The sequence below is a fragment of the Saccharopolyspora oryzae genome, from assembly GCF_027853915.1.
GTDB classification, from domain to species: domain Bacteria; phylum Actinomycetota; class Actinomycetes; order Mycobacteriales; family Pseudonocardiaceae; genus Saccharopolyspora; species Saccharopolyspora oryzae.
In genome coordinates this window covers 1-46,188 of the sequence record NZ_JAQGLA010000061.1, presented here as the reverse complement: position 1 = coordinate 46,188, position 46,188 = coordinate 1, and the positions used below count along the sequence as shown (strand labels likewise).

Here is a 46,188-nt window from a genome sequence, read left to right as displayed (position 1 = left end):
CGCCGCGGTGCGGATCGACCCGACTTCCTGCACGCCGGGCCCGAGCGGTTTCTCGACCTTCCTCGACCCGGTGTCGGTGTCCTGGCGCGACCTGGCCGCGTCGATGATGGCCGTGTCCGACAACTCCGCCGCCGACGTCATCCTCGGCGCCGTGGGGCTGGACGCGATCGCCGAAGTGCTCGCCGACCTGGGCCTCGGCCGCACCCGAGTGGTCGGTGGCGTGGCCGACCAGCACGCCTCGCTGGTCCGCGACATGGGTGCCACCACGGCGGCGGAAGCGTTCGACCTGCTCAGCAACAACGACGCCGCGCGCACCGCCAGCGCCTACGACCCCGCGTACGCGAGCGCCACCACACCGCGCGACATGACCCGGCTGCTGGAGCTGATCTGGACCGACGCCGTCGCCTCGCCGCAGCAGTGCGCGTTCATCCGGCGGCTGCTGGGCCAGCAGATCTGGATGCACCGGGTGCGTTCCGGGTTCCCGTTCCGGGGCGTCCAGGTGGCGGGCAAGACCGGCACCATCGGTGCGGTGCGCAACGAGGTGTCGGTGGTGGAGTTCGAGGGCGAGGAGCCGGTCGCGGTGGCGGTGTTCACCCTCGCCGCGCGAGCCGACTCCGCGCTGCCACGGGTCGATACGGCGATCGGGGAGTGCGCCCGGATCGCCGTCGACGACCTGCGCTCCGGACGGCTGTGAGAGATTTTTTCCGGCCAAATCGGGCAGTTGCGACCAGTTGAGCGCTGCGGTCATAGCGAACCGCTATCAACGCGCCGTCGGCTGTGGATTGGCGCGATCGCTCGGGCGCTGCTTGATTGGTCCTCGACCGGGATTCCGGTCGACGGACTGAACGGAGAAGTAGTTGCGGCACAACGAAAGTCGCGTCGGACGACGTGCTGTCCTGGGGGCGTTGCTGGCTGTTCCGGCGCTGGTGGCGTGCGGCACCGTCGAGGGTGCCGCGCCGCCCGCACCAGCCGCTCCCGGCCCCGACCTGAGTGAGCTGGAGCGCCGCTACGACGCCCGCCTGGGCCTGTACGCGGTCAACGTCCGCACCGGTCGGACCCTGGTGAACCGACCCGACGAGCGCTTCGCGCTGTGCTCCACCTTCAAGACCTACGCGGTCGCCGCTGTGCTGCGCGAACACGGCCTGAACAGCGATTTCTACAACAAGGTGATCCGCTACTCGCGGGCCGACCTGGTGAGCTACTCGCCGATCACCGAGCAGCACGTGGACACCGGCATGACGGTGTCCGCGCTCTGCGAGGCGACCATGACCGTCAGCGACAACACGGCGGCGAACCTGCTGCTGCGCGAACTCGGCGGTCCGCAGGCGATCGCGCCGTTCGCGCGCTCGATCGGCGACGCGTCCACCCGCCTGGACCGGTGGGAAGCCGACCTGGGCACCGCGATCCCCGGCGACGAGCGGGACACCTCGACCCCGGCCGGGCTCGCCGCCGGTTACCGGGCTCTGGTGGTCGGAGACGCGCTCGCGGCGCCGGAACGCGACCAGCTGACCCAGTGGCTCATCGCCAACACCACCGGCGCCGAGAAGCTCCGCGCCGGGCTGCCGCCGAACTGGCGCACGGGGGAGAAGACCGGTTCCGGTGACTACGGCACGGCGAACGACGCCGGGGTCACCTGGACCGAGGACGGTGCGCCGATCGTCATCGCCGTGCTGACCACGAGGCCTAGGCCGGACGACGAGGGCAGCAGCGAGCTGATCGCCGAAGCCGGCCGATTGGTCGCCGCCCAGCTACGCTGATTCCCCGCCCCGCCGAACGGTTTTCCCCGGTAGACCGGTCCTCTGTGGAGGATTCCGATGAGGACGGAACCACAGCCGGGCCGGTCCGCGCATCGTTCGAACGGTTGATTCCGCGACCGACCCGCAGGCCGATGCGGGTCGGTGCGGAGCGGAGGACAGTAGGACGCGGACGCAGTGATCGCACGGAAGGAACGGCATCGCGATGAAGAAGCTCTACTGGGCCGCGTTGAGCTACACGGTCCTCGGACTGATCGCGGGGCTGTACTACCGCGAGCTGACCAAGGCCCAGGGTTTCACCGGCGACACCCAGCTGTCGGTGGTGCACACCCACCTGCTCGCGCTGGGCATGCTGTTCTTCCTGGTGGTGCTCGCGCTGGACAAGGCGTTCGGGCTGTCCGGCAACCGCCTGTTCACGCTGTTCTTCTGGTTCTACAACTCCGGCTTGGTGGTCACCGCCGCGATGATGGTGGTGCACGGCACGATGACGGTGTTCGGCGCGGAGAGCTCGGCGGCGATCTCGGGCATCGCGGGGCTCGGCCACATCCTGATCACCCTCGGCGTGATCCACCTGTTCCTCGCGCTGCGCAAGGTGCTGCCGGGCCAGCGGGACGGCGCGGAAGCCGACGCGGCGAAGGTGGGCTAGTCCCGCTTGGCGCGGCTGGGTGCGACGCGCGGTGGTTCGTTGGGCTGCTTCGGGTAGACCGGCGGCCACGGCGCGTCCTGCAACCCGGCGGCCATGTCCCGGGCGGACTGCTCCAGCAGCGGCTCGATCGACTGCGGACGCCGACCGGCCCACGGATCGCCGAGCTCGGCCAGCCGGCCCGGCACCGTGGCGATCGTCAGCGAATCCGGCTCCACTTCGGCCAGTTCGTCCCACGAGATCGGCGTGGACACCTGCCCGCCCACCCGCGGGCGCACGCACCACGCGCCGAAAACGGTCTTGTGCGGGGCGTTCTGGTTGAAGTCGACGAACACCCGCGAACCCCGCTCCTCCTTCCACCACTTGGCGGTGATCAGGTCGGGGTGCCGGCGTTCCAGCTCGCGGGCCAGCGCCACCGCGGCGGCCCGCACCTCGTAGCTGTTCCACCGCGGCAGCAGCGAGGCGTAGATGTGCAGGCCCCGCGAGCCGGAGGTCTTCACCTGCGCGTCGACGCCGAACTCGGCGAGCAGCTGCCGGGTCAGCCGGGCCGTCTCCACCACCTGCGGGAACGTCACGCCGGGGGAGGGGTCGAGGTCGATGCGCAGCTCGTCGGCCACTTCGGGGGTGCCGGCGTGGTACGGCCAGACGTGGAAGCCCAGACACCCGAGGTTCACGGCCCAGGCGATGTGCGCCAGGTCGGCGGCGACCAGCGCGTCGCTGGTGGTCCCGTTCGGCGTGGACACCACGGTCGTCCGCAACCACGGCGGAGCGGACTTGGGCACCCGCTTCTGGAAGAACGACTTGCCGCCCGCCCCGTCGGGATACCGCTCCAGCAGCAGCGGCCGCCCCTGCAAGGTGCTCAGCAGCGGCTCGGCCACGGCCTGGTAGTAGCGGATCAGGTCGAGCTTGGTCTCGCCGCGCTTGCTGAAGAACACCTTGTCCGGGTGCGAAACCGAGACCTCGGTGCCCGCGATCTCCAGCACCACCGAATCGCCCACGACCGACCTCCACCCACCGGCTCCACGGTCACCCTAGAACCGGGCCCCGACGGACGCAGCGGTTTCCGCGGCGCTGATCCGCACTGCAGGGCGTCGGGGCAGCCGTTCTACTGGGGTCGACGCTCGAGGAGATGGGGGTTGTCCGGTGAGCGAGCTGCCCTTTGCCGATCGCACCGATTTCGAGGATGCCGATCGCGGTTTCATCGCCGCGCTGGAACCGGGCGTCGTGCAGGACGAGCGCGGGCGAGCGGTGTGGAACAACGACGCCTACGCCTTCCTGGCGGGCGACTGCCCGGAGACGGTGCACCCGAGCTTGTGGCGCCAGTCCCAGCTGTGCGCGAAGCAGGGCCTCTACGAGGTGGTGCCGGGCATCTACCAGGTCCGCGGGCTGGACCTGTCGAACATGACGTTGGTCGAGGGCGACCGCGGCGTCATCGTGATCGACCCGCTCATCTCCACCGAAACGGCCGCGGCCGCGCTGGCGCTGTACCGGGCGCACCGCGGTGACCGGCCGGTCACCGCGGTGATCTACACGCACTCGCACGTCGATCACTTCGGCGGTGTCGCGGGAGTGGTCTCCGAGCCGGTGCCGATCCTGGCGCCTGCCGGTTTCACCGAGCACGCCGTGTCGGAGAACGTCTACGCGGGCACGGCCATGACGCGCCGCGGCAACTACATGTACGGCATGGTGCTGAAGAAGGGACCGACCGGGCAGGTCGGCACGGGGTTGGGGCAGACGACCTCGGTGGGCACCGTTTCGCTGATCCCGCCCACGGTCGACATCACGCGCACCGGCCAGGAGGAGACGGTCGACGGGGTCCGCATCCGCTTCCAGCTCACACCGGGCACGGAGGCGCCGGCGGAGATGAACTTCCACTTCCCGGAGCACCGAGCGCTGTGCTTGGCCGAGAACGCCACGCACAACATGCACAACGTCCTCACGCTGCGCGGCGCACAGGTCCGCGACGCCCGGAACTGGTCGCGCTACCTCACCGAGGCCCTGGCGCTGTTCGGCTCCGACGCCGAGGTCGCGTTCGCCTCCCACCACTGGCCCACCTGGGGACGCGAACGCATCGCGCAGCACCTGACCGAACAGCGGGACCTCTACGCGTACCTGCACGACCAGACGCTCCGCCTGATCAACCGCGGGTGGACCGGCACCGAGATCGCCGAGCGGTTCGAACTGCCGACCGCGCTGGAATCGGCGTGGCACGCGCGCGGCTACTACGGCTCGGTGAGCCACAACGTCAAAGCGGTCTACCAGCGGTACATGGGCTGGTTCGACGGCAACCCGGCGTCCCTGTGGGAGCACCCGCCGGTGGAGTCGGCCAAGCGCTACGTCGACTGCCTCGGCGGCGTGGACCGGGTCGTCGAGAAGGCCGCGGAGTACGCCTCCGCAGGTGACCTCCGCTTCGCCGCGCAACTCCTCAAGCACGCGGTGTTCGCCGAGCCCGACCACGCCGCCGCGAAGGACCTGCTCGCCGACACCTACCAGCAGCTGGGCTTCGGCGCGGAGAACGGCCCCTGGCGGAACTTCTACCTCACCGGCGCGCAGGAGCTCCGCAACGGCGTCACCCCGAACCCGATCAGCATCTCGGGCGGGATCCTGGCCGCGCTGACCGTCGAGCAGCTGCTGGACTCGGTGGCGATCCGGATCGACGGGCCGCGGGCGGCCGGGACCAGGCTGGTCCTCGACTGGCACGTCACCGACGTCGACGAGCACGTGCGCACCACGCTGTCCAACGGTGCCCTCGTCCAGGAACCGGTCGGCACCGAACCGGCCGATCTCGTCCTCACCCTGACCAAGCCGCAGCTGCTCGCACTGGTCACCGGGCAACGACCGGCCGACGTCGACCAGCAGGGCGACCGCGAAGCCCTCACCGCGCTGCTGGACTTCGCCGACGATCCGGACCCGGACTTCCCGATCGTCACCCCGTGATGTGCTCGACCCGGGCCTGCCGGTAGAGGACCTTCAGCGCGGCCGTGATCGGCAGCGCGATCAGCGCGCCCAGAACACCTGCCAGCGATCCGCCGAGCAGGATCGCCACGAAGGCGGCCAGCGGGCTCAGCTCGACGGTCCGCGCGAAAACCCGCGGCGCGATCAGGTAGTTCTCGACGGCTTGGTAGACGATGAAGAACAGCAACGTGATCACGGCCAGCGGCAGGCTCTGCGACAGCGCCACCAAGATGCCCGCCACCGAAGCCAGCGTCGCCCCGACCTGCGGGATGGCGTCGAGCAGGGCGACCACGACTGCCAGCAGCGCGGGGTAGGGGACGCCCGCGACCAGGAAGAACACGTAGGACACCGCACCGGCGCACAGCGACACCAGCGCCTGGCCGGTCACGTAGCCCCCGACCCGGTTCATGGCGGCGAGGATCGCTTCCGGGCGCCCGGGGTGACTGCCCGCCGCACGCGTCATCGCGCCCTGGAGCCGGGGCATGGCGAGCGAGAAGTAGACCAGCAAGGCCCCGGCCGTGCACGCCGAGAAGATCCCGCCGAGCAGCGACCCGATGGCCGCGAACCCGGCGCCCAGCGCAGTCGCCAGGAACGTGGCGGCCTGCTTGGCGGCCTCCTGGACCTTGCCCTGGACGGCCGGGTCGTGGAGCGTGTCGCGCAACTGGTGCTCGCCCAGGTGCTGGCCCAGCTGCGACAGGAGCTGGGGGAGCTGGGCCAGGAAATGGCCGACCTGGCCCACCGCGGGCACCACTGCGAACAGCACGATGAAGCCCACGAGGAGCACGACGACGAAGATCACCGCGGCGATCGCCAACCCGCGTCGCCAGCGGTGCCGGTGCAACCACGCCACCACCGGCTCCACCCCGAGGGCGAGGAAGAACCCCACGAAGATCAGCACGAGCATGTTGCGCGCGGAGTAGGCCAGCAGGGCCAGCACCACCACCGCGAGGTAGACGCAGGCGATCTGCGCGTGGCGCAGCAGGGACGTGCCCGTGCTGGGATCGGAGTCGGCCATGGCGCACCAGCCTCCTGCTGGGACGAATCCCCAACAGGATCAGGCAGTTCCGGCGAGCCCGCCCGTGGATCGTGGTCAGGCCGCGGTTTCGTGCACGTGCTGCCAGCGCAGGCCGTCCGACGCGCGGCGCAGGACCGCGGTGGTGCGGCGTGCCGTGGCCCGGCCGTCGTGGTGGTGGGTCTCGCGGAAGCGGACGACCGCGAACTCGGCGCTCTCCGCGACCGCGGTGACCTCGTCCACCTCGATCACCAGGCCCGGCGCGGAGTTGTTCGCCCCGGCGAGCGCGGCGAAGAGCTGCTCGCCGGTCAGCACCGCGCCATCGGTGGTGACCAGGGTGAAGTCGTCAGCGTGCGAGTCCCGGAACTCGGCCAGGACCGCGGGGTCGCAGTCCTGGCCGAGCCAGCGCGCCAACACGTGGTGCAGGCGCTCGACTTCCGCGCCGATCACCAGCCGCGTTCCCGCCACTCGGCGAGGTGCGGGCGCTGCTCGCCGAGCGTCGAGTCGTCGCCGTGGCCCGGGTAGAACCAGGTGTCGTCCGGGAGCTCCGCGAAGATGCGGTTCTCCACGTCGTCGATCAGCGACTTGAAGGCGGCCGGCGAGCCGGTCTTGCCCACCCCGCCCGGGAACAGCGAGTCCCCGGTGAACAGGTGCGGGTGGCCGTTCGGGTCGCGGTAGAGCAGCGCGATCGAACCCGGCGTGTGGCCGCGCAGGTGGATCACCGACAGCTGCGAGTCGCCGACCGCGATGGTGTCGCCGTGCTCGACCAGGCGGTCCGGCGGCACCGGCAGCGCATCGGCGTCGTCCGGGTGCGCCAGCGTGAAGCAACCGGTCTGACCGGCCACCGAACCCAGCGCCTGCCAGTGGTCGTGGTGCTGGTGCGTGGTGACGATGGTGCGCAGCCGGGGGCGCTGGTCGTCGTGCCCGAGCAGGTCGGTCAACCGCTCGGAATCGTTGGCGGCGTCGACCAGCAGCGCGTCGCCGGTGTTGCGGCACACCAGCAGGTACGCGTTGTTGTCCATCGGGCCGACCGAGATCTTGGTGATGGTCAGCGCGTCCAGCTCGCGACGAGCCGGCTTCCCACCGTGGTCGACATGTCCCGTGTACTCAGCTTCGAACTCCACGCCCCGAGCTTAGAGCTTGTCCTCGAACTCGGGTTGCGCGGCGGAGCGATCAAGCGCGGGCTCTCTCGGCCGGGACGACCAGGCCGTAGATCACCAGCACCGACAGGGCGATCACCAGCAACGACCACAGCGGGAACGCGGCCAGGAAGGCCAGGTGCCCGATCGCGACCAGCGCGGCGAGCACGACGCCGGTGGTGCGGGCCCACTCCTTCTCGTACAGGCACCCCACCCCGGTGGCCACCTGCAGGACGCCCAGCACCAGCCAGATCACGCCCCACGCGACGAAGTTGAAGACCAGGAGCTGCCCCGCGCCGACGATGTAGTAGTCGGTGCGCAACAGCGCGGTCAGACCGTCGATGATGTTGAAGATCCCGACCAGCAGGATCAGCGAGCCGGCGAACGCCAGCCACCCCGACATCGCGGTCGGCTCCTGAGCGGACGTCATCGCCCACTGCTTCTTCTGCTCAGGCGCCTGCGCTTGCTGCTCGGCCTCGTGCGCTTCGGCGCGTTGCTGCTCCGAACCGGGACCGGTCTGCGGACTGGACATCTCGAGCGCCCCCCTCTGCGAACTCGATGACTTCCACAGCCAGCGTCGCGCGATCGGGCGAAAAGTGCAGCCCGGGCCCGCTGCCCTTCTGCATGCCGGAAGCGGTGTTCCGGGGTCACCGGTCCCGGCGGACCAGGCGCAGTGCGATCAGGGGGAAGACCAGGACGCTGAGCATGCCCGCGCCGACCATGGCCGAAGCCGTGCTGGTCGGCAGCTGACCGGACTCGGTGCCGATCGCGGTGATCACCACGACCAGCGGCAGCGCCGCCGAAGCCAGCAGCGCCAGCGTCCAGCGCGGCCGGACCGGCAGGTCGCGGTGGTGCAGGACCAGCGTCGGCAGCCCGCGGATCACCAGGAACAGCACCAGGAACAGCGGCAGCAGGGCGATCGCGCTCGGCGTGGCCAGCAGCGCGTCCAGGTCGTAGCGCATCCCGCTGACCACGAAGAAGAACGGGATGAACAGGCCGAAGCCGATCGCCTCGATCTTGCTCTCCACCACCGCGCCCTCCTCCGGATCACCGGCGTCGAAGAACAGGCGCACCACCAGCCCCGCGACGAACGCGCCGAGCAGCACGTCCAGCCCGAGGGTCCCGGCGAGCCAGAGCATGAACACCACGACGACCATGCACAGCCGCACCGCGAACTGGACGCTGGTGCCGAGCGTGGTGCGGACCAGCCGGCTGATCCGCCCGTCCCGGCGGTTCGCCGCGGCCCACAGCAGCCGCGCCGCCACCACGCCGAAGGCCAGCAGGAACAGGACGGTGCGCGCCGGGCTCTGGTCGTTGACCACCAGCGCCACCGCGATGATCGGCCCGAACTCGCCCGCCGCACCCGCGGCCAGCACCCGCGCGCCCAGGGGAGTGGGCAGCAGCCCGGCGTCGCGGACCATCGGCAGCGTGGTGCCCAGCGCGGTGGTGGTCAACGCCAGACCGATGATCAGCGACGCGAACGTCCACCCGTGCACCAGCGCGCCGAAGCCCAGGCCCAGCACCAGCGAGATCAGCCAGCCGACGCCCGCCAGCCGGATCGGCTTGCCGCGCACGTCTTCGATCTTGAGCTCGTAGCCGGCCAGGAACATCAGCATCGCCAGGCCGAAGTCGGCGACGAACCCCATCACCTCGCCCTCGCCGGCCCAGCCGAGCACCTGCGGTCCGATGAGGATGCCGAGCAGGATCTCCAGCACCACCGAGGGAATCGCGATCCACCGCTTGACCCGGTCGGTGATCAGCGGCGCGACCGCGGTGGCGGCGACGACGACGGCGAAGCTCGACAGCATCGTGTGCGGCATCGGACCTCCACCGGATCAACCACTCGGGCCGCCCGGCAACCTAAGCCGCCCCTCCCACCACCGCTGATCAACTCACCCTGACGAGTGAAGATCGGTGTTCCGGGAACCGCAGTTTCAATTGAAACTGCACATCTCACCCACGGCGGATCACAGTTTCAATTGAAACTGCGGACCCGCGCGGACACAGCACCGGCGTGTCGGACCCCGACATGCCGGGACTTGGGGACAGGTTCTGGGGCGTGTGGAGAACTTCCGCAAGTTCAATGGAAATCGGACGTCTGATTTCCATTGAATTTGCGGCGCGGTACGTCGCGAGGGTTAGCGCCAGTCGGGGAGGTCCGGGGCCGTTCCCTGGAGGTCTTGGGCGTCGGTTCGGCCCAGGAGCCAGCCCAGCATCGGGCCGGGTTCGCCGCGGACGCGGCTCGGCGGGGCCGTGGTGCCGCGCAGGTCCCAGGTGCGCTGGTGGTCTCCGAAGTCGACCTCCACCGCCAGCGCCGGGACGTCCGGGCGGCCGCCGAACTGCTGGACCGCGTCCTCCAGCAGCTGTTCGACGTCGGGCCGCGGGATGTCGGCGAAGTCCACGTCGTGGTCGAGGTCGACCAGGTGCACCCACACCTCCATCAGCCGGAGCCGCAGCACGTGGTGGGCGGGGATCGGGTCGCCGACGGGGTAGGCGATCTCGGCGGTCCAGGCGTGGTCCGGCATCTCCTGGACCGCGCTGGCGAAGCGGTCGCAGGACGCCGCCAGGTCCTCGAACAGCAGCTGGTGGCTGTGCTGGGAGCCTTCGGCGATGGCCTGGTCGCGGTCGTCGCGGCTGGCGTACATCGCGTGCTCGATGCCGGTGCGCGCCCAGATCATCAGGTTGACCAGCCCGTCGGCGTTGCGCGCCAGGTGGGCGATCACGTGCGCCCGGCTCCATCGGGGCAGCAGGCTGGGCTGCCGCACGGACACCTCGTCCAGATCACCGACCGTGCGCAGCAGCCGTTGGGTGGCGCGGTCCACCGCGGACAGTTGGGCGGCGACCTCGCTGGTCACCTGCGCGGCGGTTCCGAGGGCGATGTCAGCCATGCTCCACCTCGCGGAAGGGTGACGGGGCGCGCACGGAGCGCGATGTGGACACCGAGCCTAATTGCGCAGGCCACAAGGGCAACAGTGCCCATTCCGGGGGAATTTGCGTATCGTCGGTGACGGCGGCGGCCAACCGCTTCGGATGTCACACCTTGGGGTGATGGTCAGGGGTCGCGCCCAGTGCGGGGCGCAGCCGGTCCGGGACTGTCGGTGGCCCCGAATAGCATGGACGACGCGACGTCGCGACCTGCCGATGGCCGGGTTCTCGCGGCCCGGCCCGCAGCGGCGCGCGTCGACCTCAACGCCAGAACTTCCGAAGGGATCACTGTGGCTGACCGCCTCGTCGTCCGCGGCGCCCGTGAGCACAACCTGCGCGGGATCGACCTCGATCTGCCCCGGGACAGCCTGATCGTGTTCACCGGGCTCTCCGGGTCCGGCAAGTCGAGCTTGGCCTTCGACACCATCTTCGCCGAGGGGCAGCGCCGCTACGTCGAGTCGCTGTCCGCCTACGCCAGGCAGTTCCTCGGGCAGATGGACAAGCCCGACGTGGACTTCATCGAAGGCCTGTCCCCGGCGGTGTCGATCGACCAGAAGTCCACCAGCCGCAACCCGCGGTCCACGGTGGGCACCATCACCGAGGTCTACGACTACCTGCGCCTGCTGTACGCGCGGGCAGGCAAACCGCACTGCCCGACCTGCGGTGAAGCGATCAGCAAGCAGACCCCGCAGCAGATCGTCGATCAGGTGCTGGAGATGCCCGAGCGGGCCAAGTTCCAGGTGCTGGCGCCGGTGGTGCGCGGCCGCAAGGGCGAGTACGTCGACCTCTTCGAGCAGCTGCAGTCGCAGGGCTACGCCCGCGCCCGCGTCGACGGCGTGGTGCACCCGCTGGACGCGCCGCCGAAGCTGAAGAAGCAGGAGAAGCACGACATCGCGGTGGTCGTGGACCGGCTCACCGTGAAGGCCGGCGCCAAGCAGCGGCTGACCGACTCGGTGGAGACCGCGCTGCGGCTGGCCGACGGCCTGGTGCTGGTCGAGTTCATCGACCTCGACGAGGACGACCCGAACCGGGAGCGCAAGTTCTCCGAGAACCTGGCCTGCCCGAACGGTCACCCGCTGGGCGTCGACGAGCTGGAGCCGCGCTCCTTCTCCTTCAACTCGCCCTACGGCGCCTGCCCGGAGTGCGCGGGCCTCGGCATCCGCAAGGAGGTCGACCCCGAGCTGGTGGTGCCCGACGAGGACCTGTCGCTGGCCGACGGCGCGATCGCGCCCTGGGCGGGTGGGCACACCGCCGAGTACTTCACCCGGCTGCTCACCTCGCTGTCGGAGTCGATCGGCTTCCGGATGGACGCCCCGTGGCGGCAGCTGTCCACCAAGGTCAAGAAGGCCGTGCTGCACGGCTCGAACGACCAGGTGCACGTCCGCTACAAGAACCGCTACGGGCGCACCCGCTCCTACTACGCCAACTACGAGGGCGTCATCCCGTTCCTGGAGCGGCGGCTGGAGCAGACCGAGTCCGACTACGCCCGCGAGAAGTACGAGGGCTACATGCGGGACGTGCCGTGCCCGGCTTGCGACGGCACCCGGCTCAAGCCCGAGATCCTGGCCGTGACCATGGAGAACACCGACCTCGGTGAGCTGTCGATCGCCGAGGTCAGCGCGCTGAGCGTGCAGGAGTGCGCGACGTTCCTCAACGGCCTGGTGCTCGGCCCGCGCGAGCAGATGATCGCCGGCGCGGTGCTCAAGGAGGTGCAGGCGCGGCTGGGCTTCCTGCTCGACGTCGGCCTGACCTACCTGTCGCTGGACCGCGCGGCCGGGACGCTCTCCGGCGGTGAGGCCCAGCGCATCCGGCTGGCCACCCAGATCGGGTCGGGCCTGGTCGGCGTGCTCTACGTGCTGGACGAGCCGTCGATCGGCCTGCACCAGCGCGACAACCACCGGCTGCTGGAGACGCTGAGCCGGCTGCGGGACCTGGGCAACACGCTGATCGTCGTCGAGCACGACGAGGACACCGTGCGCAGCGCGGACTGGGTGGTCGACATCGGCCCCGGCGCCGGTGAGCACGGCGGCCAGGTCGTGCACAGCGGCCCGTACAAGAAGCTGCTGTCCAACAAGAAGTCGCTGACCGGCGACTACCTGTCCCGGCGGCGGCAGATCCCGGTGCCGGAGCTGCGCCGGGTCCCGGACCGCAAGCGCCAGCTGACCGTGGTCGGCGCGCGCGAGCACAACCTGCGCAAGATCGACGTGTCGTTCCCGCTGGGCTGCCTGACCGCGGTCACCGGCGTGTCCGGCTCGGGCAAGTCCACGCTGGTCAACGACATCCTCGCGTCGGTGCTGGCGAACAAGCTCAACGGCGCCCGGCAGGTGCCCGGCAGGCACACCAGGGTCAAGGGCCTGGAGCACGTGGACAAGCTGGTGCAGGTCGACCAGTCGCCGATCGGCCGCACCCCGCGGTCCAACCCGGCCACCTACACCGGTGTGTTCGACCACATCCGCAAGCTGTTCGCGGCGACCACCGAGGCGAAGGTGCGCGGCTACCAGCCGGGCCGGTTCTCCTTCAACATCAAGGGCGGTCGCTGCGAGTCCTGCGCGGGCGACGGCACGTTGAAGATCGAGATGAACTTCCTGCCCGACGTCTACGTCCCGTGCGAGGTGTGCAAGGGCGCCCGGTACAACCGGGAGACCTTGGAGGTGCACTACAAGGGCAAGACGATCTCCGAGGTCCTCGACATGCCGATCGAGGAGGCCGCGGCGTTCTTCGAGCCGATCAACGCCATCCACCGCCACCTCAAGACGCTGGTGGACGTCGGTCTGGGCTACGTGCGGCTGGGCCAGCCCGCCCCGACGTTGTCCGGTGGTGAGGCGCAGCGCGTGAAGCTGGCCAGCGAGCTGCAGAAGCGCTCGACCGGCAAGACGGTCTACATCCTCGACGAGCCGACCACCGGCTTGCACTTCGAGGACATCCGCAAGCTGCTCGGCGTGATCAACGGCCTGGTGGACAAGGGCAACACGGTGATCGTGATCGAGCACAACCTCGACGTGATCAAGACCGCGGACTGGGTGCTCGACATGGGGCCGGAAGGCGGCTCCGGCGGCGGCATGCTCGTGGCCGAAGGCACGCCGGAAGACCTCGCCGAGGTGGAGGAGAGCCACACCGGACAGTTCCTCGCCCCGGTGCTCGCCGAGGGCTGAAAGCACTGATCCGAGGAGTGAGAACGGGACGGGGCCTGCATGTGCCGCAGGCCCCGTTTTGTAACCTTTGCGCCACGGGAACCGTTTGTCCGGTCCCGGGTCGGACAAGCTGTGCCGACCGAACGGAGCGGTGATCTTTGGCGGGCGCATCCACCCGATGTGCGCGGGAACGCCGATGCTCCGCATCAACCCTGCGGAAAGGTTCTACGTGGAAGCGCTCAACGACGCGATCGTCGCGCTGAACGACACGTTCTGGCTGTACCTGATCATCCCGGTGCTGGCCGTGCTCAGCCTGTACTTCACGGTCCGCTCCGGCGCGGTGCAGATCCGGATGATCCCGGAGATGGTCCGCGCGATGGTCGGCAAGGCCGAGACCGCGGAGGACGGCAAGAAGGCGATCTCGTCGTTCCAGGCGTTCGCGATCTCCGCGGCCGCCCGGATCGGCACCGGCAACATCGCCGGTGTGGCGACCGCCATCGCGCTGGGCGGGCCCGGCGCGGTGTTCTGGATGTGGGTGATGGGTCTCGTCGTCGGTGCGGCGAGCTTCGTCGAGTCCACCCTGGCCCAGCTGTACAAGGTGCGCGACAAGGCCGGTTTCCGCGGCGGTCCGGCCTACTACATGCTGCACGGCCTGCGCGCCCGCTGGATGGGCGTGCTCTTCGCGGTGGTCATCACGATCACCTTCGGCTTCGTGTTCAACGCGGTGCAGAGCAACACCATCGTCGGCGCGATCATGACCTCGGTGGAGGCGACCGGCGCGACCGGGATGGGCTGGCTGCAGCCGGTGCTCGGCCTGGCCCTGGTGGCGCTGACCGCGGCGGTCATCTTCGGCGGGGTGCGCCGCATCGCGCACGTCGCGCAGCTGCTGGTGCCGTTCATGGCCGGGCTGTACATGATCCTCGGCCTGGTCATCGTGGTGCTCAACATCGACGCGCTGCCCGGTGTGCTCGGCCAGATCTTCGCCAACGCCTTCGGTTTCCAGGAGATCGCCGCCGGTGGGCTGGGCGCTGCGATCGTGCAGGGCGTGCGGCGCGGCATGTTCTCCAACGAGGCCGGTCTGGGTTCGGCCCCGAACGCCGGCGCCACCGCGTCGGTGAGCCACCCGGTCAAGCAGGGCCTGGTGCAGACCCTCGGCGTTTACGTCGACACCCTGCTGGTGTGCTCCACCACGGCGTTCATCGTGCTGCTGTCCAACCCGACCTACGGTGAGAACCGCGGCCCGACGATGACCCAGGAGGCCCTGCAGTTCAACCTGGGCAACTGGTCGCTGCACCTGCTGACGCTGATCATCCTGCTGGTCGCGTTCACCTCGGTGCTGGGCAACTACTTCTACGGCGAGTCCAACGTCGGCTTCCTGACGCAGAACCGCGCGGTGCTGACCGGCTACCGCTGGATCGTGCTGGTGGTGACCTTCCTGGGCGCGATCGGTTCCTCGGACCTGGTGTGGAACCTGGCGGACACCACGATGGGCGTCATGGCGCTGGTGAACCTGGCGGCGATCGCCCCGCTGAGCGCGATCGCGTTCAAGCTCCTCCGCGACTACAACGAGCAGCGCAAGCAGGGCCTGGACCCGGTCTTCACCCGGGACCGCCTGCCGGAGCTGACCGGCGTGGAGTGCTGGGAGCCCAAGGCCACCGAGCCGGAGAAGACCACGGCCGGCTGAGGTCTGTCCGAGCTGCGGGCGGTGCGGTCCGAAACGGGTCGCACCGCCCGCAGTGTCGTTTCAGCAGCGGCCTTCTCCGCGCGTCCACAGGACTTCGGGTTGGCTCATGCCCGTTTTCATGCGCATGATCGAGATCTTCTTGTCCACCGGGACCTGCTGGGAATCCGGGCCGTAGCAGATGTTCCCTGCCGTTCCGGGAACCACGCGCCCGGGTCCGTTGATCTCGGCGATGCCGCGCCAGACGGACAGCCCGTTGAGGGGGAGTTGTTCCGCGCCGTCGGGGAGCAGCGATTCGCCGATGACGTTGGTGATCGCGTTCTGCAGCACGCGGAGCGCGTCGAAGGCCAGCATCGCGCGGCCTTCGATGTCGTCGCTCTCCTTGTTGACGACCTCCCCGTAGAACGAGGTGTACTCGAGGCTCAGGTAGACGTCCTTCTTCAGCTCCTTGTCGAGCATGAACTTGGTGATGTCGTCCCCGGCGATCAGCCGGGGCAGCGGTGCGTTGATCTTGTTGCAGTGCCAGCGGACCGAATCCAGGAATCCGCCGAGCTTGCTGGCCCGCCCGGAGAAGAACGCGACCTCCTGCGGGCCGCAGCTGATCCTGGTGTCGTCGAAGCTGGGATTCGCGACCATCCGCTCCGGTGGCAGCGCGAACTGCCCGCGCAGGTCGTCGGCCAGGTTCTCGCTGTAGAGGTCGCCCGTCGAGTAGTAGACCTTGGGCTTCGCACCCGGCCCGAGGTAGTCGCGGACGAACTGGGCCTGCTGCGCGTTGTTCGGCCCGACCTGGTGGTAGAGCTTGCTCACCTGCGGGAAGGCGTCGGCCGAGGTCGTCGTGCCCACCATGGGCAGTCCGGCGGCTCCCAGCACCCGGATGGCGTTCTCGGTGCCCTGCCAGCTGCCGCCGAGACCGACCACGCCGACCACCGGGGCCGCTGAATCCGCACGTCGCTGGGCCAGCGCCACGATGTGCTCGGCGACCGCCCCGGCGTGCTTCATCTCGCCCCCGCCGTTGGCCAGCACGATCCGGATCAGCGGGCCGCCGCGCAGGTCCGACATCCGCTGCGCGTGCAGGATTCCCTTGAGCTCTTCGAAAACCCCGTTGAGGGTCGCGGAGTTGGGATCGGAATCCGTCAGCGTGCTGAAGTAGACCACCGTCACGTAGGGGCGCGACTTGTTCCGCTCGTGCTGGGTGTCGATCCAGGCGTTCTGGTCCTCGACCGTCCGCTGCAAGCCGACCAGGCCCTGCAGGAAGTCGGCTTCCTCCGCGTTCCTGCCCTTGATGTCGGAGAACTGGAAGGTTCCGTCGGAGACGCCGACGCATTCGTTGTCCTCAGCCCACAGTTCCAGGCCGTTCCAGGGGAGCAGCTGTCCGCACGGCCCGACGTACTGCTTGACGTAGGCACCGGTTCCGACGAGCAGCAGCGCCACCAGCGCGATCGCCGGGACGCGGCGCACCAGCCGGGAGCGCTTGAGCGGCAGGTCCGCCTGGCCCAGCGACAGCGTGGATTCGTCGTCGGTGCTGCCGGGTTCGTCGGCGACCTGCACCGGGACGTACCAGGCGGTGGGGGAGCGGCGGCGGCGCGCGTTCTGCAGCTTCTCCGGCCACTGCTCGAGGGTCACCGCTTCGCTCGGCGATTCCTCCGGCAGGGCGGCCGTTCCCGCGCCGACGACCAGCAGCGGGTCGCGCGAGCCGGTCTCGTTGCGGACGTCGTTGATCAGGCGCACCAGCAGCTTGCCGGTGCTCTCGTCGCGCAGGTTGCGCAGCAGCAGGACCGGGTAGCAGTCCTTCGGCACCCACTTCCAGCGCCACAGCCGCCGCTTGTAGGAGTCGGCGAGGTCGGCCAGGAACGCGTGCACCAGCAGTTTCCGGACCTGCTCGGCGTTCTCGAAGCGGGAGGGCGTGGCGATCAGGCGCTGCGCGAAGCTGGGGAAGTCGGCCGATTCGCCGGGGGACAGGTAGGGCTGCCGCATGAACCAGCGCGCGACGCGGCCCGCCCGCATCCACCACGCGTAGTAGACCGGGAAGAACACCAGCGACAGCAGGTGCAGGTACCAGGGCAGGTTCTGCGCGGCCAGCTCCCAGCCCTGCGACTCCAGCTGCTCTTCCTGCTGGGTGCGCCGCGGGCGGCGGCTGCTGAGGTATTCGCGCAGCAGGTGGCGGACGTCGGAGTGCGGTGCGCGGGCCAGGTTCGTCTGCGGCAGGTTCTTCTTGAGCAGCCAGCTCAGCAGCGCGTAGCGGCGGAAGCGCAGCCGGCCGATGCGCGGCCACGAGTCGGCGTCGCGCAGGCCCAGCGCCGCGCGGTCGAGCAGCTTGCGGATCTGGACGGACTTCTGCCGCTGGGTCTCGGCCGGGTCGGCGCCGACGTCGAGCACCACGTGCGGGACGACGGAGCCCAGGTGGTCGGAGAGCTGGTCGACCAGCGCGCCCGGGTTCTTCTCGCGCAGCAGGTGGACGATCGGCTGGTCCGGGATCGTCTCCAGCCGCTTGCGCCTGATCCACCGCCAGCCGAGGCGCTGCGGCAGCTGAGCGACCGGAACCCCTTGTCCCGCGGTCGCTTCCGTCATGAGCACCCCCAGTGGTCAGCTGATCATCAGAAGTGACACTACAGATGACGTGTGACGGGAGGCACTGGTTTCGCGGATCTGCGGGAACGCGCGCTCAGCGCGGCTTCGTGCCTGGTTCGTTACCTCGGGTCGTTACGTTCTGCCGCATGGGTCAGAACGAGTTCTCGGTGTCCAGCAGCGTGGTCGTGAACGCTCCCGCGGAGGCGGTTTTCGCGGTGTTGGCCGATCCGCGCAAGCACGCGGTCATCGACGGTTCCGGCACCGTGCAGGGGGAGATGAGCGGACCGGAGCGGTTGGTGCTGGGGTCGAAGTTCGGGATGCGGATGCGCAGGGGCATCGGCTACCGGATCACCAACACGGTCGTGGAGTACGAGGAGAACCGGCGGATCGCGTGGCGGCACGTGCTGCCCGGTCGCTGGCGGTACGAGCTGGAGCCGGCGGGCGAGTCGGCGACCAAGGTCACCGAGACCTACGACTACGCGGCGATGCTGCCGAAGCTGATCGCGCGGACCGGCTTGCCGAAGCAGAACCTCCGGTCCATCGAAGCCACCCTCCAGCGCCTCAAGTCCCACCTGGAGGACTGACCGCCGCAGGTATCAGCGGGGCCTGCCGGGCACCCCGGGGCGGGTCTGCCAGGGGTGCGGGCCGCCCAGGGGGCGGTACTCGACGCCGAGGGCGTCCAGGCGGGGCAGGTGGTGGTCGACGAGCCTGCGCTGGAAGTCGGCGAGGTCGTGCTGCTGGCTCCAGGCCACTTCGGCGAAGGCCGACAGGCGGGGGAACGCCGCGTAGTCCAGGCGGCGCGGGGTGTCCAGGTGCTCGGTCCACACCTGCGCTTGGACGCCGAGCGCGCCCGGCAGCGGTTGGTAGCCGTAGACCTTCTCCAGCGTCGTCAGGAAGCCCACCGGGATCGGTTCGTCGGGGTGGTCGGCCTGGCGGTGGTCGAAGTAGAGGTGGTCCTCCGGGCACAGGACGACGTCGTGGCCGCGTTCGGCGGCGCGCACCGCCGCCTGCTCGTCGCGCCAGGCGGCGATGATGGTGCCCGCCGGCAGCGGGTCCACCGAGTCCAGCAGTTCGTCCCAGCCGGAGGCGCGGCGGCCGCGTGCGTGGACGTGCTCGATGAGCTCGCGCAGGAAGGTGCCGTGCTGCGGGGTGATGCCGGGGACCTCGTCGCCGCCGACGCAGATCACCGGGGACGGGAACACGTCCATCAGGTGGTCGAGGACCGCGCGGTAGAAGTCGGTGGTCGCGGGGTCGGTGTTGAGGATGTCGCTGCTGACGCCCCACGAGTCCCACACCTCGGGGCGCTGGCCGGTGCCCAGTTCCGGGTAGGCGGCGATGGCGGCCTGGCTGTGGCCGGGCACGTCGACCTCCGGGACGACGGTGATGTGGTGGCGGGCCGCGTGGGCGACGATCTCGCGCAGGTCGTCGGAGGTGTAGAAACCGCCGTGCGGCCGGGAGTCGAACTCCGGTTCCGGGCCGCGGCCGACCATCGAGCGCGCCCGCCAGGCGCCGACCCGGGTCAGCTCCGGGTAGCGCGGCACCTCGAACCGCCAGCCCTGGTCGTCGGTCAGGTGCAGGTGCAGCACGTTGAGCTTGTGCACGGCCAGCAGCTCGACGAACCGCAGCACTTCCCGCTTGGGCAGGAAGTGGCGCGCCACGTCGAGGTGGCAGCCGCGCCAGGCGAACCGCGGCCGGTCCTCGACCTCCCCGCACGGCAGCACGAACCGCCCGTAGTGGATCAGCGCCGACCGGTACGCCGACGGATCCAGCAGCTGCCGCAGGGTTTGCGCGGCGTGGTGCGCGCCGGCCACGTCGTGCGCGACGACCTCGACGCCGTCCGGGCGGATCTGCGCGTGGTAGCCGCCGGGGACCGATCGGCGCCCGTCGACGCGGAATTCGATCGTCGGGCGCTCGTCGTCGGCGAACCGCAGCCCGGTGCCCGCCCCGACGTGGCGGCGGAACCAGTCGGCCGTGGTGGGTTCGCCGCCGACCGTGGTGTTCTGGTCCAGCTCCAGCACCCCGGCCGCCGGGCTGACCCGCAGCGGGCGCGGCAGCAGCGAGTCCCAGCTCATCCCTTCACCGCCCCGGCCAGGCCGGACACCAGCTTCCGCTGCACCAGCACGAAGAAGACGAGCACCGGGATCGTCATCAACGTCGAACCGGCCATGATCGCACCCCAATCGTTGCCCTCGGGTTTGAAGAAGACCAGGATCGCCATCGGCAACGTCTGGTTCTCGGTGGCCGAGATGATGAACGTCTTGGCGAACAGGAAGTCGTTCCAGGCGTGGATGAACGACAGCACGCTGGTGGCCACCAAACCCGGTGCCACCAGCGGGAAGAGCACCTGCCACACGAACCGGCCGCGGCTGGCGCCGTCGAGGGTGGCCGCCTCCTCCAGCTCGGCGGGGACCGCGGCGACGAACCCGCGCAGCATCCAGATCGCCAGCGGCAGGCTGAACGCGAGGTGCACCAGCACCAGCGAGCCCAGGTGGTTGAGGCCGAACGCCGGTGCCACGCCGCCGACCTCGCGCATCAGGAAGAACAGCGGGATGGTCAGCGCCTCCACCGGGACCATCTGGGCCACCAGGATCATCAGCAGCAGCACGGTGCGACCGCGGAACCGGAAGCGGGTCAGCGCGACCGCCGCCAGGAACGACATGAGCAGCGACAGCAGCACCACTGCCGCGGCCACCAGCAGGCTGTTCGCGAAGTAGCCGCCGAGACCGTCCACTGTGAACACCCGGCGGAACCCGTCCAGGGTGGGGGCGAAGGTCCACGGGCGGGGATCGGCGGACAGCAGCTCGCCCTCCGGCTTGAACGCCGAGAGCACCATCCAGTACAGCGGGAACGCCACCGCGACGGCGATCAGCACCGCCACCGCGTCGGCGATCCGGCGCGGCATCCGCTTGCGCGAGGAAGTCATGCGATCGCCCCGTCCTTGCGCTGGGCCCGCAGGTAGGCCAGCGTGATCAGCACGAGCAGCACGGTCATCACCACGCCGATGGCCGAGCCGAGCCCGTAGTTCGAACCGGCGAACGCCTCCTGGTACGCGTAGACGTTGAGCACCATGTTCTGCCCGGCCACGCCGCCCCCGTTGGTCATCACGTAGATCTGGGTGAAGATCTTGAAGTCCCAGATGATCGACTGGATGGTGGCGATCACCAGCACCGGTTTGAGCATCGGCAGCAGCACGCTGCGCGCGGTCCGCCACGTCGACGCGCCGTCCAGCGCCGCGGCCTCCACCACCTCGCCGGGAATCCCGCTGAGCCCGGCGTAGGTGGTGACCAGCACGAACGGGAACGAGCACCAGATCACCTCGGCGGCCACCAAGCCGAAGGCCACGAACCGGTCGTAGGTCCAGGAGAACCCGGCCGCGCCGTCCACGCCGATCCCGGTGAGCACCTCGTTGACCAGCCCGAAGTCCTGGTCGAACAGGAACAGCCACACCGTCGAACCGGCCATCGCCGGGGTCGCCCAGGCGCCGATCGCGGCCAGGAACAGCAGCAGCCGCGGCAGCGGGCTGATCCTGGTGGCCAGCACCGCCAGCGCGATGCCGACCGCCAGGCTGCCCACCACGCACACCGCGGCGAACAGGCAGGTCTGGGCCAGGATCGTCCAGAACTCCGCATCGCCCAGCAGCGCCAGGTAGTTGCCTGCGCCGAGGAACTCCAGCGCGGCACCGCCGGAGGCCTGCGCCTGCCCGTACTCGTAGAGGGAGATCTGCACCAGCTGGTAGAGCGGGTAGCCCATCATCACGGCCAGCAGCAGCCCGGCCGGTGCGAGGTAGAGCAGTGCGGCCATCAGCGGCCTTCGAACGCGGAGTTCATCTGCTCGGCCGCGCCGGAGGTGGCCTCCTCGACGCTGGTGCCGGTGATGACCTGCTGCACCATCGTGGGCAGCACGCCCTGCGCGTCGATCTTCGACCAGCCGTCGGTGGTGGGCACGAACCGGGTTCCGGCTTGCAGGGTCTGCACGAACGGTGCCACGGCGGGGTCGCCGGCGGCGAGTTCCTGCTGCACGTCGGTGAAGGTGGGCAGGTTGCCCATCGCGTCGTACATCTTGCGCTGGTACTCCTTGCCCGCCAGCAGCTGCACGAACTCCTTGGCCAGCGTGGCGCGCTTGGAGGACTTCAGCACGCCCAGCATGTTCCCGCCGGCGAAGGCCGGGGCGATGGATCCGTCGGTCTTGCCGGGCAGCGGGACCACCGCGTACTTGCCGCCTGCCGCACCGGCTTCCACCGCGGCGCGGTTGAAGTCGCCGCCGATGGTCATCGCGGCCTTGCCGGAGGCGAAGGCCTGCACTGCCTGGCTGCCGGTCATGTCCGCGCACTGCTCGCGCGGGCACGCGCCGCCGCTGATCAGCGACGAGTAGGTGGCCACGCCCTCGCGGGCGGCGGGATGGTCCACAGTGGACTTCCAGGTGCCGCCGTCCTGGCGGGCGATGTCGCCGCCCGCGGCCCAGATGAACGGCATCAGCGCGTAGTGGTACTTGCCGCCGACGGAGATGCCGTAGAGGTCGGGGCGGGCTTCGCGGATCCGCTGCGCGGTGTCGACCAGTTCCGCGGTGGTGCGCGGGGGTTTCAGGCCGAGCTCGTCGAAGACGTCGGTGCGGTAGTACAGCGCGCGGATGCCGGTGTACCAGGGCACGCCGTAGACCTTGCCGTCGACCTTCGCGGTCTCCAGCACCGATTCGTCCAGGTCGGCGGCCTCCGGCCACTGGCCGAGCTGGTCGGTCAGGTCGGCGAGACCGCCTGCGGCGACGTAACCGGCCACGTCGGTGTTGCCGTACTCGGCGACGTCCGGGGCGCTGGCCGGATCGTTGAACGCGCCGGTGAACCGCTCCGAGCGGGTGTCCACCGGGATGTACTGCACGTCGACCTGGACGCCCTGGTGCTCGGCCTCGAAGCGGGCCACCGCTTCGTCCACAGTGGTCTGCTTGGGTCCGCGGGTGGCCTCGTCGAACAGCCAGACCCGCAGCGTGCCGGTGCTTTCGTCCTCAGCGGGTCCGTCCTGCTGCACCTGCGGTGGTCCGCAGGCTGTGAGCAAGGCACCGATGGCGGTGACGGTGATGGCTTTCCAGGCACGCATGGCAGTCTCCGTTGCACTGTCCGCAATTCCCGTTTTGCGCTGAGCAATCGGATGCTATGGATCACAACCGGGAAAGGCAAGGTCTGAACCAATTTTCGCGGTTGGGATGATGCGAGGCCGGGAAAAGTGGTGAATTCCCAGAGGTTTTCGTCCTGATGATCACTGGGAGGATTGGTGGGCCGCGGCCGATCCGCGATTCGTCCGAACCCCAGGGAGCGCGCATGATCGCCGGGTTGCTCACTGCCGTCCTCACCGCAACGCTGGTGCAACCGCTGCCACCCAGCCCAGCTCAGCCCGAAGAACCCGACCTGGCCGCCACGTGGACCGCGCCGCTGCACACCGAGGGGCGCTACATCGTCGACGCCGGTGGTTCCCGCTTCAAGCTGAAATCCGGGAACTGGCACGGGGCCAGCGGAACCTACGACGGCAGCGGCGATGTCGACGACCCGGCCAACCACCACGCCGGCGAGAACAGCAACGGCATCCCGCTGGGCCTGGACCGGGCGCCGATCGGCGAAATCCTCGACAGCTTCGCCGAACTCGGTCTCAACAGCATCCGGTTGCCGTTCGCCAACGACATGATCCGCGACGAGTCGACCGTGCCGGACCAGGCGGTCGCGGCGAACCCGCAGCTGCGCGGCAAGACCCGGCTGCAGGTCTACGACGCGGCGGTTTCCGCGCTCACCGACCGCGGATTCGCGGTGATCCTGAACAACCACACCAACACCACCCGCTGGTGCTGCGGGGTCGACGGCAACGAGCGCTGGAACAGCAGTCAGAGCGACCAGCAGTGGGAGGACGACTGGGCGTTCATGGCCGGCCGCTACCGGGACAACCCGCGCGTGGTCGGCGCCGACCTGTACAACGAGGTGCGGCGCGACGTGTTCGACGACCCGAACTGGGGGCTGGGCGACGCGCACGACTGGTTCGCCGCCTCGCAGCGCGCCGGGGACCGGATCCTCAACGAGGCCAACCCGAACCTGCTGATCATCATCGAGGGGATCAACTGGGTCGGCATCCCGGTGGACGGCTTCCCGCACGGCCGGCCGACGCTGGAACCGGTCCGGACGTTGTCGCACACGTTGGCAAAACCGGGAAAGCTGGTGTACTCGGCGCACTTCTACGGCTACACCGGCCCGAACCACTCCGGTGCGACCGGCACGGGGGAGACCAGCGACCCGCGCTACCAGGACCTGTCCCGCGACGAGCTGCACGACGTGCTGCAGCGCCAGGCGTTCTTCGTGACCGAGGACGGTCAGCCCTACACCGCCCCGCTGTGGATCAGTGAGTTCGGCGTGGGTGGCCGCGACGAGCAGGACCCCAAGGTCCGGGCGTGGTTCGAGAACTTCGTGGACTTCCTCGTCGCCAACGACACCGACTTCGCCTACTGGCCGCTGGTCGGCTGGCACGAGAACCGCCAGGGCAACGGCTGGGCCCTGGCGCACTGGGACAGCGCGGGCAACCGCATGTTCCTCGACGACGGCGACGACTGGCGGGCCGACGCCTGGCACCGCCTGGTCAACGCCTCAAGCCGGGACTTCGAGGTCGGCGGGTAGCAACTGCTCGGTGAGCACCCGGCGCACCCGCGCGTCGCGGTCGGGAGCGGCCAGCCACCGGTCGAGCAGCCGCCAACCGTGGAAGTAGCCCCACACGTAGCAGGACATGCCCCCGGCCCGGAGCAAGGTCAGGACCGCACCGGCGTCAGCATCCGAGATCAGCGCCCACCTGGTGAGGTAGGCGCTGATCTCGGCGTCCGGACGGCCTTCATCGGCGAGGAGCGCAGCATTGCCCCAGGCTCCGAACAGGATGTTCTGCGCGCGGTGGATCGCAGCGAAATCGGAGCCGTCCGGCGCGATCCCCCGCTCGGCGAGGACGTTCTCGGTCAGCCACGTCTGGGCTTGGCCGCTGGGGAAGGCGATGTCCTGCGCGTGCAACCCGAGCCCCTCGCTGATCACGAACGATGGCGAGAGCATGAACCGCACCTGCTGGTCCGCGAAGCCGAGCTCGTCGACCAGCCGGAGCTCCTTGAGCATCGATTCGGCGATGTGCCCGGGGTGCCCCTCGTGGGCGACGACGTAGAGCAGGTCGGCCAGGTTGAACGGCAGGTCGGCGTTGATGTGGATCGTCGAGCGCAGATCCCCCTCGTAGGCCCCGGCGGCCCGGAAGTTCACGCCGGTGGCCAACTCGCACTTGGTCACCTCGCCCTCGGGCAGGGCCACGATCTCGTCCGTGCGCCTGCGGGTCTCGGCGACTGCGCGGTCGACGAGGGCCGGCAGCTGGTCCACCTGGGCCGGTGGCAGCGCGTAGGACGCCTGCCAGGACTGCAGCCGCTCCAGCAGCGACCCGGTGCCCTGCGGCAAAGCGCGGTCCAGCAAGTCGTGCGCCTCGTCGAAGACCTCCGTCGGCAGCATTCGCACTGGCACGCCCAAGCATTCGCTGGCATGCGCCGACAGCGGCAGCTGCTCGCCGGCCAGTCGCCGGGCGACCGCTCGCATGGCCCGCACCTGGGCAGCCAGGTAGCGAGCGCGCTCGGCGGGAAACGGCGAGGTGTCCAGCAGCGCTTCGGCGTCTTCGACCAGCTGCCGCGCCGCCGTCGGCTCTTCGCCCGCCACCTGGTCCCGCCATGGCGGTGGCCCGCTGTAGATCACCACGGTCCCCGTCGCGCTGCCCGTCACCAACTTGTCGATGCGCAGCGCCAGAAGCGCGTACTGGCGCAGCCATTCGTCCGGTGTCATCGAATCCTCCTCGTGGCGCTCCGCCTAACTCCGGTCGAAGCTAGCTGTACGGTTTTCCGTACGCTGTAAGGGAGGAGCGCATGGCCGAGGAAAGACCACCGGCGATCTGGTTCGCCGAGCAACGCCCCCGCAAACCGCGCCTGTCCAGGGAACGCATCGCACGTGCCGCGGTCGCGGTGCTGGACGCGGACGGCGCTTCGGGACTGTCCATGCGGCGGCTCGCCGCCCGGCTGGACGTCAGCGCGATGTCGCTGTACGAGTACGTGGGCAGCAAGGAGGACGTGCTCGACCTCGCGGTTGACGAGGCCTTCGCCGGCGTCGAGCTCGACGGGATCGATGGGGTGCCCTGGCGGGAGGCCCTCGCGCAGCAGCTGGTCCGAGCCCGGGACGTGATGAAGCAGCATCCGTGGTTGCCGGCCCTGATGTCCACCCGTCCGCTGCTCGGCCCGAACTCGTTAGCGCTCTCCGAGCGGTTCTACGCCGTTCTGACCGCGGTCGGGCTTGAAGGCCACCGCCTGACGGCTGTCATCGGTGCGCTGACGTACTACGTCCAGGGGTGGGCCGCGACGGAGAACTTCTGGCGGGCGGTGCACCGGGATCCCGCCCGCGAAGCCCAGCTCCGACGCTGGACCCAGCAGCACCTCGAAAGCCGCCGGGAGGACTACCCGACCCTGGCGCAGCATGCGGACGTCGTCGGCACCGACGACTTCGACGCCTCCTTCGAACTCGGCCTGGCCACCATCCTCGACGGGGTCGAAGCGCAGCTCCCCGACGCCGGTACTGCCTGACGAACTGCTGGTGGGTCTCGCCGACGCCGACCGGGACGGCGAGACCCGAACCTCGGGGAGGGCGCGGGGAGCCCGCCCTTCCCGAGGGGTCAGCCGTGGAAGGTCACGGCTGCGACCGATGGGCACTCGTAGACGTCCTGCGTGGGGGAGAGGGCGCCGGAACCCGCGTCGCGGGTCAGGCGGGTGATCGCGCCGGAGCGCTGGTTGGCCACGTAGAGGGACGTCTGCTCCGGGTCGAGGGCGAAGTGGCGGGGCCAGTCTCCGCCGACCGGCGTGGTGCCCCGGAACTCCAGCCCCTCGCCGGTGATCGCGAAGGTGGCGATGTTGTTGTCGCCGCGGTTGGTGGCGTAGGCGAACTTGGCGTCGCGGGTGATCGCGATCTCCGCCGGGAAGTTCTCGCCGCTCGCGTCGGGTTCGCGGGTGCCGACGACCTGCCCCGGGGTGAACTGGCCGGCGTCCAGGTCCCAGTCCAGCACGGTGATCTCGGACTTCAGCTCGGCCAGCAGGTAGGCGCGGTCGTAGTTGAACGCCAGGTGGCGCGGCCCGGTGCCGGTGGGCAGTTCGAGGTGCTGGTGCTGGGTGAGCTTGCCGGTGGCCGCGTCGAAGGCGTAGACGAACACGGCGTCCGCGCCGAGGTCCACCGCGACCACCCACTGCTTGCTGGGATCGACGAGCACCTGGTGGGCGTGCGGCTCGGCACCGGGGTGCTTGACCAGGTCGGTGGACTCGCCGATGGTGCCGTCGGCGTTGCGGCGGTGCACCGAGACCGTGCCGTCGGTGTAGTTGGCGGTGAAGATGAACTCGCCGCTCGGGTGCACCGTCAGGTGCGTGGGGCCCGCGCCGCCGGTGGGCTGGCTGCCCAGGACCATCGGGTGGTGACCGGAGAGGTCGACAGCGGTGATCGTGCCCTCCGGGACCTCGTTGGTGACGTAGAGGTATTTGTGGTCCGGCGACCAGGCGAAGAACGAAGCGTCGGGAACCCCGTCGACCACTCCGGACGGTTCGAGCACGCCCGCGTCGTTGCGGATCGCCACCTCCAGGCCGCGACCGGCCGGGGAGGCCGAGGTGTAGCTGCCGATGAGCGTCATCAGCCCGGCGGCGTGCTGCATCGCCGGGTCGGCCTGGGGTGCGGCCGACGAGGTGGTCGCGCACGCGGTGCTGGTGGCGACCACCCCGGCCGCGCCTGCGAGGCCGAGAGCGCCTGCGGCGGTGAGGAACCGGCGACGCGGCATTGCGTTGTCCCGCACGATGTTCTCCCTGCTCGGTGGACGATCGCGGGACAGTCTGCCGCATTCGAGACCAGTGGACTAGACCACGGAGCCTTAAGGTTTCCTCAAGGTCGGCTTCGCGGATTTTCCCCCGAGCAGTGGGAAAATCCGCTACGGCAGCGGTGCGGCGCGTTTCGCGGGCTTGGCGGGCGGTGCGACGCCGACGCCGGGGCTGCCGCCGCAGGGACCGGACATGCTCCAGTCCGGGTCGACGTCGCCGCACGCGCCTGCCGACTTCTGCGCCTGCACCATGTCGGCCACGTCGGCGAGCAGCCGCTTGGCGTCGTAGACGACGCCGTTGCGGATCGTCCACTGCACCCCGCCGACGCGGGCGATGTCGCCGGTGTCCTGGTTCAACCGCGGAGTTCCGGTGCCGTAGAGGGTTTTCAGGTCCTCCAGCGGGTTCTCCCCGAGGATCGCCAGGTCGGCGATGGATCCCTCCACCACCGAGCCGTACTCCGGCGGCCGACCGGTGGGGTCGGCGATGGTCCGCGCGGCCGCCGAGCTCATCGCCTCGATCGCTTCCAGCGGCGTCAGACCGGCTTCGCGCAGCATCTCCAGCTCGTTGATGTTCGCGAAGCCGTACAGGTTGTAGATGAACCCCGGGTCGGTGCCGCCCGCGATGCGCCCGCCCATCTCCTTGTAGTCGTGGACGAGCTGCATGTACTGCACGTAGAAGCGCTTCCAGCTCGCCTCGTCCTCGGAGGTCCACGAGTAGTAGAACGAGCCGTGCGCCTCCGGGCTGGGTTCCCAGAAGTTCCACAGCGTCGGCAGCACGAACCGCGGGTGCCACTCCAGACCGCGCGTCCGCAGCAGATCGCGCCCGGCGAGGTAGACGCCGAGGGTGGGGCCGAACGTCACGCCGTTGTCCAGCTGCTGCGACAGGTACGAGCGCCACTGCGCGGAGCCGGGCGGGTACGTGTAGTTGACGACCTCGGCGACCGCCCGCCACCGCGACGCTTCGTTGGAGTAGTCGTAGTCCGGTGGCTTCGGGTGCTCGCGGCCTTCCTTGAGCAGCGCCTCGAAGTGGCCGTAGAAGTGGGTGACCGTGCCCAGCCCGAGCCTGCCGGTCTCCAGCGCGTTGAGCTGCGGGTAGATCGGTGGGGAGTGGTGCATGGTGGTGCCCAGCCCGGACTGCCGCGCGGCCTTGATCGCCGCCTCGATCTCCGGGCGGCCGTAGGGTCCTTCGCCGAAGAACTTGATGCCGTCCACGCCGTTGCGGGCCGCCCACGCCACCCACCGGGTGGCCTTCTCCGGGCTGTCGACCGGGCCGTCCTCCCAGCCGCTGCCCGGGGTCTGGTAGTTGACGATGCGCGGCGCCACGATCTCGTTGCGCTCGCTGCGCTCCTTGTCCGAGACCGCGTCGGGGTTCTTGGCCAGCGAAACGCCGCGGACCGTGGTGACCCCGTGCCCCAGCCACAGCTTGTAGGCGTAGGTCCGCGGGGTGCTCCCGGTCCCGGTGTGGGTGTGCTCGTCCACCAGGCCCGGCATCATCCACATGCCGGTCGCGTCGATCTCGTGCTCGGCGTCGTGCGGGGGTCGATCGGCGGGCAGTGCGCGGGACGGCTGACCTGCGGGGATGATCTGCTCGATGCGGTTGCCGCGGACCACCACGTCGACCGGTCCGCGCACCTCGCCGCCCGCGCCGACGATCAGGTTGACCCCGCGGATCACCAGCTTCCGGAACGGGCCCTGCCCTTCGCCGGGGCCGCGCGGTGGGGTGGGGGAATCGGCGGGGATCACGGTGCCGGCGTGGCCCAGGGCCGGTGCGACCCCGATCAGCCCCGCGGCGGCGCCGGCGGACAGAAGCAACGACCGTCTGCTCAGGTCCATTCGGACACTCCTCGCTTCGGAGTCGGATATCGCGAACGTTACGGGCGTTTCCGACGCAGCAGCAAGGTTTTTCGCGTGAGGTCAAGAGATCGTCGGGGTCAGGAGATCACCGCCGACAGAAGTGCGGCCATGCCGAAGCCGACCAGGGACAGGATGGTTTCCAGGACCGTCCAGGACTTCAGCATGTCCTTGACGGAGATGCCGAAGTAGCGGCTGATGATCCAGAAACCGCCGTCGTTGACGTGCGAGGCGATGATCGAGCCCGCGGCGATCGCCACCGCGATCAGCGCCAGCTGCGCCTGCGAGTACTCCCCGGCGTGCAGCAGCGGTGCGATGATGCCGCCGGTGGTCACGATCGCCACCGTCGCCGAGCCCTGCGCGATGCGCAGACCCGAGCTGATCACGTACGCCGCCACCAGCAGCGGCAGCCCGGTGGACTGCAGCGATCCGGCCAGCGCCTGGCCGACGCCGGTTTCGGCCAGCACCTTGCCGAAGAAGCCGCCCGCGCCGACCACCAGCAGGATCATGCCCAGCGGGCGCAGCGAGTTCCCGGTCAGCTTGGACAGTTCCCCGCGACTCATCCCGCGTCGCCGTCCCAGCAGCCAGAACGCCAGCAGCACCGCGATGGTCAACGCCACCGTCGGGTTGCCCAGGAACGTCAGCACCGCCAGCACCGCGCTGCCCTTCGGCAGCGTGATGCTGCCGAACGTGGCACCGAGGATCAGCAGCATCGGCAGGCCGATGATGAAACCGACGGTGGCCAGCTTCGGCTCGGGGCGGCCCTCAGCCTCGTTCTTGCGCGCCAGCTCATCGGCCGCGGCCAGCATCTCCTCGGGCACCGGCAGGTCGATGCGCTTGCCGATCCAGAGCGGGTAGAGCAGGCCGCTGACCGCGAACGCAGGCAGCCCGCAGGCCAGGCCCATCAGGATGATCCAGCCGAGGTCCACGCCGAGCAGCCCGGCGGCGACCACCGGTCCGGGGTGCGGCGGCAGGAACGCGTGCGTCATGGACAGCCCGGCGACCAGCGGCAGGCAGTACAGCAGGATCGACTTCCCGCCCTGCCGCGCCACCGCGTACACCAGCGGCGCCAGCACGAAGATGCCGATGTCGAAGAACACCGGGATGCCGAAGACCAGGCCGGACAGGCCCATCGCCAGCGGTGCGCGCCGCTCGCCGACCGCTCGCAGCAGCGTGCGGGTCAGCAGCTGCGCGCCGCCGGAGGCCTCCAGCATCGAGCCGAGGATCGTGCCGAGCCCGACGATCGCGGTGATGTGCCCGAGGATTCCGCCGAACCCGCTCTCCAGCAGGGAGTCGCTGCTCTTCTGCGCGGTGCCGACGATGTCCTCGACGGACAGCCCGGCGGCCAGCGCGATCAGCAGCCCGGAGACGATCAGGGCGATGAACGGTTCCACCCGGAACCGGATGATCATGAGCAGCAGCACCGCGATCCCGACCGCGCACAGCAGGAGCAGGCCGGGGGTCTCGTGTTGGAGCCAGTGGAGGAACGTGCTCACGGCGTACTCCTCTGGGGGAAGGCCGGTCTTCCGGCGTCAGTGCGGCTTGCGCAGGGCGCGTCCGGGCAGTGCGTCGGTTCGGCGGCCGTCCTCGATCACCGGCACGCCGTTGACCAGCACGTGCGGGATTCCGGCGGCCTGCTGCCGGGGTTCGTCGAAGGTGGCGGTGTCGGCGACCGCGTCGGGGTCGAAGAGCACCAGATCGGCGGCGTGTCCGGGGCGGATCCGGCCGCGGTCGGTCAGCCCGAGCCGATCGGCGGGTCGGGACGTCATGTGCTGCACGCACTCCTCGAGCCCCAGCACGCCGAGTTCGCGCACGTAGTGGCCGAGGTAGCGGGGGAAGGTGCCCCACGCGCGCGGGTGCGGGCGCGCACCCACCAGCAGCCCATCGCTACCGGCGGTGTGCACCCGGTGGCGCATGATGGCCTGCACGTTGTCCTCGTGGCCGACGTGCATCAAGCACGAACTGCCCAGTTCCTCGGACACCAGGACGTCGAAGTAGTGCTCCGCGGGCGTTCTCCCCGCGGCGCGGGCGGATTCGGCGACGCTGCGGCCGACGAGGTGGTCGTTGGCCGGTTCCCGGACACCGTTGATCTCGATGGTGTCCCACTCGACCGGAACCCCGTGGCAGCCGTCCGAACCCTCCTCCTCCAGCGCGACGCGGATCCGCTCGCGCTGCTCGGGATCGCGCAACCGCGCCAAGGTCGCCTCGACACCGCCCACCATCGCCCAGCTCGGCAGCAGCGCGTGCAGCGAAGTGCTGCCCGGCAGGTACGGGTAGGTGTCCAGCGTGATGTCGCATCCGTCGTCCAGCGCAGCGTCCAACATGGACAGGAGATCGGCCGCCCGGCCGCGGTTCACGCTGAAGTTCATCGTCGCGTGCGCCAAGTGCAGCGGACACCCGGAGCGCTTGCTGACCTCGATCATCTCCGCGTAGGCGGCCAGCGCCCCGGCGCCGTAGCTGCGGTGGTGCGGGCTGTAGTACCCGCCGTGCGCCGCGACCACCTCGCACAGCGCCGCGAGCTCACCGGTGTCGGCGTACATGCCGGGCGTGTAGGTCAGCCCGGAGGACATCCCGAACGCGCCCTCGTCCAACGACTGCGCCAGGACCGCGCGCATCCGGTCGAGCTCGGCATCGGTCGCGGCGCGGTCGTCGTAGCCCACGCACAGCAACCGGAGCGTGCCCTGCGGCACCAGGTACGCCGCGTTGGCGGCGATCCCGGAGTCGAGCCGGTCGAGGTACTCCGCGACGCTGCGCCAGTTCCAGTCGAAGCCGGGCGGATCGTCGTTCCACCCGGCGATCTGGGTGCGCAGCGTCGCCAGCGTCGCGTCGTCGACCGGGGCGTAGGACAACCCGTCCTGGCCGATGACCTCCAGCGTCACGCCCTGCGACACCTTCGCGGTGTGGTCGGGGTTGGCGAGCAGCTGCAGGTCCGAATGCGCGTGCATGTCGATGAAACCGGGGGAGAGCACCAGCCCGTCGGCGTCGATCGCGCGCTTGCCGCGCAACCCGCCACCTTCGTCGATCTCGGTGATCAGGCCTCGCTCGACGCCGACATCGGCGCGGTAACCGGGGCCGCCGTCTCCGTCGACGACCCGCGCTCCGCGGACGACCAAGTCCATTGTGGAGTCTCCACCCGTTCCAGGAGTTGTCAGCTGCTCCGGGCCCGTTCGATCAGAAGAACGTGCGGACCAGGTCGATCACCTCGCCGCCGTCCACCACCGGGATCAGCGACCACTTGTCGAACACCGTGCAGGGGTGGGACAGCCCGAACCCGACCCAGTCGCCGACCTGCGGATCGGCGCCGGACAGCTCCAGGAACGTGTGCTGGTCGGCCAGCCCCCGGACCCGGCAGGACCCCTCCGGGAACTCGTGGATCACGCCGTCGGCGCCGCGGATCACCTGCGGTTCCGGCAGGCCCTGGTCGAAGGACACGTCCCGCCGGCCCATGGTCAGCAGCGCCAGACCGGGCTCCGGGCGCGACATGACCTGCGCCCAGATCCGCATCGCCGGCCGGAACGGGCTCTCGTCGCCCGCCAGCCGGTGCTCGCGGCTGAACGGCGAGCGGACCCGGTAGAAACCGTCGTCGTGCAGCAGGTAGCCGCCGCTGCGGATCACCGGCAGGACGGGCAGCCCCGCCGGCCACCCCTTCGTCAGCGCCTCGGCGACCTGGTCGAAGTAGGCGCTGCCGCCGGCGGTGACGATCACCTGCTCGAGCCCGGCGAAGTGCCCGGCCTCGGACAGCTCGGCCACCAGCTCGCGCACGTGCTCCAGGTATCCGTCCACAGCGGACAGCGAGGTGTCGCTGATGTCGTGCGCGACCTCGCCCTCGTAGCCGGCCACGCCGACCAGCCGCAGCACCGGGCTCGCCAGCACGGCATCGGCGACCTCGCGGGCCTCGGCCTTCGTCCGCGCACCGGTGCGCCCGCCGGGCAGTCCCAGCTCGACCAGCACGTCCACCGGGCGCGAAGCACCGTGCGAGGCCAGCGCTTCGGACATCAGCTGCACACCGCGCACCGAGTCCGCGTAGCAGCAGAACTCGAAATCGGCGTCGCCGTCGAGCTCGTCGGCCAGCCACGCCAGTCCGCTGGGGTCGACCAGCTCGTTGGCGAACAGGATCCGCTCGACGCCGAACGCGCGGTACACCCGCAGCTGGCTGGTGCTGGCCGCGGTGATGCCCCACGAACCGTTCATCAGCTGCTGCCCAAACAGCTGCGGCGCCATCGTGGTCTTGCCGTGCGGGGCGAGCTGCACCCCGTGCTCGGTGCACCAGTCGGCCATGGTCCGCAGGTTGTGCTGCAGGGCAGCGCGGTCGAGGGTCAGGAGCGGTCCGACGAAACCGCTCCCGAAGACGGTCGGTTTCGTGGCCAGGAACTCGCCCACCGTGGTGCCGAAGGCATCCGAGGGCATGCCCTTGAAGCGCCAGTCGATGCGCTCGTCGTGCAGGGCTTGGACCGCTTCGACGTTGATACCCCGTGATGACACCAAGGTCTCCTATTGCGTGGAATGCAACAATGGTTGCGCAGAATGCTGGCTAGGTGTGTACCATCACGCGGCGCGACACGTCAACGGATCGGAGAGCTAGGTGAGTCAGAGCCTGGAGCGAGGACTGGCCGTGCTGACCGCGTTGGCCGCCGGACCGCAAACCCTCGACCAGCTCGCCCAGCGCCTCGGCGTGCACAAGTCCACCGCGATGCGCCTGCTGCGCACCCTCGAAGCGGGGCGCTTCGTCCGCCGCGAGGACGTGCACCACTACCGCCTCGGCAGCACGCTGTTCGACCTCGCCCACCAAGCGCTCGAAGACCTCGACGTCCGCGACATCGCCCGCCCGCACCTGCTGGAGCTGGGCGGCATCGGCGGCCACACCGTGCACCTGGCGACGCTGGAGGACGACCACGTCATCTACATCGACAAGGTCGACAGCAAGCACCCGGTGCGGATGTACTCCCGCATCGGCCGCCGCGCCCCCGTGCACTGCACCGCGGTCGGCAAAGCCCTGGTCGCGGACTGGGCGCCGCAGCAGCGCGAGCAGTTCGCCGAGCAGCTGACCTACCCGAAGCTGACCGCGAACACCATCGACTCGCCCGAGCGGTTCCTGACCGAGCTGGAGCGGGTGCGCGCGCAGGGCTACGCGGTCGACCGCAGCGAGCACGAGGACTTCATCCACTGCATCGCCGCGCCGATCCGCAACCACCGCGGCGAGGCGGTCGCCGCCGTGTCGCTGTCGGTGCCGAAAGTACTGCTGGACTTCGACGGCCTGCTCGGGCTCGTCGACGACGTGCTGCGCGCAGCCGGCGGGATCTCCGCCGAGCTGGGCTGGCAGCCAACGGACAAGAGGAAGGAATCCTGATGGCCCGCACCGTGGTCAGCACCGACAACGCCCCGAAGCCGCCGGCGAGCATCCCGCTGTCGCAGGGCGTCCGCAAGGGCAACATCCTGCAGGTCTCCGGCCAGACCGCGGTCGACCCCGCCACCGGCAAGGTCGTCGAGGGCGGCGTCGCCGAGCAGACCGAGCAGTGCCTGCGCAACGTCATCGCGATCCTGGAAGCCGAAGGCGGCTCCCTCGAGGACGTCATGATGCTGCGCGTGTACCTGACGGACACCTCCCAGTTCGCGGAGATGAACGAGGTCTACGCCCGCGTGGTCGGCGAGCCCTTCCCGGCCCGCACCACCGTCTACGTCGGACTCCCGGCCGGCCTCCTGGTCGAGATCGACGCCCTGGCAGTCCTGGACTGAGCGCCACGACGCGAAAGAGCGCCTCCCGCCGCTGAACTGCTCGGCGGGAGGCGCTCGTCGCTTCGATCGGGCGACTCAGTCGCGGCGGCCCGTGAACGCGATGGACAGGCCGAGTCCGATCATGGCGAACCCGCCCACTCGCTGGACCCGGGCCAGACGACGCGGGGCACTGGCAACCCAATGGCGGGCCTTCGCTGCGGACAGGCCCCACGCGCTGTCCGAGACCAGCGCGATCCCGACCGGGATCAGGCCGAGCAGGAGCATCTGCACCGCTGCGCCGCCCACCTCCGGGACGACGAACTGCGGGACCACCGCGCTGAAGAAGACGAACGTCTTGGGATTCGCCACCCCCACGACGACACCTTCCCGCAGCGCTCGCCAGCCGCCGCGCGGGGGAACCTCAGCCGGCAGCTCCGAGGTCGGCCGGCCGTTGCTGCGCAGCGCCTTGATTCCCAAGTAGATCAGGTACGACGCGCCCAGCAGCTTGATCGCGGTGAACACCACGAGCGACTGCGCCACCACCGCGCCGATGCCCAGAGCCACTGCCACGGCGACCAGGTAGCTGCCGATCGCATTGCCCAGGACGCTGGTCAGCGCGGTGCGCTTGCCGTGGGCCAGCGCCCGGCCCACCACGAACAGCACGCTCGGTCCGGGTACCGCGATGATCACCAGCGACATCGCGGCGAAGACGAGCAGTCGATCCACGGACACCATTCGTTCCGACACCTCCGGTCGTCAGCTTGGCGGGTGCGGCCGACGAACACCAGCGGTTCGCGTGTCAGGTTCCGCGTGAAGTGATCTCACCTTCTAATGTGGACACATGTCGTTGCGATCACTGCTGTCCTGGAACGTCCTGGTGCCGGTGCTGGCCATCATCACGCTGGCCATATCCCTGCCCCAGAAGGGCCTGGGGCTGGGCATGGTCCTCGTCGTCGCCGTGCTGCTGGCGGGTGCGGTGCTGACCGCGGTGCACCACGCCGAGGTCGTCGCGCACAAGGTGGGGGAGCCGTTCGGCTCGCTCGTGCTCGCCGTCGCCGTCACCGTGATCGAAGTCGCGCTGATCGTCACCCTGATGATCTCCGGCGGGGACGAGGCCGCGACGCTCGCCCGCGACACCATCTTCGCCGCGATCATGATCACCACCAACGGCATCGCCGGTTTGGCGCTGCTGGTAGGAGCCCTGAAGTACGGGCTGACGATGTTCAACGCGGAAGGCACCGGCGCGGCGCTGGCGACGGTCGCGACGCTCGGCGCGCTGACCCTGGTGTTCCCGGCCTTCACCACCAGCGTCCCCGGACCCGCCTACTCGACGGAGCAGCTGGCGTTCGCCGCGGCGGCCTCGGTCGTGCTCTACGCGCTGTTCGTGTTCACCCAGACCGTGCGGCACCGCGACTTCTTCCTGCCGGTGACCGACAAGGGCACCGTCGAGCCCGAGGACGACCACGCCGAACCGCCGACCGGCAAGCAGACCGCGGCCAGCCTGGTCCTGCTGCTGATCGCGCTGGTCGCGGTGGTCGGCCTGGCGAAGGTGGAGTCCCCGGCGATCGAGGCCGCGGTGGCCGCGATCGGCTTCCCGAACTCCTTCGTCGGCGTGGTCATCGCGATGCTGGTCCTGCTGCCGGAGACCATCGCCGCGGTCCGCGCCGCGGTCCGCCGCCGCATGCAGATCAGCCTCAACCTGGCCTACGGCTCGGCGATCGCCAGCATCGGCCTGACCATCCCGGCGATCGCGGTCGCCTCGATCTGGCTGAAGGGCCCGCTGCACCTCGGCCTGGGCGCCACCCAGATCGTCCTGTTCGCCCTGACCATCGTGGTCAGCGTCCTCACCGTCGTCCCGGGCCGGGCCACCCGCCTCCAGGGCGGCGTCCACTTGGCCCTGCTGGCGGCGTTCCTGTTCCTCGCCGTCAACCCGTGACGCCACGAGCGCGGGAACGGGAACAGCCCCGCTCCCGCGCTCGGCTCACGACCGGCGCCCGGCGAACACCAGCAGGACCGGGCCGATGATGGTGATCCCGCCCGCGACCACGAACACCCCGGCCCAGCCCCACGAGGAGTCGGCCAGGTAGCCCGTGACCAGCGGCGCGAAGATCGAGGCGGAGGTGGCGAACATCTGCACCGCCCCGGAGACCGCGCCGTAGCGGGCGGCGGGCACCGCCTCGCCCACGATGATCCAGTACTGCGCGCCCGTCAGGTACAGCAGGAACACCACGACGGTCATCACCGCGACCGCGGCGAAGGTGCTGGTCACCATCGACACCAGCGCGAACAGCACGGCGGTCGCGGCCAGGCAGGCGATCACCAGCCACCGGCGCGGGGCCTCGGGGTCGCCGATCCGCCGGACCAGCCAGTCGGTGAGCACCCCGCCGGCGACCAGCCCGACGCAGCCGCCGATCCACGGGATGGCCCCGGAGATCGCCAACCCGTCCAGGTCGATGCCCCGCTCCTGAACCAGGTAGGTCGGGAACCAGGACACGAACGTCCAGAGTATCCAGGCGTAGCCGAAGTAGGCGATCGCGGTCGCCCACACCGCGGGCTTGGCCACGCAGCTCCAGAACCCCGGCGCGTCCTCCTGCTCCGCTTCGGCCGTTTCGGCCTCGTCCTGCCGGATGGCCCGGAGCTCGGCCTCGTTGACCTTCGGGTGCTGCTCCGGGGTGTCGCGCACGACCCAGAACCAGCCGACCGCGGCCAGCACGCCCAGCGCACCGAAGATCAGGAACGGCAGCCGCCAGTTCCCCTGCGTGGCGTGCATGATCGCGACCACCACCGGCGTGGCGACCGCGCCGCCCAGCGGAGTGGCGGCGTTGGCGATGCCCAGCGCGGTGCCCAGCTCCCGCTTCGGGAACCAGTTGTGCATCAGCTTCGCCGTGACCGTGGCCTGCGGGCCTTCCCCGGCGCCGAACAGGAACCGGATGACCAGCAGGCTGACGAACCCGATGCCGGCGGCGGTCAGCGCGGTGAACGCCGACCAGGCGATCACCGCCCAGCCCATCACGTTGCGCGGCCCGAACCGGTCGGCCAGCCAGCCGCCGATGAACCCGAACGGCGAGTAGGCGAGCGCGAAGATGCTGGCCAGCCAGCCGAAGGCGGCGTTGGAGAAGCCGAACTCGGCGATGATCAGCGGTCCGGCGATGCCGAACGCGGCCCGGTCGGCGTAGTTCAGGCCCAGCACCGCGAAGTCGGCGGCGAGCACCCCGAACCGGCGGCGGGTGGCGGTAGCGGTCTGCGTGATCGTCATGCGGGCACACCTCCGGTGCGCAGGACGCGCTCGACGACGTCGATCGCGGTGCGGACTTCGCCGAGCGGGACGGATTCGTCCGCGGTGTGCGCGTTCGCGATCGAGCCGGGGCCGAACACGACCGCGGGCACCCCGTCCAGCGCGATCTTGCTGGCGTCGGTGCCGTAGCCGACGCCGAGCGGTTCGGCGTCCAGCCCGGACTCCCGCAGACCGGCGGCCACGCTCCGCACGAACGGATCGGCCGGATCGGTCTCCAGCGAGTAGTCGACGATGTGCGGCTCGTGCACCACGACCGGCCAGCGCCCCTCGAGCTCCGCGCGCAGCTGCGCCCAGACCTCGTGCGGGTCCTCGCCGCCGACGGTGCGCCGGTCGATGGTCACCACGCAGCTGTCCGGCAGGACGTTGGGCCCCTGACCGCCTCCGATCATGGTCACCGCCAGGGACGGCGGGCCGACCAGCGGCCGGGTCAGGTGGACCAACCCGGGCGCGTGCTCCTGCTGGAGGTGGCGCACGACCTCGGCGGCGACCTCGATGGCGTTGGTCCGGCCCCACGGCTGCGAGCTGTGCCCGGCGTCGCCGCGCGCCTCGATGCGGCAGCGCATGCAGCCCTTGTGCGCCACGACCATCCGCAGCTCGGTCGGCTCGCCGATGATCGCCCCCGCCGGCTTCGGCAGGTCGCTGCGGCGCAGCGCGGTCACCCCGCGGTAGAGGTGCTCCTCGTCGACCACTCCGGCGAGGACGACGGTCCGCGGGCGCGGGCCGCGCTCGGCCAGCCGCGCCATCGCGGTCAGGAACACCGCCAGCGAGGCCTTCGCGTCGCACGAGCCCCGGCCGTGCAGCCGGTCGTCGCGGACTTCCGGTTCGAACGGCGCGATCGCCATGCCGTCGGTTTCCACCGTGTCCAGGTGCGATTCCAGCAGCAGCGGCTGCTCGTCGTCGCCGGGCAGCGTGACGACGACGTTGCGCCGCCCGTCGAGCACCTCCTCGGTGCGCGCGAGCATCCCGCGCGCGTCGGCCCACTCGGCGATGTGCTCGGCCAGGGCCGTCTCGGCCGGTTCGGCGCGGTCGCGCGGGTTGATGCTGGGGATGCGGACCAGGTCCGCGAGGAGTTCGACCGGATCGACCATGCGCCCACCCTGTAGCTGTCGTGCTTGTTGCGAATGTGGGCGGAAGCTATGCCAGCGATGATCGCCGGTCAAGATTTTTCGGCGGTGCAAGGGTTTTCGGTATCAACCGTCCACATTGCATTGCACGAGGCGCAATTTCGGGGGAGCTCCGTTGCGCGGGCTGCACCCCCGGGGCGGGAGAGGTGCGCAGCCGCGCGCGGGCGCGGCTGCGCGGGGTGGATCAGTAGACCGGGCCGGTGTACTTCTCGCCGGGGCCCTGGCCCGGGGCGTCCGGGAACGCCGAGGCTTCGCGGAAGGCGCGCTGCAGGGTCTGCAGGCCGTCGCGGATCGGGCCCGCGTGGGCGCCCAGGTACTCCACCGACGCGGTGACCAGCCCGGCCAAGGCGGTGATCAGGCGGCGCGCCTCGTCCAGGTCGCGCTCCGGGGCGGTGTCCGGGTCCTCGGCGCCCAGGCCGAGCTTCTCCGCGGCGGAGGACATCAACATGACCGCCGCGCGGCTGATCACCTCGACGCTGGGAACATCGACGAGGTCGCGGACGTTGTCCTGAAGGTCCGCGTCGTGTGCTGGCTCACCAGTCAGGTCGGCACTGGTCAGGGGCGTTGGCTGCGGTTCGGTCACGCCTGCTACCCTGACACGCACGACCAGCCCCCGATGAGTCGGGGGCGGCAAAGTGGAGTCCCGCTCCCACCCGAGTAGCCGCCACAGGCTTCCGGGTCCGGTCCATCCGGTGGCCCTGCGCCGCCGGTGGTGCGAACGGTACGTGAGGTGCCGGTTCGATCGGTTGGAGTCAGGATCCCGCGGTCCGCGCGAGCGGAACGACGGGATCTTCGCATTCCGGGGTGAGCTCTACGCGCCGCGGTGCATTAGAACAGCCATCGAACCGAGGAGGGCCCATCAGCTCCGAGACGCGCATCAACGACCGCATCCGGGTTCCGGAGGTCCGACTGGTCGGACCGAACGGGGAGCAGGTCGGAATCGTCCGCATCGAGGACGCGCTCCGGCTGGCCCAGGAAGCGGATCTGGACCTTGTCGAGGTCGCCCCGCAGGCGCGCCCGCCGGTCTGCAAGCTCATGGACTACGGCAAGTTCAAGTACGAGAGCGCGCAGAAGGCCCGCGAGTCGCGTCGCAACCAGCAGCAGACCGTCATCAAGGAGCAGAAGCTCCGGCCGAAGATCGACCCGCACGACTACGAGACGAAGAAGGGCCACGTGTCCCGCTTCCTCGGCCAGGGTCACAAGGTCAAGGTGACGATCATGTTCCGCGGTCGTGAGCAGTCGCGGCCCGAGCTGGGTTTCCGCCTGCTGCAGCGACTGGCCGATGACGTCTCCGACCTCGGGTTCATCGAGGCGAACCCGAAGCAGGACGGTCGGAACATGATCATGGTTCTTGCGCCGCACAAGACGAACAAGACCAAGCCCAAGGCGAACGCGTAAGGCACTCGCAAGGGCTCGTGATTGTGACGCCGGGCCGGGACGCAGTCCGCGCCCCCGCCCGGCATCAGTACGAAACGAGGACGAGAGCATGCCGAAGAACAAGACCCACAAGGGCACCTCGAAGCGCTTCAAGGTGACCGGTACGGGCAAGCTGCGGCGCGAGCAGGCCGGTCGTCGGCACATCCTGGAGAAGAAGTCCAGCCGTGTCACCCGCCGCCTGGAGGGCACCGAAGCGGTGTCCAAGAACGACGCCCCGCGCATCAAGAAGCTGCTGGGTCTCTGACGCTCGCTAGCTCCCCGAACCGGGACAGCAGCAGTTCAGCGCGACACCAGCCACCAGCACGGGCGGTCATCCCGCCCCCGATGAGATAACAGGACGGACCCCGTGGCACGCGTCAAGCGGGCAGTCAACGCCCAGAAGAAGCGCCGCACCATTCTCGAGTCGGCCCGCGGCTACCGCGGTCAGCGCTCCCGGCTGTACCGCAAGGCCAAGGAGCAGATGCTCCACTCGATGACCTACTCCTACCGCGACCGGCGCGCCCGCAAGGGTGACTTCCGGAAGCTGTGGATCACCCGCATCAACGCGGCGACCCGTCAGCACGGCTTGAGCTACAACAAGTTCGTGCAGGGCCTGAAGGCCGCCGAGGTCGAGGTCGACCGCAAGATCCTGGCCGAGCTCGCGGTGAACGACCCGACCGCGTTCGCGGCGCTGGTCGAGGTCGCCCGCAAGAGCCTGCCGGAGAGTGCGGCCTGATCGCCGACGGCACCTCTGCTGCACCGCGACCCGGGACTGCTCCGCTCACGGAGCGATCGTCCCGGGTCGCGGTCGCTCGCAAGCTCACCCGCCGCGCCGGGCGCGAGAAGGCCGGGGCCTTCCTGGCCGAAGGCGCTCAAGCGGTGGGGGAGGCTTTGACCGCGCACACCGCTGGATCGCTGCGGGTGCGCGAGCTGTTCGCCACCGAGCACGCTCGGCACGCCGAGCACCTCGATCGCGCCCGCGCCGTCGGCGTACCGGTGCACCTGGTCACCGAGAAGGCCGCGGCATCGCTGTCGGAGACGGTCACCCCGCAGGGCCTGGTCGCGGTGTGCGATCTGCCCGCGGTCGAGCTCGACGCCGCACTGGCCGAACGCCCCGCGCTGGTCGCCGTGCTGGTCGGGATCTCCGACCCGGGCAACGCCGGAACCGTGGTGCGGGTCGCGGACGCGGCCGGTGCCGGAGCGGTCCTGTTCGCCGGGGACACCGTCGACGCCTACAACGGCAAGGCCGTGCGCGCGTCCACCGGCAGCCTGTTCCACCTGCCGGTCGCCCGGAACCGCGACGTCGGCGCGGTGCTCACCGCCTGCCGCGAGGCCGGGCTCCGGCTCGTCGGCGCCGACGGCTACGCCGAAGGCGACCTGGACACCGCCGACCACGCCGGTGAACTGGCCGGACCCACCGCCTGGGTGTTCGGCAGCGAGGCCCACGGACTGCCCGATGAGGTGAAATCGCAGCTGGACACCACGCTGCGCGTCCCGCTCTACGGCCGCGCCGAGAGCCTCAACCTGGCGACCGCCGCAGCGGTCTGCCTCTACGCCTCGGCCCGCGCGCAACACCGCGCCGGATGAGTGACAGTTTTCAGCAGAACCGACCCGGCGCGCCGGTCCCGGATCGCGCGCGAGTCCGGGCAAAACTGAGATCCAGCTGGTCACGGGGTGCGCAGGCGGAACTCGCCGGGAGCGGATCTCCGCGAAAACGGGTTGGGGCCGTCGCATAGACTCTAGGGGCTAGCTTGCGGTCGGAGTCCGCATGCCGACGAGCAGGTTCGTCAGCCCGGGAGGCTCGGGCGCTGATGCCTGTCGGATCAACGGGAGTCACGCACACACGATGTCTGGAGCCAACGACCAGTACGACCCGAAAGAGGTCGCCGCGCTGTCGCCGGAGACGCTGGACCGCGCGGTGGTCGAGGCCGGCAAGGCCTTCGGGGCGGCCGCGGATCTCGAGGAACTGGCCGCCGTCAAGCCCGCGCACCTCGGTGACCGCTCGCCGCTGTTGACCGCTCGCCGCGAGATCGGCGCCCTGCCGCCCAAGGCGCGGTCGGACGCGGGCAAGCGCGTCAACCAGGCCCGCGAGGCGATCCAGCGCGCGTTCGACGACCGCCGCGCCGTCCTCGAAGCCGAGCGCGACCAGCGGGTGCTGCGCGAGGAGAGCGTCGACGTCACGCTGCCCTGGGACCGCGAGCCGACCGGCGCGCGCCACCCGATCACCCAGCTCGCCGAGCAGATCGAGGACACCTTCCTGGCGATGGGCTGGGAGGTGGCCGAGGGCCACGAGCTGGAAACCGAGTGGTTCAACTTCGACGCGCTGAACTTCGGCAAGGACCACCCGGCGCGCACCATGCAGGACACGTTCTACGTGGCCCCGGAGAACTCCGGGCTGGTGCTGCGCACGCACACCTCGCCGTCGCAGATCCGCGCGCTGCTGGACCGCGAGCTGCCGGTGTACGTGGTGTGCCCCGGGCGCACCTTCCGCACCGACGAGCTCGACGCCACCCACACCCCGGTGTTCTCGCAGGTCGAGGGCCTGGCGGTGGACAAGGGCCTGACCATGGCGCACCTGAAGGGCACGCTGGACGCCTTCGCCCGGTCGATGTTCGGCCCGGAGTCCAAGACCCGGCTGCGCCCGTCGTACTTCCCGTTCACCGAGCCCTCCGCCGAGATGGACATCTGGTTCCCGGAGAAGAAGGGCGGGGCCGGCTGGGTCGAGTGGGGCGGCTGCGGCATGGTCAACCCGAACGTGCTGCGCGCCTGCGGCGTGGACCCCGAGGTCTACACCGGTTTCGCCTTCGGCATGGGGCTGGAGCGGACCCTGATGTTCCGCAACGGCATCCCCGACATGCGGGACATGGTCGAAGGCGACGTCCGCTTCACCCAGCCGTTCGGCATCTGATGCCCACTGACATCCACTTGAACGAGAGAAAGGCCTGACCAAGTGCGGATTCCGGTTTCCTGGTTGGCCGAGCACCTTGAGCTGCCCGAGGAGACGACCGCGGAGACGCTGGCCGAAGCGTTCATCCGGATCGGGCTGGAGGTCGAGGAGGTCACGCACCTGACGCAGGTGCGGGGACCGCTCGTGGTCGGCCGCGTCGCCGAGATCGAAGAGCTCACCGAGTTCAAGAAGCCCATCCGGTACTGCCAGGTCGAGGTCGGCGCGACCGAGTCCGGCGAGCAGCAGGTGCAGGGCATCGTCTGCGGTGCACGCAACTTCCAGGAGGGCGACCTGGTCGTGGTCGCCCTGCCCGGCACGGTGCTGCCCGGCGACTTCGAGATCTCCTCGCGCAAGACCTACGGCAAGCTCAGCGAGGGCATGATCTGCTCGACCTCCGAGCTGGGCATCGGCGAGGACGCCGACGGCATCCTGGTGCTGGCGCCGGGTTCGGCCGACCCGGGTGACGACGCGGTGTCGCTGGTCGGGCTGGACGACTCGATCATCGAGCTGGCGATCACCCCGGACCGCGGCTACTGCTTCTCGGTGCGCGGCCTGGCCCGCGAGCTGTCCAACGCGCTGGACGTGCCGTTCGGCGACCCGGGCACCCGCCCGGTCCCGGAGGACGACCGGCCGTCGCGCTCGGTGGAGATCAGCGATCCGACCGCGTGCTCGCGGTTCGTGCTGCGCCGCGTGACGGGCGTCGACCCGACCGCGCCGAGCCCGTGGTGGATGCGCCGCCGCTTGATGCTGGCCGGGATCCGCTCGATCTCGCTGGCCGTGGACGTCACCAACTACGTGATGCTCGAGCTCGGCCAGCCGCTGCACGCCTGGGACACCGACAAGCTGTCCGGTGACCTGGTGGTCCGCCGCGCCGAGGCCGGCGAGAAGCTGACCACCCTGGACGGGGTGAGCCGCGAGCTGGACGTGGACGACATCGTCATCGCCGACGACTCCGGCCCGGTGTCGCTGGCCGGTGTGATGGGCGGCGAGTCCACCGAGATCGGCCACGGGACGCACGACGTGCTGCTGGAGGGCGCGAACTGGGACCAGGCGAGCATCGCCCGGGCCATCCGCCGCCACAAGCTGCCCAGCGAGGCGGGCAAGCGGTTCGAGCGGCAGGTCGACCCGGCGGTCGCGCCGGTGGCCGTCGAGCTGGCCGCGCAGCTGCTGGTCCGCTACGGCGACGGGACCATCGCGCCGGGCCGCACCGACGTCGGCGAGCCGAAGCAGCCCGAGCCGGTGACCATGCCGCTGGCGCTGCCGGACAAGATCGCCGGTGTCTCCTACGAGCGGGGTGTGACCGCCGAGCGGCTGCGCCAGATCGGCTGCCGCATCGAGGTCAGCACCTCCGACGAGGGCGTCGGCCTGGTCACCGCGACCCCGCCGACCTGGCGCCCGGACCTGACGCAGCCCTACGACCTGGTCGAGGAGGTGCTGCGGCTGGAGGGCTACCACACGATCCCGTCGGTGCTGCCCGCCGCGCCGCCCGGCCGCGGTCTCACCGGCGAGCAGCGCCGCGAGCGGGCGGTGTCCCGCGCGCTGGCCGGCGAGGGCTACGTCGAGGTGCTGCCGTTCCCGTTCACCGGCAAGGCGACGCTCGACGCGTTCGGCCTGGCCGAGGACGACGAGCGGCGTCGGACCATGTCGGTGCTCAACGCGCTGGAGAGCGACAAGTCGCTGCTGACCACGACGTTGCTGACCGGCCTGACCGAGGTCATGCAGCGCAACGTCTCCCGCGGGCAGCGCGACCTGGCGCTGTTCCACATCGGACAGGTCGTGCAGCCGGCCGCGGACCAGCCCGCGGTGCCGGAGGTCGGCGTCGAGCAGCGTCCGAGCGACGAGCAGATCGCCGCGCTGGAGGCCGCGCTGCCGGCGCAGCCGACGCACGTGGCCGTGATGCTGGGCGGTCACCGCGAGCAGGCCGGCTGGTGGGGCAAGGGCCGCGACGCGAGCTGGGCGGACGCCGTCCAGGCCGCTCGCGTGGTCGCCTCGGCCGCCGGTGTGGAGCTCGAGGTCAGCGCCGGTGAGCTGGCGCCGTGGCACCCGGGCCGCTGCGCGCAGCTGAAGGTCGGCGAGACCGTGGTCGGTCACGCCGGTGAGCTGCACCCGAAGGTCGTCGATGCGCTCGGCCTGCCGAAGCGGACCTGCGCGATGGAG

The 46,188-nt window shown here is 70.1% G+C and carries 40 protein-coding genes; 18 read left to right on the top strand and 22 right to left on the bottom strand.

Translation table 11 applies throughout. The features are described from left to right. From OU415_RS27420 to OU415_RS27410, 3 genes are all read left to right on the top strand, one after another. Positions 1–694 (top strand): serine hydrolase (locus OU415_RS27420; RefSeq protein WP_270952165.1); only part of this gene is annotated, 694 nt, incomplete at its 5' end. Between the two features lie 163 nt (positions 695–857). Then, entirely contained in the window at positions 858–1,757 is a 900-nt protein-coding gene (gene bla / locus OU415_RS27415) for a class A beta-lactamase (protein ID WP_270952164.1), read from the top strand. Positions 1,758–1,959: 202 nt separating this feature from the next. Further along, complete coding sequence (locus OU415_RS27410) at positions 1,960–2,400, top strand: DUF2871 domain-containing protein (RefSeq protein WP_270952163.1); 441 nt, start codon at positions 1,960–1,962, stop codon at positions 2,398–2,400. On the opposite strand, the gene ligD is transcribed toward OU415_RS27410, so the two are convergent. After that, positions 2,397–3,395, bottom strand: a complete 999-nt coding sequence (ligD, locus tag OU415_RS27405; RefSeq protein WP_270952162.1) for a non-homologous end-joining DNA ligase — start codon at positions 3,393–3,395, stop codon at positions 2,397–2,399. The genes OU415_RS27410 and ligD overlap by 4 nt on opposite strands. A gap of 145 nt (positions 3,396–3,540) precedes the next feature. Here ligD and OU415_RS27400 point away from each other — a divergent pair, with 145 nt between their 5' ends. Beyond that, entirely contained in the window at positions 3,541–5,334 is a 1,794-nt protein-coding gene (locus OU415_RS27400; RefSeq protein WP_270952161.1) for an alkyl/aryl-sulfatase, read from the top strand. Here the strand turns inward: OU415_RS27400 and OU415_RS27395 are convergent. The 6 genes from OU415_RS27395 to OU415_RS27370 form a co-directional block, all read right to left on the bottom strand. Next, positions 5,324–6,367, bottom strand: coding sequence for an AI-2E family transporter (locus OU415_RS27395; protein WP_270952160.1), 1,044 nt, complete (start codon positions 6,365–6,367; stop codon positions 5,324–5,326). The genes OU415_RS27400 and OU415_RS27395 overlap by 11 nt on opposite strands. Before the next feature lie 75 nt (positions 6,368–6,442). Further along, positions 6,443–6,814 (bottom strand): DUF4440 domain-containing protein, encoded by a 372-nt coding sequence (locus tag OU415_RS27390; RefSeq protein ID WP_270952159.1) that lies wholly within the window; start codon positions 6,812–6,814, stop codon positions 6,443–6,445. Then, positions 6,811–7,488, bottom strand: a complete 678-nt coding sequence (locus OU415_RS27385) for an MBL fold metallo-hydrolase (protein ID WP_270952158.1) — start codon at positions 7,486–7,488, stop codon at positions 6,811–6,813. Before OU415_RS27385 ends, OU415_RS27390 begins: the two co-directional genes overlap by 4 nt. Before the next feature lie 49 nt (positions 7,489–7,537). Beyond that, positions 7,538–8,035, bottom strand: a complete 498-nt coding sequence (locus tag OU415_RS27380; RefSeq protein ID WP_270952157.1) for a DUF7144 family membrane protein — start codon at positions 8,033–8,035, stop codon at positions 7,538–7,540. A gap of 115 nt (positions 8,036–8,150) precedes the next feature. After that, entirely contained in the window at positions 8,151–9,323 is a 1,173-nt protein-coding gene (locus OU415_RS27375; RefSeq protein ID WP_270952156.1) for a cation:proton antiporter, read from the bottom strand. Between the two features lie 318 nt (positions 9,324–9,641). Further along, entirely contained in the window at positions 9,642–10,391 is a 750-nt protein-coding gene (locus OU415_RS27370; protein ID WP_270952155.1) for a maleylpyruvate isomerase N-terminal domain-containing protein, read from the bottom strand. A 327-nt stretch (positions 10,392–10,718) separates the two neighbouring features. Between OU415_RS27370 and uvrA the strand changes: the two genes are divergently transcribed. Beyond that, the gene (gene uvrA, locus OU415_RS27365) at positions 10,719–13,580 is read left to right on the top strand and encodes an excinuclease ABC subunit UvrA (protein ID WP_270952154.1); all 2,862 of its coding nucleotides are present in this window, start codon (positions 10,719–10,721) and stop codon (positions 13,578–13,580) included. Positions 13,581–13,755: 175 nt separating this feature from the next. Next, positions 13,756–15,243: an alanine/glycine:cation symporter family protein gene (locus tag OU415_RS27360; protein ID WP_270952153.1), complete on the top strand. Its 1,488-nt coding sequence runs from the start codon at positions 13,756–13,758 to the stop codon at positions 15,241–15,243. Positions 15,244–15,303: 60 nt separating this feature from the next. Here the strand turns inward: OU415_RS27360 and OU415_RS27355 are convergent, their stop codons facing one another. Next, positions 15,304–17,808, bottom strand: a complete 2,505-nt coding sequence (locus OU415_RS27355; RefSeq protein WP_270952152.1) for a type 1 periplasmic-binding domain-containing protein — start codon at positions 17,806–17,808, stop codon at positions 15,304–15,306. Positions 17,809–17,954: 146 nt separating this feature from the next. Between OU415_RS27355 and OU415_RS27350 the strand changes: the two genes are divergently transcribed. Beyond that, the gene (locus OU415_RS27350; RefSeq protein WP_270952151.1) at positions 17,955–18,392 is read left to right on the top strand and encodes an SRPBCC family protein; all 438 of its coding nucleotides are present in this window, start codon (positions 17,955–17,957) and stop codon (positions 18,390–18,392) included. Positions 18,393–18,404: 12 nt separating this feature from the next. Here the strand turns inward: OU415_RS27350 and OU415_RS27345 are convergent, their stop codons facing one another. The 4 genes from OU415_RS27345 to OU415_RS27330 are packed head-to-tail and all read right to left on the bottom strand — an operon-like array spanning position 18,405 to position 22,895. Next, positions 18,405–19,880 (bottom strand): beta-N-acetylhexosaminidase, encoded by a 1,476-nt coding sequence (locus OU415_RS27345; RefSeq protein ID WP_270952150.1) that lies wholly within the window; start codon positions 19,878–19,880, stop codon positions 18,405–18,407. After that, positions 19,877–20,731: a carbohydrate ABC transporter permease gene (locus tag OU415_RS27340; protein WP_270952149.1), complete on the bottom strand. Its 855-nt coding sequence runs from the start codon at positions 20,729–20,731 to the stop codon at positions 19,877–19,879. The genes OU415_RS27345 and OU415_RS27340 overlap by 4 nt, the downstream gene beginning before the upstream one ends. Next, a complete protein-coding gene (locus OU415_RS27335) occupies positions 20,728–21,609 on the bottom strand; it encodes a carbohydrate ABC transporter permease (protein ID WP_270952148.1) in 882 nt (293 codons plus the stop codon). Before OU415_RS27335 ends, OU415_RS27340 begins: the two co-directional genes overlap by 4 nt. Beyond that, a complete protein-coding gene (locus OU415_RS27330; protein ID WP_270952147.1) occupies positions 21,609–22,895 on the bottom strand; it encodes an extracellular solute-binding protein in 1,287 nt (428 codons plus the stop codon). Before OU415_RS27330 ends, OU415_RS27335 begins: the two co-directional genes overlap by 1 nt. A gap of 221 nt (positions 22,896–23,116) precedes the next feature. On the opposite strand from OU415_RS27330, the gene OU415_RS27325 reads away from it, so the two are divergent. Further along, positions 23,117–24,451, top strand: coding sequence for a glycoside hydrolase family 5 protein (locus OU415_RS27325; RefSeq protein WP_333778807.1), 1,335 nt, complete (start codon positions 23,117–23,119; stop codon positions 24,449–24,451). Here the strand turns inward: OU415_RS27325 and OU415_RS27320 are convergent. Beyond that, complete coding sequence (locus OU415_RS27320; RefSeq protein ID WP_270952146.1) at positions 24,422–25,630, bottom strand: hypothetical protein; 1,209 nt, start codon at positions 25,628–25,630, stop codon at positions 24,422–24,424. The genes OU415_RS27325 and OU415_RS27320 overlap by 30 nt on opposite strands. Positions 25,631–25,710: 80 nt before the next feature. Between OU415_RS27320 and OU415_RS27315 the strand changes: the two genes are divergently transcribed. Next, positions 25,711–26,418 (top strand): TetR/AcrR family transcriptional regulator, encoded by a 708-nt coding sequence (locus OU415_RS27315; protein WP_270952145.1) that lies wholly within the window; start codon positions 25,711–25,713, stop codon positions 26,416–26,418. An 89-nt stretch (positions 26,419–26,507) separates the two neighbouring features. Here OU415_RS27315 and OU415_RS27310 read toward each other — a convergent pair whose 3' ends face one another. From OU415_RS27310 to OU415_RS27290, 5 genes are all read right to left on the bottom strand, one after another. Continuing rightward, positions 26,508–27,665 (bottom strand): lactonase family protein, encoded by a 1,158-nt coding sequence (locus OU415_RS27310; protein WP_270952144.1) that lies wholly within the window; start codon positions 27,663–27,665, stop codon positions 26,508–26,510. Between the two features lie 132 nt (positions 27,666–27,797). Continuing rightward, positions 27,798–29,519 carry an amidohydrolase family protein gene (locus OU415_RS27305; RefSeq protein WP_270952143.1) on the bottom strand — a complete coding sequence of 574 codons (1,722 nt, stop codon included), beginning with the start codon at positions 29,517–29,519 and terminating at the stop codon, positions 27,798–27,800. 98 nt (positions 29,520–29,617) lie between these two features. Then, a complete protein-coding gene (locus tag OU415_RS27300) occupies positions 29,618–31,033 on the bottom strand; it encodes a GntP family permease (RefSeq protein ID WP_270952142.1) in 1,416 nt (471 codons plus the stop codon). A gap of 36 nt (positions 31,034–31,069) precedes the next feature. Continuing rightward, the gene (locus OU415_RS27295) at positions 31,070–32,656 is read right to left on the bottom strand and encodes an N-acyl-D-amino-acid deacylase family protein (RefSeq protein ID WP_270952141.1); all 1,587 of its coding nucleotides are present in this window, start codon (positions 32,654–32,656) and stop codon (positions 31,070–31,072) included. Positions 32,657–32,708: 52 nt separating this feature from the next. Continuing rightward, entirely contained in the window at positions 32,709–34,022 is a 1,314-nt protein-coding gene (locus OU415_RS27290) for an amino acid deaminase (RefSeq protein WP_456300267.1), read from the bottom strand. 97 nt (positions 34,023–34,119) lie between these two features. Between OU415_RS27290 and OU415_RS27285 the strand changes: the two genes are divergently transcribed. Next, positions 34,120–34,884: an IclR family transcriptional regulator gene (locus OU415_RS27285; protein ID WP_270952139.1), complete on the top strand. Its 765-nt coding sequence runs from the start codon at positions 34,120–34,122 to the stop codon at positions 34,882–34,884. After that, on the top strand, positions 34,884–35,270 hold the full coding sequence (locus tag OU415_RS27280; protein ID WP_270952138.1) for a RidA family protein: 387 nt from the start codon (positions 34,884–34,886) through the stop codon (positions 35,268–35,270). The genes OU415_RS27285 and OU415_RS27280 overlap by 1 nt, the downstream gene beginning before the upstream one ends. A 75-nt stretch (positions 35,271–35,345) precedes the next feature. On the opposite strand, the gene OU415_RS27275 is transcribed toward OU415_RS27280, so the two are convergent. Next, positions 35,346–35,984: a LysE family translocator gene (locus OU415_RS27275; protein WP_270952137.1), complete on the bottom strand. Its 639-nt coding sequence runs from the start codon at positions 35,982–35,984 to the stop codon at positions 35,346–35,348. A gap of 106 nt (positions 35,985–36,090) precedes the next feature. Between OU415_RS27275 and OU415_RS27270 the strand changes: the two genes are divergently transcribed. Beyond that, positions 36,091–37,185 carry a calcium:proton antiporter gene (locus tag OU415_RS27270; protein ID WP_270952136.1) on the top strand — a complete coding sequence of 365 codons (1,095 nt, stop codon included), beginning with the start codon at positions 36,091–36,093 and terminating at the stop codon, positions 37,183–37,185. Between the two features lie 45 nt (positions 37,186–37,230). On the opposite strand, the gene OU415_RS27265 is transcribed toward OU415_RS27270, so the two are convergent. From OU415_RS27265 to OU415_RS27255, 3 genes are all read right to left on the bottom strand, one after another. Next, positions 37,231–38,505 carry an MFS transporter gene (locus OU415_RS27265; protein WP_270952135.1) on the bottom strand — a complete coding sequence of 425 codons (1,275 nt, stop codon included), beginning with the start codon at positions 38,503–38,505 and terminating at the stop codon, positions 37,231–37,233. Continuing rightward, a complete protein-coding gene (locus OU415_RS27260) occupies positions 38,502–39,632 on the bottom strand; it encodes a M20 family metallopeptidase (RefSeq protein ID WP_270952134.1) in 1,131 nt (376 codons plus the stop codon). The genes OU415_RS27265 and OU415_RS27260 overlap by 4 nt, the downstream gene beginning before the upstream one ends. A gap of 220 nt (positions 39,633–39,852) precedes the next feature. After that, complete coding sequence (locus tag OU415_RS27255) at positions 39,853–40,212, bottom strand: DUF1844 domain-containing protein (RefSeq protein ID WP_270952167.1); 360 nt, start codon at positions 40,210–40,212, stop codon at positions 39,853–39,855. A gap of 260 nt (positions 40,213–40,472) precedes the next feature. Between OU415_RS27255 and infC the strand changes: the two genes are divergently transcribed. From infC to pheT, 6 genes are all read left to right on the top strand, one after another. Beyond that, positions 40,473–41,066 (top strand): translation initiation factor IF-3, encoded by a 594-nt coding sequence (gene infC / locus OU415_RS27250; protein WP_270952133.1) that lies wholly within the window; start codon positions 40,473–40,475, stop codon positions 41,064–41,066. Between the two features lie 88 nt (positions 41,067–41,154). After that, a complete protein-coding gene (gene rpmI, locus OU415_RS27245; RefSeq protein ID WP_270952132.1) occupies positions 41,155–41,349 on the top strand; it encodes a 50S ribosomal protein L35 in 195 nt (64 codons plus the stop codon). A gap of 102 nt (positions 41,350–41,451) precedes the next feature. Continuing rightward, a complete protein-coding gene (gene rplT / locus OU415_RS27240) occupies positions 41,452–41,820 on the top strand; it encodes a 50S ribosomal protein L20 (protein WP_270952131.1) in 369 nt (122 codons plus the stop codon). Further along, a complete protein-coding gene (locus OU415_RS27235) occupies positions 41,817–42,671 on the top strand; it encodes a TrmH family RNA methyltransferase (protein WP_408641922.1) in 855 nt (284 codons plus the stop codon). The genes rplT and OU415_RS27235 overlap by 4 nt, the downstream gene beginning before the upstream one ends. Positions 42,672–42,930: 259 nt before the next feature. Next, positions 42,931–43,992 carry a phenylalanine--tRNA ligase subunit alpha gene (gene pheS, locus OU415_RS27230; RefSeq protein WP_270952130.1) on the top strand — a complete coding sequence of 354 codons (1,062 nt, stop codon included), beginning with the start codon at positions 42,931–42,933 and terminating at the stop codon, positions 43,990–43,992. 42 nt (positions 43,993–44,034) lie between these two features. Further along, positions 44,035–46,188 (top strand): phenylalanine--tRNA ligase subunit beta (gene pheT / locus OU415_RS27225; RefSeq protein WP_270952129.1); only part of this gene is annotated, 2,154 nt, incomplete at its 3' end.

What these genes read in the sequence shown, in the direction of transcription:
- OU415_RS27410 (WP_270952163.1), top strand. Translation starts at nt 1,960, where the DNA reads ATGAAGAAGCTCTACTGGGCCGCGTTGAGCTACACGGTCCTCGGACTG.
- OU415_RS27395 (WP_270952160.1), bottom strand. Translation starts at nt 6,367, where the DNA reads ATGGCCGACTCCGATCCCAGCACGGGCACGTCCCTGCTGCGCCACGCG.
- OU415_RS27380 (WP_270952157.1), bottom strand. Translation starts at nt 8,035, where the DNA reads ATGTCCAGTCCGCAGACCGGTCCCGGTTCGGAGCAGCAACGCGCCGAA.
- OU415_RS27375 (WP_270952156.1), bottom strand. Translation starts at nt 9,323, where the DNA reads ATGCCGCACACGATGCTGTCGAGCTTCGCCGTCGTCGTCGCCGCCACC.
- OU415_RS27370 (WP_270952155.1), bottom strand. Translation starts at nt 10,391, where the DNA reads ATGGCTGACATCGCCCTCGGAACCGCCGCGCAGGTGACCAGCGAGGTC.
- OU415_RS27360 (WP_270952153.1), top strand. Translation starts at nt 13,756, where the DNA reads ATGCTCCGCATCAACCCTGCGGAAAGGTTCTACGTGGAAGCGCTCAAC.
- OU415_RS27355 (WP_270952152.1), bottom strand. Translation starts at nt 17,808, where the DNA reads ATGACGGAAGCGACCGCGGGACAAGGGGTTCCGGTCGCTCAGCTGCCG.
- OU415_RS27350 (WP_270952151.1), top strand. Translation starts at nt 17,955, where the DNA reads ATGGGTCAGAACGAGTTCTCGGTGTCCAGCAGCGTGGTCGTGAACGCT.
- OU415_RS27345 (WP_270952150.1), bottom strand. Translation starts at nt 19,880, where the DNA reads ATGAGCTGGGACTCGCTGCTGCCGCGCCCGCTGCGGGTCAGCCCGGCG.
- OU415_RS27340 (WP_270952149.1), bottom strand. Translation starts at nt 20,731, where the DNA reads ATGACTTCCTCGCGCAAGCGGATGCCGCGCCGGATCGCCGACGCGGTG.
- OU415_RS27335 (WP_270952148.1), bottom strand. Translation starts at nt 21,609, where the DNA reads ATGGCCGCACTGCTCTACCTCGCACCGGCCGGGCTGCTGCTGGCCGTG.
- OU415_RS27330 (WP_270952147.1), bottom strand. Translation starts at nt 22,895, where the DNA reads ATGCGTGCCTGGAAAGCCATCACCGTCACCGCCATCGGTGCCTTGCTC.
- OU415_RS27325 (WP_333778807.1), top strand. Translation starts at nt 23,117, where the DNA reads ATGATCGCCGGGTTGCTCACTGCCGTCCTCACCGCAACGCTGGTGCAA.
- OU415_RS27320 (WP_270952146.1), bottom strand. Translation starts at nt 25,630, where the DNA reads ATGACACCGGACGAATGGCTGCGCCAGTACGCGCTTCTGGCGCTGCGC.
- OU415_RS27315 (WP_270952145.1), top strand. Translation starts at nt 25,711, where the DNA reads ATGGCCGAGGAAAGACCACCGGCGATCTGGTTCGCCGAGCAACGCCCC.
- OU415_RS27305 (WP_270952143.1), bottom strand. Translation starts at nt 29,519, where the DNA reads ATGGACCTGAGCAGACGGTCGTTGCTTCTGTCCGCCGGCGCCGCCGCG.
- OU415_RS27295 (WP_270952141.1), bottom strand. Translation starts at nt 32,656, where the DNA reads ATGGACTTGGTCGTCCGCGGAGCGCGGGTCGTCGACGGAGACGGCGGC.
- OU415_RS27280 (WP_270952138.1), top strand. Translation starts at nt 34,884, where the DNA reads ATGGCCCGCACCGTGGTCAGCACCGACAACGCCCCGAAGCCGCCGGCG.
- OU415_RS27275 (WP_270952137.1), bottom strand. Translation starts at nt 35,984, where the DNA reads ATGGTGTCCGTGGATCGACTGCTCGTCTTCGCCGCGATGTCGCTGGTG.
- OU415_RS27270 (WP_270952136.1), top strand. Translation starts at nt 36,091, where the DNA reads ATGTCGTTGCGATCACTGCTGTCCTGGAACGTCCTGGTGCCGGTGCTG.
- OU415_RS27265 (WP_270952135.1), bottom strand. Translation starts at nt 38,505, where the DNA reads ATGACGATCACGCAGACCGCTACCGCCACCCGCCGCCGGTTCGGGGTG.
- OU415_RS27260 (WP_270952134.1), bottom strand. Translation starts at nt 39,632, where the DNA reads ATGGTCGATCCGGTCGAACTCCTCGCGGACCTGGTCCGCATCCCCAGC.
- rpmI (WP_270952132.1), top strand. Translation starts at nt 41,155, where the DNA reads ATGCCGAAGAACAAGACCCACAAGGGCACCTCGAAGCGCTTCAAGGTG.
- pheS (WP_270952130.1), top strand. Translation starts at nt 42,931, where the DNA reads ATGTCTGGAGCCAACGACCAGTACGACCCGAAAGAGGTCGCCGCGCTG.